General features: G+C 61.8%; 43 protein-coding genes, 1 tRNA gene and 1 riboswitch (2 of these 45 cut by a window edge). Of the genes, 15 read left to right on the top strand and 29 right to left on the bottom strand.

The genetic code is table 11. The features are described from left to right. The 13 genes from Q0248_RS06505 to Q0248_RS06445 form a co-directional block, all read right to left on the bottom strand. Positions 1 to 2,059: the 5' portion of an FAD-dependent oxidoreductase gene (locus Q0248_RS06505; RefSeq protein ID WP_299320892.1), read on the bottom strand. It extends 416 nt beyond the left edge of the window; only the first 2,059 of its 2,475 coding nucleotides appear in the window; the start codon lies at positions 2,057 to 2,059; its stop codon lies off the left edge, out of view. Positions 2,060 to 2,202: 143 nt separating this feature from the next. Then, positions 2,203 to 3,453: a hemolysin family protein gene (locus tag Q0248_RS06500; protein ID WP_299320873.1), complete on the bottom strand. Its 1,251-nt coding sequence runs from the start codon at positions 3,451 to 3,453 to the stop codon at positions 2,203 to 2,205. Between the two features lie 18 nt (positions 3,454 to 3,471). Then, positions 3,472 to 4,287, bottom strand: a complete 816-nt coding sequence (gene lptC / locus Q0248_RS06495) for an LPS export ABC transporter periplasmic protein LptC (RefSeq protein WP_299320872.1) — start codon at positions 4,285 to 4,287, stop codon at positions 3,472 to 3,474. Positions 4,288 to 4,306: 19 nt separating this feature from the next. After that, entirely contained in the window at positions 4,307 to 5,656 is a 1,350-nt protein-coding gene (locus Q0248_RS06490; RefSeq protein ID WP_299320870.1) for a hypothetical protein, read from the bottom strand. Positions 5,657 to 5,710: 54 nt separating this feature from the next. Further along, positions 5,711 to 7,009 (bottom strand): hypothetical protein, encoded by a 1,299-nt coding sequence (locus tag Q0248_RS06485; RefSeq protein ID WP_299320869.1) that lies wholly within the window; start codon positions 7,007 to 7,009, stop codon positions 5,711 to 5,713. A gap of 6 nt (positions 7,010 to 7,015) precedes the next feature. Continuing rightward, complete coding sequence (locus tag Q0248_RS06480; RefSeq protein ID WP_299320867.1) at positions 7,016 to 7,744, bottom strand: type III pantothenate kinase; 729 nt, start codon at positions 7,742 to 7,744, stop codon at positions 7,016 to 7,018. A gap of 128 nt (positions 7,745 to 7,872) precedes the next feature. Next, complete coding sequence (gene ybeY / locus Q0248_RS06475; RefSeq protein WP_299320865.1) at positions 7,873 to 8,322, bottom strand: rRNA maturation RNase YbeY; 450 nt, start codon at positions 8,320 to 8,322, stop codon at positions 7,873 to 7,875. 29 nt (positions 8,323 to 8,351) lie between these two features. Further along, the gene (locus tag Q0248_RS06470) at positions 8,352 to 8,984 is read right to left on the bottom strand and encodes an L-threonylcarbamoyladenylate synthase (protein ID WP_211788059.1); all 633 of its coding nucleotides are present in this window, start codon (positions 8,982 to 8,984) and stop codon (positions 8,352 to 8,354) included. A gap of 28 nt (positions 8,985 to 9,012) precedes the next feature. Continuing rightward, positions 9,013 to 9,756, bottom strand: coding sequence for a 23S rRNA (guanosine(2251)-2'-O)-methyltransferase RlmB (rlmB, locus tag Q0248_RS06465; protein WP_299320863.1), 744 nt, complete (start codon positions 9,754 to 9,756; stop codon positions 9,013 to 9,015). A 91-nt stretch (positions 9,757 to 9,847) separates the two neighbouring features. Next, positions 9,848 to 10,549, bottom strand: a complete 702-nt coding sequence (locus Q0248_RS06460) for a precorrin-2 C(20)-methyltransferase (protein WP_299320862.1) — start codon at positions 10,547 to 10,549, stop codon at positions 9,848 to 9,850. Between the two features lie 487 nt (positions 10,550 to 11,036). Beyond that, positions 11,037 to 12,224 (bottom strand): PepSY-associated TM helix domain-containing protein, encoded by a 1,188-nt coding sequence (locus tag Q0248_RS06455; protein WP_299320860.1) that lies wholly within the window; start codon positions 12,222 to 12,224, stop codon positions 11,037 to 11,039. A 133-nt stretch (positions 12,225 to 12,357) separates the two neighbouring features. Continuing rightward, on the bottom strand, positions 12,358 to 13,797 hold the full coding sequence (locus Q0248_RS06450) for a DUF4374 domain-containing protein (protein ID WP_299320858.1): 1,440 nt from the start codon (positions 13,795 to 13,797) through the stop codon (positions 12,358 to 12,360). 33 nt (positions 13,798 to 13,830) lie between these two features. Then, complete coding sequence (locus Q0248_RS06445; protein WP_299320857.1) at positions 13,831 to 16,224, bottom strand: TonB-dependent receptor; 2,394 nt, start codon at positions 16,222 to 16,224, stop codon at positions 13,831 to 13,833. A gap of 531 nt (positions 16,225 to 16,755) precedes the next feature. Between Q0248_RS06445 and Q0248_RS06440 the strand changes: the two genes are divergently transcribed. The 3 genes from Q0248_RS06440 (at position 16,756) to bioB (ending at position 20,635) form a co-directional block, all read left to right on the top strand. Next, positions 16,756 to 17,835 (top strand): DUF4831 family protein, encoded by a 1,080-nt coding sequence (locus Q0248_RS06440; protein ID WP_299320855.1) that lies wholly within the window; start codon positions 16,756 to 16,758, stop codon positions 17,833 to 17,835. 55 nt (positions 17,836 to 17,890) lie between these two features. Next, positions 17,891 to 19,450: a peptide MFS transporter gene (locus Q0248_RS06435; RefSeq protein WP_299320853.1), complete on the top strand. Its 1,560-nt coding sequence runs from the start codon at positions 17,891 to 17,893 to the stop codon at positions 19,448 to 19,450. A 183-nt stretch (positions 19,451 to 19,633) separates the two neighbouring features. After that, positions 19,634 to 20,635, top strand: a complete 1,002-nt coding sequence (bioB, locus tag Q0248_RS06430; protein WP_299320852.1) for a biotin synthase BioB — start codon at positions 19,634 to 19,636, stop codon at positions 20,633 to 20,635. 510 nt (positions 20,636 to 21,145) lie between these two features. Here bioB and Q0248_RS06425 read toward each other — a convergent pair. From Q0248_RS06425 to nrfH, 12 genes are all read right to left on the bottom strand, one after another. Continuing rightward, the gene (locus Q0248_RS06425; RefSeq protein WP_299320850.1) at positions 21,146 to 21,817 is read right to left on the bottom strand and encodes a thiamine diphosphokinase; all 672 of its coding nucleotides are present in this window, start codon (positions 21,815 to 21,817) and stop codon (positions 21,146 to 21,148) included. Further along, a complete protein-coding gene (pnuC, locus tag Q0248_RS06420) occupies positions 21,814 to 22,431 on the bottom strand; it encodes a nicotinamide riboside transporter PnuC (RefSeq protein ID WP_299320849.1) in 618 nt (205 codons plus the stop codon). The genes Q0248_RS06425 and pnuC overlap by 4 nt, the downstream gene beginning before the upstream one ends. Positions 22,432 to 22,473: 42 nt before the next feature. Further along, the gene (locus tag Q0248_RS06415) at positions 22,474 to 24,717 is read right to left on the bottom strand and encodes a TonB-dependent receptor (RefSeq protein WP_299320847.1); all 2,244 of its coding nucleotides are present in this window, start codon (positions 24,715 to 24,717) and stop codon (positions 22,474 to 22,476) included. Positions 24,718 to 24,766: 49 nt separating this feature from the next. Further along, positions 24,767 to 24,877: riboswitch (TPP riboswitch) on the bottom strand. A 498-nt stretch (positions 24,878 to 25,375) separates the two neighbouring features. Next, a tRNA-Leu gene (locus Q0248_RS06410) sits at positions 25,376 to 25,457 on the bottom strand. 129 nt (positions 25,458 to 25,586) lie between these two features. Next, positions 25,587 to 26,912, bottom strand: coding sequence for an MATE family efflux transporter (locus Q0248_RS06405; RefSeq protein ID WP_299320846.1), 1,326 nt, complete (start codon positions 26,910 to 26,912; stop codon positions 25,587 to 25,589). A 100-nt stretch (positions 26,913 to 27,012) separates the two neighbouring features. After that, positions 27,013 to 28,452, bottom strand: a complete 1,440-nt coding sequence (locus tag Q0248_RS06400) for a hypothetical protein (protein ID WP_299320844.1) — start codon at positions 28,450 to 28,452, stop codon at positions 27,013 to 27,015. A 48-nt stretch (positions 28,453 to 28,500) separates the two neighbouring features. Beyond that, on the bottom strand, positions 28,501 to 29,145 hold the full coding sequence (locus tag Q0248_RS06395) for a carbohydrate-binding family 9-like protein (protein WP_299320843.1): 645 nt from the start codon (positions 29,143 to 29,145) through the stop codon (positions 28,501 to 28,503). 86 nt (positions 29,146 to 29,231) lie between these two features. Beyond that, entirely contained in the window at positions 29,232 to 29,819 is a 588-nt protein-coding gene (locus tag Q0248_RS06390; protein ID WP_299320841.1) for a LysE family transporter, read from the bottom strand. 857 nt (positions 29,820 to 30,676) lie between these two features. Further along, the gene (gene ccsA, locus Q0248_RS06385; RefSeq protein WP_299320890.1) at positions 30,677 to 31,465 is read right to left on the bottom strand and encodes a cytochrome c biogenesis protein CcsA; all 789 of its coding nucleotides are present in this window, start codon (positions 31,463 to 31,465) and stop codon (positions 30,677 to 30,679) included. A 121-nt stretch (positions 31,466 to 31,586) separates the two neighbouring features. Continuing rightward, entirely contained in the window at positions 31,587 to 32,816 is a 1,230-nt protein-coding gene (locus Q0248_RS06380) for a cytochrome c biogenesis protein ResB (protein WP_299320839.1), read from the bottom strand. A 112-nt stretch (positions 32,817 to 32,928) separates the two neighbouring features. Then, positions 32,929 to 34,416 carry an ammonia-forming cytochrome c nitrite reductase gene (gene nrfA, locus Q0248_RS06375; RefSeq protein WP_299320838.1) on the bottom strand — a complete coding sequence of 496 codons (1,488 nt, stop codon included), beginning with the start codon at positions 34,414 to 34,416 and terminating at the stop codon, positions 32,929 to 32,931. A 56-nt stretch (positions 34,417 to 34,472) separates the two neighbouring features. Beyond that, positions 34,473 to 35,057, bottom strand: coding sequence for a cytochrome c nitrite reductase small subunit (gene nrfH / locus Q0248_RS06370; protein WP_299320837.1), 585 nt, complete (start codon positions 35,055 to 35,057; stop codon positions 34,473 to 34,475). A gap of 407 nt (positions 35,058 to 35,464) precedes the next feature. Between nrfH and Q0248_RS06365 the strand changes: the two genes are divergently transcribed. The 10 genes from Q0248_RS06365 to Q0248_RS06320 all read left to right on the top strand — a co-directional run bounded on the left by Q0248_RS06365 (position 35,465) and on the right by Q0248_RS06320 (position 46,430). Beyond that, entirely contained in the window at positions 35,465 to 36,037 is a 573-nt protein-coding gene (locus tag Q0248_RS06365; RefSeq protein ID WP_299320836.1) for an Imm15 family immunity protein, read from the top strand. Positions 36,038 to 36,057: 20 nt separating this feature from the next. Further along, on the top strand, positions 36,058 to 36,753 hold the full coding sequence (locus Q0248_RS06360; protein ID WP_299320835.1) for a hypothetical protein: 696 nt from the start codon (positions 36,058 to 36,060) through the stop codon (positions 36,751 to 36,753). Beyond that, positions 36,750 to 37,478 (top strand): hypothetical protein, encoded by a 729-nt coding sequence (locus Q0248_RS06355; RefSeq protein ID WP_299320834.1) that lies wholly within the window; start codon positions 36,750 to 36,752, stop codon positions 37,476 to 37,478. The genes Q0248_RS06360 and Q0248_RS06355 overlap by 4 nt, the downstream gene beginning before the upstream one ends. A gap of 211 nt (positions 37,479 to 37,689) precedes the next feature. Then, complete coding sequence (locus tag Q0248_RS06350) at positions 37,690 to 38,067, top strand: hypothetical protein (protein WP_299320833.1); 378 nt, start codon at positions 37,690 to 37,692, stop codon at positions 38,065 to 38,067. A 7-nt stretch (positions 38,068 to 38,074) separates the two neighbouring features. Further along, the gene (locus tag Q0248_RS06345; protein WP_299320831.1) at positions 38,075 to 38,437 is read left to right on the top strand and encodes an Imm51 family immunity protein; all 363 of its coding nucleotides are present in this window, start codon (positions 38,075 to 38,077) and stop codon (positions 38,435 to 38,437) included. A gap of 35 nt (positions 38,438 to 38,472) precedes the next feature. Then, on the top strand, positions 38,473 to 38,967 hold the full coding sequence (locus Q0248_RS06340) for an SMI1/KNR4 family protein (RefSeq protein WP_299320830.1): 495 nt from the start codon (positions 38,473 to 38,475) through the stop codon (positions 38,965 to 38,967). Between the two features lie 287 nt (positions 38,968 to 39,254). Beyond that, positions 39,255 to 40,058: a GLPGLI family protein gene (locus Q0248_RS06335; protein ID WP_299320828.1), complete on the top strand. Its 804-nt coding sequence runs from the start codon at positions 39,255 to 39,257 to the stop codon at positions 40,056 to 40,058. A gap of 6 nt (positions 40,059 to 40,064) precedes the next feature. Continuing rightward, complete coding sequence (locus Q0248_RS06330) at positions 40,065 to 42,725, top strand: hypothetical protein (RefSeq protein ID WP_299320826.1); 2,661 nt, start codon at positions 40,065 to 40,067, stop codon at positions 42,723 to 42,725. Between the two features lie 597 nt (positions 42,726 to 43,322). Further along, the gene (locus Q0248_RS06325) at positions 43,323 to 44,684 is read left to right on the top strand and encodes a trigger factor (protein WP_299320825.1); all 1,362 of its coding nucleotides are present in this window, start codon (positions 43,323 to 43,325) and stop codon (positions 44,682 to 44,684) included. Between the two features lie 126 nt (positions 44,685 to 44,810). Then, positions 44,811 to 46,430 (top strand): ATP-binding cassette domain-containing protein, encoded by a 1,620-nt coding sequence (locus Q0248_RS06320; protein WP_299320823.1) that lies wholly within the window; start codon positions 44,811 to 44,813, stop codon positions 46,428 to 46,430. A 168-nt stretch (positions 46,431 to 46,598) separates the two neighbouring features. Here the strand turns inward: Q0248_RS06320 and Q0248_RS06315 are convergent, their stop codons facing one another. The 4 genes from Q0248_RS06315 to Q0248_RS06300 form a co-directional block, all read right to left on the bottom strand. After that, entirely contained in the window at positions 46,599 to 47,129 is a 531-nt protein-coding gene (locus Q0248_RS06315) for a GNAT family N-acetyltransferase (protein ID WP_299320822.1), read from the bottom strand. Positions 47,130 to 47,235: 106 nt separating this feature from the next. Then, a complete protein-coding gene (locus tag Q0248_RS06310; RefSeq protein ID WP_211788086.1) occupies positions 47,236 to 47,736 on the bottom strand; it encodes a flavodoxin in 501 nt (166 codons plus the stop codon). An 83-nt stretch (positions 47,737 to 47,819) separates the two neighbouring features. Continuing rightward, a complete protein-coding gene (locus Q0248_RS06305) occupies positions 47,820 to 49,793 on the bottom strand; it encodes a fructose-1,6-bisphosphatase (RefSeq protein ID WP_299320820.1) in 1,974 nt (657 codons plus the stop codon). Between the two features lie 40 nt (positions 49,794 to 49,833). Continuing rightward, entirely contained in the window at positions 49,834 to 52,074 is a 2,241-nt protein-coding gene (locus Q0248_RS06300; RefSeq protein WP_299320818.1) for an HD domain-containing protein, read from the bottom strand. A gap of 808 nt (positions 52,075 to 52,882) precedes the next feature. Between Q0248_RS06300 and Q0248_RS06295 the strand changes: the two genes are divergently transcribed. After that, entirely contained in the window at positions 52,883 to 55,591 is a 2,709-nt protein-coding gene (locus tag Q0248_RS06295) for a peptidase M49 (RefSeq protein ID WP_299320816.1), read from the top strand. 35 nt (positions 55,592 to 55,626) lie between these two features. Beyond that, a protein-coding gene (locus Q0248_RS06290; protein WP_299320815.1) for an exo-alpha-sialidase crosses the window boundary here: on the top strand, positions 55,627 to 57,671 show its 5' portion. It continues 250 nt past the right edge of the window; the window shows 2,045 of its 2,295 coding nt (coding positions 1-2,045); the start codon lies at positions 55,627 to 55,629; its stop codon lies off the right edge, out of view.

Genomic DNA, 57,671 nt, shown 5'->3' with positions numbered 1-57,671 from the left:
TCGCCAGCGCCTTATCCAGGTCGTCATCGAAGAGGATGAAGGTCTTGTTGCGCGGCCCAGCGCTAGCGGGTCGGCTCGCCTCCTGAGCGCAGACGCTGGCCTTCTCCAGCTGGACGATATAGACACCGCTCTCGCTGCGGGAGCCGAGGAAGCGATGTCCCGTACTGCGGCACCAGGCCTCGGCATCGCGGGGGAAGCCCACATCCGTAGCACGTACCTCAAGGCGCGCCCCCCCTGGGAGCTCGTCCATAGCGCGGCGCAGCTGGAGGATGGGGCCTGGGCACTGGAGGCCGCAGGCGTCGAGCACGCGGAGCTCAGGCGCCGCGGCAGGCTGCTCAGCAGTTGCCTTTGCGCTAGCCGCTCCCGCATGAGGGTCGCTGGGTCGCTGGATCACGGCCGTAGCCGCGCGGTAGGTCTTGATCCCCCCGACGAGGTTGCGCACCTCGCTGTAGCCTTGTCCGCGGAGGATGTTGGAGGCAAGGTAGCCGCGCAGCCCCACGCCGCAGAAGAGCCATAGGGCGCGGTCACGAGGCAGCTCCTCGAGGCGCTCGCGCAGCTCATCCAGCGGCACATTGACCGCACCAGGGATGGTGCCGAGGGCGTACTCCTCAGGGGTACGCACGTCGATGAGCGCTACCTTGGAGAGGTCGGCCTCGCGCAGCTCGCGCCAGTAGAGCGGCTGCATGCGCCCGCTGCGTATATTCTCCGCCACATAGGCCGAGATCGCTACGGGATCCTTGGCCGAGGAGAAGGGCGGGGCGTAGGCCTGCTCGAGCTCAGTGAGCTCAGCGACCGTCATCCCGCGCTTGAGGGCCAGTGCGTACTGGTCGATGCGGGTGTCTACCCCGTCGTAGCCGACGATCTGTGCGCCGTAGATACGCCCGTCGCTGGGGGCGAAGGTGACCTTGATGGCCATCTGCCGAGCTCCTGGGTAGTAGCCAGCATGTGAGGCGGCGTGGATCGTCGCCGAGAGGTAAGGGATGCCGAGCTGCTTGAGGCGCTTGGCGGGGAGGCCCGTGGTGGCGACCGTGAGGTCAAAGACCTTAGCGATGGCTGTACCTACCGAGCCCTCGTAGCGCTGCTTCGGCCCGAGCACCATGTTATCAGCTACGATACGTGCCTGACGGTTGGCAGGACCAGCGAGGTAGTTCAGCCAAGGCTGTCCCGTCACGGGGTGCGGATACTCGATGGCATCCCCCACGGCCCAGATATGCGCCTTGGAGGTCTGTAGATGTTCGTTGACCCAGATGCCCTTGGTCTCCCCGAGCTTGAGGCCAGCCTCCTGGGCGAGCTTCGTTTCGGGGCGTACCCCGATGGAGAGGAGGACAAGGTCAGCCGCGAGCGTCGCCCCCGACTGGAAGCGTAGCTGGAGGCCTTCGCCTACCCGCTCGAAGGCAGCTACTGCCTCCTCGAGGTAGAGCGTGACGCCCTTACTCTGCAGCTCCTCGTGTACGAAGGCCGCCATCGAGTAGTCCATGGGGGCCATCACCTGCGGCGCCATCTCTACGAGGGAGACCTCGAGGCCCAGCTGGTGAAGATTCTCCGCCATCTCCAGCCCGATGAAGCCACCGCCGACGATGACGGCACGCTTAGCCTTGTGCCCCTCTAGATAGGCCTTGATCCTATCCGTGTCGGCGACATTGCGCAGGGTGAAGATCCCCTCGAGATCGATCCCTGGGAGGGGCGGGCGTAGGGGAGCTGCTCCAGGGGAGAGTAGCAGCTCGTCATAGCGCTCGGTATAGCTGCGGCCATCGGCCGTACGTATGCTGACCTCCTGCCGCTCGGGGTCTATGGACGTGGCCTCACTCTGGGTGCGCACGTCGATATTGAACCTACGGGCAAAGGCAGCGGGTGTCTGAACAAAGAGGCGATCGCGCTGCTGGATCACGCCCCCGATATAATAAGGAAGGCCACAGTTGGCATAGGAAATATGCTCTCCCCGCTCGAGGAGGATGATCTCGGCCTGCTCACTGAGGCGTCGGATACGAGCGGCAGCCGTGGCTCCGCCTGCGACCCCACCGATGATGAGGTACTTCTTCTTTGACTCTGCTTCGTGCATCATTAGCTCTATACTATAGTGTGATGCCTAGCGGAAGGAGCTCCCCCCTTGCTCTAGGCTTCGTCAAAGATAGCTAAAGATTAACTCACAACAAAGTTTCCTAAGGAAACAACCTATTCTCAAGGAGTAGCTTCGTGCGGCTGCTAGCGCAGGCGCATCTTCACCAGGACGATTTTAGTCGAGGTCGAGCGCAGGATCTCGAAGCTGAAGCCCTCGATCTCGAGGACCTCTCCAGGCGTGGGAATACTGGGATGGTGATGGAGGATGAAGCCCGCTACCGTCTGGTAGTCTTCATCCTCGGGGAGCGTGAGATCGAACTGCTCGTTGATGTCATCGATCTCCATACGGCCGCTGAAGAGGTAGGTCGACTCGTCCAGCTGCTTGGCGATACGCTTCTGACGGTCGTGCTCGTCCTCGATGTCACCGAAGATCTCCTCTACGACATCCTCCAGCGTGATGAGCCCTGCGGTACCGCCCAGCTCGTCGATGACGATGGCGATGCTCTTCTTGCGCTGCATCAGGAGCTTCATCAGCGTGCTGGTCTGCATACTCTCAGGGACAAAGACCGCTGGGACGATGCGCTCCTGCCAAGGCCCTGGGCGGAACATCTCACTGGAGTGGATGTAGCCCACGACATCGTCGATATTATCGCGATAGATGATGAGCTTGGAGAGGCCCGTGGAGATGAAGAGCCGCTCGAGATGCTCGCGGGTGGTATTGAGCTCGGCACCGACGATCTCGTTGCGCGGCAGGAGACAGTCGCGCACCTGCAGCTCCGCGAAGCCGATGGCATTCTGAATGATCTTGACCTCGGTCTCTATGCCCGAGGCCTGTCCGTCATCCGAGCTGTGCGTCAGGTAGTACTCGAGATCCAGTGAGGAGAGGGCGGGACGAATGGCCACACTCGTGCTGCGCTGCCCCGCCAGGAAGAGGACAAGGCGTGTGATCCAGCCGATGACGTAGACGAAGGGATAGAGCAGGATATAGACCAGGAGCAGGAGCGAGGAGAAGAAGCGCATCGTGCGGTTGGGATTCGCCCTGAAGGTCACCTTCGGGAGGAACTCCCCGACGAAGAGGATGAGCAGCGTGCTGAGCACCGACTGCAGCAGCAGGATCAGCCCGTCGCTATCGCCTACGAGACGCTGCAGCCAGGGCTCCATCAGCTCTGCCATCAGCAGCCCGTAGATGACCAGGGCCACATTATTGCCCAGCAGCATCGTCGTGATGAAGCGGTCTGGGCGTGCGAAGAAGAGGCCTAGTACCTTAGCCGAGAGCCCGCCCTTGGTACGGTCGAGCTCCAGACGCAGCTTGTCCGAGGAGAGGAAGGCTATCTCCATCCCCGAAAAGAAGGCCGAGGCCAGGAGACTTAGGAAGATATACAGGTAGATCGTCATCGGTCTAGGGAATAGCAGCTAGGAGACACGAGCTGGGGTAGCGGGGCGAGCTGGGACAGCAGGTGCTGATGGAGTAGCTGGAGCGGAAGGACGAGCAGGTACGGCAGGCGTAGCAGGGCTAGCGGGCTGTGCGGGGGAGGAAGTAGGTGCGGGAGACGAAGCAGGGGCAGCAGGTGAGGGCTTATCCTCATACTCTAGGCTGCCCTTGTTATCCTGAATCTCGTACCAGCTGAGGTCATCGGTGGCCTCGAAGCGTGAGCCTCGGAGCTCACGCCCCTGAGTAAAGAAGTAGGTCGTGTCCCGCGAATAGAGCTTGCGGGCATCGCGTTGCCAAAAGAGGCGGTGCGTGCTGAGGCGCTCGCCCTTGGGGCCCTGCACCTGGACGTGCCCGACCAGCTCCCACTCCTCGTGCTCGGTGCGTCGGACGGCCGAGTCCGCCTTGATGAAGACCTGGCTGCCCTGACTCGCATCGTAGGGACGTAGCAGCAGGCCCTTAGGGAAGACCCACTCGTTGCGCTCGGGACGCTCGTAGATGAGCAGCACAGGCGCCGTCATACGGTAGCGCACAAGCCCCGAGTCCGAGATCAGCGTATTGAGCTGGAGCATGCGTGCCGTGTAGAGCGAGTCGGGGTTGACATCTAGGTTCTTGACCTCGACACGCTCCTTCGTGCAGGCCGTAGTGAGGCCGAGGAAGAGGAGCGCTAAGGCCGCCCCCAGACGCACGAGCAGCAGACGTAGGGAAAAAGAGGAGCTCTCCACCGAGGACCTACGATCCTCGGTGGAGAGCTCTAGTTGTAATGGCTTCGCCCCTCGGGGCGAGCGCAAGTCTATCATACGCTAGGTATGCTCTAGACTAAGGGATGACGATGGTCTCGCCACCGATGTTGAGCGTGCTGCCCTTCTTCAGCTCGGGGTGCATGAAGATATCCTGAGCGGAGGGGAGGTAGCGCTGGTAGGTGGCGATGAGGCGGTTGGCCTGACCAGCTACCTTGGGATCCACGCTAGCAGCACGGCGCAGCTTGTTGATGACGAGGTAGTAGACGCAGCGCTGCTTGACGGGGTCACCGGGGAAGAAGCTGCTGGCGGAATTAGCCGTACTCTGAGCTAGGACGATGAGCGCCTGGCCAGAGTTGGGGTTCTCAGCAAGCACCTTGTTGGCATAGGTACGTGCCTGACCGTGGTTGCCCTGCTTGAGCGAGAGCTGGATGAGGACCTCGTAGCACTTGACGCGCTCAGCAGAAGTCTTCGCCAAAGCGATGGCCTTGTTGAGGTACTCCGAAGCCTCGGCATACTTACCTGAGGAGATGGCCTCACCAGCAAGCCCCATAGCAGCGTTGGCCGTGGGCTCGATGTCGAAGAGGTAGCGGCTAGCGCGGAAGACGGCAGGAGCGTCACAGCCAGCAGCCTGGAAGAGGGCTACCGTCGTCGTCAGATAAGCCTTGTCTGCCTTGTGCTCATCGATCTTATCGGAGGTGTAGAGCTTGGTCAGCAGGTCACAGCCAGCCAGCCCGCTCTGAGCGAACTCCGTATCCATAGGATTCTTGAAGTCCTCGACGAGCTTGCGTGCAGCGACGTCTTCGCCAGCGGCAGCCAGCGCCTCATCGGCGAAGCCCGTAGCCTCGAGGTAATCCTTGATGTAGTTCTCGATCTTCGTAGTGTCACGCATAGCGACCGAGCGAGAGGCGAAGGTATAGTAGTAGAGTGCCTCGGGAGCCGTAGCACCCTTGGTCTGAGCGATGGCGGGCTTCAGCCAAGCGTAGATCTTGGTGTAGTCAGCGTCCTTACCTGCGATAGCGAGATAGTCCTTCGTCTTGGCGAGCATGATCTTGTCCACAGGCATCTTGTCGTCGTCACCGAAGTAGGTAGCGCGATCATCGTAGAGCTTGAGGAGCTGCTCCAGTACAGCCTTCTTCGCTGCGGGATCCTTGGCCTGCTCTAGGCGCCAGTGCAGGATCTTCGAGCCGATGATATAGATATTCTTCGAGGAGGCGGGGCATTCTTCGTAGGCCTTCTTCCAGTGCTCGAGGGCGTCCTGGTAGTTGCCCGTCTTCCCTAGGCTCGTGAAGAGGCTGATGCTTTGGCGGCAGCGGATACTATCCTGACCGTGGCCAAAAGGCGTACCAGAGGCCTTCCCCGTCTGGGCATAAGCAGCCGTGGAGAGAAGTCCCAGGGCTGCGACCAAGAGCATTCTGTTCAGTTTCATGTGTCTTGTCTTCTATTTAGTGTGATATCAATCCTTGTATAGCGATGCGTGAGGCTAGTTGATACGTGCCTTGCGGAACCAGCCCTCGTTGAAGGTAACGCCGACCGTCAGACCGAGGCTGTGCTCGCTGACCATATCGGCCTTGCCAGGGCGGAGGTAGTTGTAGTCGATGCTGATATTCAGCAGCGAGCGGCGGTCGATGAGCGGGATCCCGACCCCGAGGGAGGCACCTAGCTCGGTGTAGCCCGTGAGCTCCCCGCTAGGGGTAGGCACCTTGAGGTAGGAGTTAGCCCCATTCAGTCCGAGGCGATAGCGCGCCTGAGAGAAGGGGTTGCGTGCTCGGTGGTTGGGGATCCACTCCAGCCCGAGGGCGGCACGATAGCGATCGGTGAAGGTAGCGTCGCCGTCGGTATACTTCGACTCGCTCCACTTCTGATAGCTGGCATCCAGGCCAATGAGGAGCGAGTTCGTGCGTCGGTAGCTGATACCGAAGCCCGCACTGAGGGGTACGATATGCTGGCTCGTCGAGCTCGTCGTATCGCTCAGCAGGAGGGTGCTCTGATTGGTCTGCCCGTTGTAGCGCAGCTGCTGCTGGATACGCTCCGAGCGCAGCGACATCTTGGGGGCGAAGGTTACCCCTATCGTCAGGCTACGCTCATGCTTCTTGTCCAGCATCAGCTCGTACTGCAGACCCGCATCGACCTTGAAGCCCGTCAGGTGGAGCTGCGTCAGGTAGATGGGGTTGACCGCCTCCTCGCGTAGGAAGTCGATCTGACGCTGATGCGAGGTGTAGCCGAAGAGGTAAGCGGCATTGACCCCGAGCGAGAAGTGGCCGATGCGGCCTGCTAGCCCGAGGTAGAGGTCATTGATGCTCCCCTGCCCCGAGTAGGTACGGCGGTAGGGATTGGCCCCCTGGGTGCCCTCGAGCTGCTGGGTATTGCCGAACTGGTAGCCGACCGTCGAGAAGGGCATGATCCCTGCGCTCACCGCTAGATGACGGCTCACGGGGAAGAGGATCGTAGCGTAGTCAAGATTGCCGAGCACGCGGCTATCCGTCTTGCCATTCTCCTTGAGGTAAGCCCCGCGCAGCGATACGGCCAGATCCATGATGAAGGTCATCGAGTCCACAGCCGTGTAGGAGGCGGGGTTCGCGGGATTGGCCACGAGCCCGTCACGCAGGCTGATGCCTAGTCCCCCCATAGCTCGAGCTGCGGCCGTCTGGCGGGCGCCGAGTCGGCCATAGCCGTAGCGGCTGTAGGGCGAGCGCTCGTTGTTGCTCTGCGCGAGCAGAGTCGTACTCACGGCTAGGGTAAGGAGGCCGCCATGGACCAGCTGTATGAGTAGCTTCTTCATTGACTACTATTTATTGTACTCCAGTATTTCATTTAGTCCGTAGAGGACAAGATCAGGGTCGACACAGACCTCCTGGCGCAGCGTCTCCTGTATTAACGTAGCATCGCCGCCCGTCAGGTATACCACCGCGTCGGGGTGCGCTGCTCTCAGGGCCTGTATGTAGCCGTCTATCTCATAGACGATCCCCTGCAGCACGCCGCGGCTGATGGCCTCACGCGTCGTCTGCCCGAAGCCGAGCGTCAGATCCTCTAGATCCGAGAGCAGCGGCAGACGCGAGGTGAAGTGATTGAGCGCCTTGGTCCTCGTGTAGAGTCCCGGGGAGATGTTGCCCCCGAGATGGACGCCCTCACTGGTGATCCGCTCGATGGTGATGGCCGTGCCAGCATCCACGACGAGTAGCTCACGCCCTCGGCCTACCCGAGAGTAGGCCCCGACGACCCCCGCGAGGCGATCGCTCCCGAGGCGTGCTCGGTCGTAGCGTATCTCTAGGGGTACTGGGGTGCTCGCCCCGATCTCTATGACCAGGGGCATACGCTCCGACAGCATCCCGAGCAGCGGCTGATCCACCTGGGCTACCGAGCTGTAGACGGCTGCGTCTATGTCGGGGTAGGCCGCGAGGATCTGATGCACATCGCGCAGGGAGAGCTGGGGGTAGGTACAGTGCTTGTGCAGCTCCTTGCCCACAGCCACCGCTACCTTACATACCGTATTCCCTTGGTCGATGATTAAGTTCACGTCTCGATCGAATTGTCCAATTAGACTACAAAGTAACGGCTTTTCTGCGTAAGAGCGACCACTGGGGCTGGGAGCGGACGCATCTGCGACGCTTCAAGTCCCTGTAGAAGAGGCATTAGACGGGTCATCTAGAGGAGGAAGGGCTCGCCTGGCTTGAGGTGCGAGCGCAGGAGCTCCAGCGCCTTGTCCTCGGCGGCACGCATCTGCTCGGGCTCACCAGGGGCCTTGTCATTGAGCCCGCAGAGGTGCAGCACCCCATGAATGATCACCCTATGGAGCTCCTCGTCGAAGGGGGCGCCTGCCTCCTCGGCATTGCTCCTGACTGTGTCGAGGCTGATCAAGAGATCGCCCGCGATGCGCTGCCCCTCACTGTTGTCGAAGGTGATAATATCGGTGTAATAGTCGTGCTGAAGAAACTCCTGGTTGACCCGCAGGATATGCTCGTCGCTACAGAACTGGTAGTACAGCTGGTCGACCTTGCGCTTGTAGCTCGCGGCGACCTCCTTGATCCAGGTCTTCACCAGGCGCTCGCGCAGGGCGGGGCGTACTACATCCTCGTCCGCAAAGAATTCGATCATCGTATCAATAGGTATATAATAGGTCTAGGCTAGTCCTCGCGCAGCAGTGGCTCGTCGTCGGTCAGACGACCGTGCCCATGGCGCAGCACCTCGAAGGGCTCCGTCGTGCAGTCCACGATCGTCGAGGGGGCGAGCGGCACAATACCCGCGTCGAAGACCCCCGCCACCAGGCGCCCGAAGCGCTCATCGATCAGCTCGGGGTCGGTCGCATACTCGGGCTCCGTCTCGTCCTCGATGGGGAGCGAAGCCGTCACCAGCGGATTGCCGAGGTGCTCCGAGAGCAGGCGCCCTACAGCGTGCTGTGCTAGGCGTACCCCGACCTCGTTGCGGCGCTTGAAGATCTTGGGTAGTGCCCCCGCTGCTGGTAGGATGAAGGTATAGTTGTGCTCGTGGTCTTTGATGAACTTGAAGGCACGGTCGTTCATCTTGCAGTACTCCGAGACCTGGCTGAGCGAGGCGCAGGCGATGGAGAGGGACTTCTTCTTGGGGTCGACCCCCTTGAGCCGGCACAGGGCCTCGATGGCCTTAGGCTGCAGGGCATCGCAGCAGTAGGCATAGCCCGAGGCCGTAGGATAGATGAAGACGGCGCCCTCACGCAGCTGGTCGATGAGCTCGCTCAGCAGGCGATAGTCGGGGGCGTCAGGGTAAAGTCGTATCAGCATAGCCTTATCCTCCTAGTATGGGTAGAGCTTAGGCGCCGAGCTGCTCCTGACGTACGGCCTCGTAGATCAGGATGCCGGCGGCGACGGAGACATTGAGCGAACCGATGGCACCGACCTGTGGGATGCGGGTGATGCTATCGGCCATGCGGAGCACATCAGTCGATACCCCGTGGTCCTCAGCGCCCATGACGAGCCCCAACGGCAGCTGGAGCGCAGTCTCGGTATAGCGCTCCTCGGCCTTCTCCGAGGCAGCCACCACGCGCACGCCACTGCTCTGCAGCAGGCCGACAGCTGCGGCGATGCTGCTCACGCGGCACACGGGGATACGGTGCAGCGCCCCTGCGGAGGTCTTGACGGCGTCAGCCGTCACGCTCACGCTGCCTCGCTCGGGGATGACGAGGGCATCTACCCCAGCGCACTCCGCCGTGCGGGCGATCGCGCCGAAGTTACGCACGTCCGTCAGCCCATCCAGCAGCACGATGAAGGGGGCACGCCCCTCCTCGTAGACACGCGCCACCAGCTCCTCCAGCGGCGTGTACTCGATCTCGCTGATGAAGGCGATGACACCCTGGTGCTGGCGCTGGGTCAAGCGCCCCAGACGCTCCTCGGGGACGAACTGTACGGGCACCGAGCGCTCACGCGAGAGTGCTAGGATACGTGCGCTCTCCTCGGTACGCAGTCCGCGCCTCATCATTACCTTGTCGATCTCTCGGCCAGCCTCCAGCGCCTCTAGCAGCGGGTGGATGCCGAAGATCATATTGTTCTTTGCCATCTATCTTCTTGTCTTTAGCTCAATAGCCTCACGCTGAGGCAGCAGGGCAAAGATACGACAATCCCTGCGTCTAGCCCGAGGCCGCAGCCGCCTAGCGGCGCTTGCTGATGATGATGGAGAAGTAGGGGAAGCTGCGCTCTAGGATCTCCTCAGGGCGCTCCGTGACGTACTCCTTGGGCATGCCGACGAACTCGAAGTACTGCCAGCGACGCTCGGGATGAGCTGCCACCGCCCGCTTGATCTCGGCCTCGCACAGCGAGCCCTTCATCACCACGATCGTATGGATAGAGCCCCAGGCCTCCTGCCACTCGGCCTCGGTGGCCTCGCCTGGGATCACACGGCACTGCTCCTCGAGCTGCACCAGCTGCCCGCCCGCCAGCGCATTGCAGGCGATGAAGGCAGGCACCCCGCAGAGCTGGCGTACCGCGAGCCCCGCAGCCTCTACCTGCTCGCTGATGTAGGCGGAGGAGGAGTAGAAGCCACTGTCGCCCTCAGCCACCACTACAAGGGAGCACTCGGGCTCGGAGCGCTCGCGGCGGATGAGCTCCTCGGCGAGCTGGCTGTAGGCCGCGCAGGCACCCTCGCGCTGCTTGCTCATCGGCAGATCATAGAGCTGGATCTGCTCGGGGCGAATGTCTAGGGCGAGCATCATCTCCTCGGCCTTGGAGCTGTGGCGTCCCTTGGCCGAGACGGGGACGGGGGCGTAGATGCAGTCGGCCGCCTGCAGGCAGCGCAGCGCCTGCAGCGTGATCAGCTCGGGGTCACCTGGCCCCAAGGATACGAAGGATATCATAGTCGTAGTGGAGAGCTTGGTTAAGTCATTGGTCGCCTCAGCCTAGTGCTAAGGCGCAGCAAAAATAAGGATTTCTCCCCGCCCAGCACCTCCCGCTAGCGAGCTGCGTCCTAGGGCTGAGGCCTCCTCCCCCACCCCTCGGGACTCCTCCACGAGTAGCGGCAGGACGAGGGAGCGACACTGCTCCAGCGAGACTGGGGTATAAGGGGGAGAGCCCCTGAGGGATATCAGTCAGCCCCTTGAGGGACGCGAGTACGGGGCGTGAGGGGTATCAGGCAGCACCCTTGAGGGATATCAGTCAGGGAGCTAGAACGGGGGGATCATCTAGTCCCTGCCCTGCTCGGGCCTTAGGGACACGGTCTAGGCTGGGGCCTCTCCCCCGCTGCTAGGGAGCATCGCGGGGTGGAGCTCGGCGCTCCGAGGCAAGCGCCGAGCTCGGGGCTAAGCCTCCTGAGCACCGTTACAGGCCTTGAGGCTCAGCCTCGTCCTAGGAGCGGCGATTAGGCTTCTTCGCTCCCCTCCCCCAGCGACGCCGTGCGAAGAGGTAATAGCCCGTCAGCGGCAGCGTCCCCCCTAGGAGTGCCGCGAGGCAGTAGAGGAGCTGAGTCAGCCAGCCGCCCCAGGCACCCGTATGGACGGAGTAGATCCAGCCACGTAGGCGACCTGCAGGCGCAGCCTCGTCATAGCGCTTGCACGCGCCGAGCGTCCCCGTCTCGGGATCGAAGCTATAGATATCAGCGGCGCGGACGTTCCCCACGGTGCTGCAGCGGGCACTGACCTCGTCCTTCCGCAGCGTGATCTCGGGATAGGGCTTCATCTGGTGCACCGCGGCATAGAGCTGCGGCCAGTAGACAGAGCTCGGCGGCAGTGCTGGGCGAGCTTCTCCCGCCCCTGGGCTCTCGCCTCCCTTAGCCTTCCTTGTCCGATCGCCCTTACCATGACCGCCCTTAGCTCCTGCAGGCTTCTCCCCGTGCTGCTCCTTGGGGAGCTCGACACCTAGGACGGCATAGAAGCCGCTCTTGTACCACTCGAAGGACCAAGTGAGCCCTGTGAGGGCCATCACCAGCAGCAGGACGAGCGCATAGAGCCCCCCTACCGTGTGTAGCTCATGAAAGAGGCGCGGCCGCCCTTTGTCGGTATGGATCTTCAGCCGCTTACCTAAGCCCTTGAGCTGCTTCGGCCACCAGGCCACCAGGCCCGTCAGGAGGCTAAGGACGAAGAGCAGCACGCTCGTCCCGACGATGATACGCCCCCAGGAAGGGCCGTCGCCCTCGGTGGGCTTGCTCCAGAGCAGCCAGCGGTGTAGGCGGCGGACAGTAGCGAAGAAGGGCGTCCGGTCACTCCGCCCGAGGATCGTGCCGCGGTAGGGATCGACGAGGACACCCGCACCGCGAGGCGCTGACAGGAGGACGGTATAGGAGCGCGTACTATCTGAGGGCACGGTGATGCCCGTGACAGTCACCGTATCGGGGAGCGTCCGTGCGACCGTGAGGGCTAGCTGATCCAGCGGCAGGCGGGGACTAGGGAGCGGCTCGACATAGTAGCGAGGGCGGTAGACGAGCTCCGTCAGCTCCTGCTCGAAGGCCAGGACAGCGCCCGAGAGGCAGACGATGGAGATGACGAGACCCAGCGGGAGGCTAAGCCAGAGGTGTAGCTTCTTCGATACTTTGCGCATAGTGTCGCTTGACTAAGGGGATAGGTAAGCCTGTAGGGGGATAAAGGAAGAAGTCCTAGGGCGCCCTGATCCAGTGTAGACAGGACGCCCTAGGCTAAGGCTTGGGATATAAGTGCAGACTAAGCCAGAGGGCTTAGCGCTGGAGGTAGCCGACAGAGCTGATACGCGTAGCCTCTACCTCGACACGGCGCGTGGCGGCGCCCGTCGTGAGGTCGATAGAGTAGAGCGCGGGGCGCTGAGACTTGCTCATGACGGGCACATAGGCCAGTCCCTGCTCCACTAGGGGACGACCACCGAACTCGGTGACATCCTGAGGCAGCCCAGTCACATTGACCCAGCGACCCGTCTGCGCGTGGAAGATAGCTAGCTGCGAGGCCAGCTGCTGATTGGTCAGCTTAGCGAAGGACTGATTATACAGGTAGATGAGGAAGGCATCTCCCGAGAGGGGGAAGACATGCTGGAAGCCTCGGTCGCCCGACAGCTGATCGAGGTTGTAGTAGTAGCTAGCATCAAAGGCCTCTGTCCCCTTGCGGATACGCATCACCCCTGCGGGGAGCTTGGTGCGCTGGCGGGCATCGGTCATCGTCTTGGCAAAGCTAGGCGAGAAGACATAGAGGTCCCCCGAGGCATCAGGCCAGATCATCTGGTAGTACTGGCTCTTGAAGCGACCTGCGGGGTAGCTGATCCGATCGGTCTTGATGATCTTGGCCGAGCTAAGGCGGCTGTCGGCGAAGATGGCCACATGGCAGGAGTCAGGGTACTGGGTCCACTGCAGCTCACCGCGCTTGTAGGCACTGCTCTGAGATCCTCCATTCTGGGTCTTCACGAGGTCTTCATTCCCCTTCTTGACCCACTTGCCCGAGATATAGCTATCGCCCTGCCACTGCGCATCTATATTCGCCCCGTACTGACTGAGGCCCATAGGGATGACCCCAGCATAGAGCTTACCCTCGTGTGGCTGCAGGCCGCAGAGCGTGACGAACTCGCCCGTACCGAGGAAATTCTCGGCTGTCAGCTGGTTGTACTGCGTCTGCGTCTCTGTCTGCGCATCTAGGTAGGTCAGCAGGAAGGACATAGGGCGATAGCCTGCCGCATCGGGGGTGCTCTGCGGTGACTGCCCCGTGGAGCTGGTGATGAGGGTATTCCCTACGACGCCGAAGGAGGTGAAGCGATTGCCCTCGAAGCTCTTGCTTCGCTTGGTCAGCGCCCCATCAGCACCAAGGGCATAGGAGAAGGTCGCCGTCTTGCCTGCCTGGCGGTAGGCGATGCTGTAGAGGTAGCGATGATCATTGAGGTAGACGTACTCGGTGCCGCCATCGGTCTGTAGGCCTTCGGCGACAGAGAGGGTACGCGGGCTGCTGATATCGGTGAGCTTGAGTAGCAGCGTGGTGGACTGGTTGCCCGAGGCACTGGCGTTCACCGCTAGGACATAGTGCTTAGCAGCGGGCTGAGGGCCGGGCTGGGGCTGAGGAGTAGGCTGGGGCGTATCGCTCTTGCTAGAGCAGGAAGCAAGGAGGCCGGCGCAGAGGGCCAGCCCCGATAGACCTAGAGAGGGGATCAGATGATAGCGCATGGGCTAGTTGGATTACTGGATAATAAAGGTGAATTAGTGTCCGAGGTGCACGCGTAGCTTGGCGTAGATGGCACGCCCAGCCTTCTGCAAGCTATAGTTATCGTATAGGGCTGCATCGGTTAGATTGCGGCACTCGAGGGAGAGGGCATAGCGCTCTCGAGCTAAGGAGAGCGTCATGGTGAGGTTGTGCGCGAGCTGGTCGGGCACGAGGAAGTCACGGGCGTTGACTCCAAGCCGCTCGGAGTAGAAGGTGAAGGCACGCGTATACTGGTTGTCGTAGCCTAGGCTCAGGAGGGAGCCCTCCCCGAGGATCCCCTTTCTCCTGAGGCTGAGCTCGAGGCCCCCGAAGGAGTAAGGGAGGTTAGGCATACGATGCTTGTAGCCCACGTTGGGCAGGCCGCTGGTCGGGTCGGTAGCCAGGGCGTCGCGTACGTCCATCAGCGTGTAGTTTCCCCCGAGGCTCAGCCAATCGGAGTAGTCATAGTGCAGGCCGAGGTTGAGCCCACGTGTCTGGACGCGGCCGTAGTTGATATAGCTAGCGCCCCAGTGCCCGCCCCCATTATTCTGCACTGTACGCTGGATGTAGTCCCGAGTATCACGCCAGATCAGCCCCCCCTCGAGGAGGAGCTGATGCAGCGCACCGAGGCGATGGCTCCAGCTCGCATTGAGATTGAGGTTGTGGCTATACTCGGGGCGTAGCCCTAGCTTCCCCTGATCGAGGTCATTGTCGCCGAAGAGCTCCGTGATCGAGGGCAGGCGGTAGGCGCGCTCATAGGAGGCCTTGAGCTGCCAGCCATGGCCCAGCTCGGCCGAGCTGGCGAGTCCGTAGCCGAAGGTACTGGTCGCATAGCTGTGACGGACGAACTGACCCTGCAGCCCCGTCGTCGCTATAGCCCCTGAGACACGCTGCAGGTAGTGCTTCACGAAGAGCGTCGTCCCGAGCCAAGCCTCAGGGCGCAGCTGCAGCGAGAGCCCCGTGACGCCCTTGGCCGTGCGATCGGGGATATCCGTCCCCACGGCCTGGCGCGCCAGCAAGGAGCTCGTCTCGCGGGTGAAGTGACTGAACTGATGGCTCAGCTTGAGCGTTGCACCCGACCTCAAACGCAGCTGTGAGGACAGCGAGGCCGTCCAGGTACGCTCATCATCACGATTGTGCGCGTAGCCCTGCTCCCCGAGCCCCAGGCCGAGCTCACGCTCCCCACGCCAGTTGTACTTATAGGCCGTAGTATCAATGAGGGTATTGCGTGCCTGCGTGTAGCTCGTCATGAGCGTCAGATCCAGGCGCCCATCCAGCAGCTGGCGTCGTACGTACTCCAGCGTGGGGGACCAGCTGTAGCCACGGCGATGACGCTCGCCGAAGACGATACTCTGCCGTACGCCCGTCTGGATCTCCTTGTAGTACTGAGCATAGCGCAGGCTCAGCTGGAGGCGATCGGCCCAGGGCTGGCGCTGCAGGCCGAGCTTGGCGACCACCGCCTCGTTATGATAGGCATCGTGGAAGCGCTGCACGTGCTCCACACGGTCTAGGTCGATTGTCCCCGAGGCAAAGTCCTGCACGGGGGTGTCGACCCAGTAGTTGTTGCGCGAATAGTTCTGGAAGGCCTCGACACCGAAGAAGCCAGCTTGCCCCAGGCGTCCCCCCACGCTGAGCGTAGAGCGGTGCGTAGCGAAGGAGCCCGCTGCGTAGGAGGCATCGACGTACCAGGGACGCGTGCGCTGCGAGGTGACGATATTGATCACCCCACCGATAGCGTCCGTAGCGAAGTCCACGGGGACTACCCCTCGGTAGACCTCGATGCGCTCGGCATAGCTGATGGGGATATTATTGAGGCCAAAGCTCCGCCCTAGTCCCTCCTGTGGGATACCGTCGATGAAGACCTTGACATGCTTGCCGCTGAAGCCGTCCAGCGATACGTTCGTATCCGAGCCGACCCCGCCCATCTGGCGCACCTTGACGCCTGGGGCTGCAGCGAGGACGTCGCTTAGGCTCTTGGTCGAGGAGCGATAGGCGCGGCTCTCCAGCGTCACTGCGTTGTACGGCGATCGCTGTAGACGCCCTATCCCTCGGGCTACGATCTCTACGCCCTCCAGCTGGCGGCTGCTGGCGACGAGGCGGAAGTCTAGCTGTAGCTCAGGCGTGTGCGTCGTCAGCACGAGCTCACGCTGCTGGCTCTGATAGCCTAGCGCAGAGACGCGCAGGCGGTAGCGCCCCTCGGGGAGCTGCAGCTGATAGCCCCCCAGCGAGTCTGCTACGGCGCCCCGTCGGCTCCCCCCGAGCTGTAGGCCAGCGTAGGGAATAGGCTGCCCCTCCGTAGAGAGCACTCGGCCGCGTAGGGTCACGAGGGCCTGCGCCTCGGCTAGGGTCGGGGCTAGGAGAAGCAAGAGGAGGAAGTATGGGGCTAGGCCGCGCTGAAGTAGATGATGCATTGACGTAATGGGGCTCAATTCGGTAAAGCGTCGCAAAGATAAGGGTCTGACCTACACGCCGCAATCACTGAGGATAGGTATTTTCCCTTCGCAGCACTACAATATAATAGGTAGGCCGAGCCCGCTACTTGGGCGGTAGTCCACCCGTACGCTGCGAGTGACAGCCCTTGGGGAAGGGGGCAGCGTAGGCCTCTGAGGCTCGGAGGAGCGGCCACGCTAGCCCCTTGAGCATCTACCCCTTAGCCCGCAGCTCTCCGAGGGATATCTGTCAGCCCCTTGAGGGACGCCAGTGCGGAGCGTGAGGGATATCGGTCAGGAGGGCTGAGGGATATCGGTCAGCACCCCTGAGGAATACCAGTCAGGAGGCCGAGGGATAAGGGGCAGCAGCTCCCCGAGCAGGAGGCCGAGGCGGCGCTAGCGCTACGCGGGGACATTGAGCGTTTTTTAGTAGCTTTGTATAACGAACTTACTAGACACAATGCATGCCTTAGATAAGGCCATTATGATATGAGACGTCTTTTGCTGGGCCTTGTGGCCCCCCTTACTCTCGCCAGCCTCGTAGCGTCGACCGAGCTGGCTGCGCAGACGCGCGTCAAGCGCTATGATGTGACCAAGGAAACGGATTACGGCATCGTATACCGCCTGCCCGAGACGCAGCTGAGCTTCGTGCTCGACGTTCGCGAGCAGCACTATCAGCCCGGCTCCCTCGCTGCCTATGCCGACAAGTACCTAGGGCGCAAGGTCGAGGCTGAGCCCCAGCACAGCTACCGCCTCGAGTCAGCGCGCACCGTCCTCACCGGGATCCCCGACGAGACCCAGCAGTTCCTCATCGCCTTCGACCGCAAGACGGTGGCGCCCTTCGTCCTGCTCACCGACAAGGGCATCCTCTACAGCATCAACGGCAGCGAAGAGCTCCCCGCGGACCAGGCGCAGCAGATCCCCCTGACGCAAGTCCTCTCGGAGCAGCAGGCCGACCAGACCGCCCCTGCCCTGCCCCGCGAATACAGCCAGGCCGGTACCCGCGCCAGCCGCGCCGAGATCGCGGCGAACTACCTCTACGAGCTGCGTGAGTCCTCGATGAACGTCCTCACGGGTGCTGTCGACAACATGCCCAAGGACGGCGAGTCCATGCGCCTCGTCCTCGAGCGCCTACGTCATGAGGAGGCCCGCACACTGCGCCTCTTCGCTGGCGACACGACCCAGCGCCTCGTCGCGCACCGCATCGACTACCTCCCCGCGGGTGAGGATCTGGAGGCCTACACGCTGGCTCGCTTCTCCCCTAGCCTCGGGCTGCTGGCACCCTCCGACCTACGCGGCACGCCCATCACCCTCTCCATCAAGGCCCTCGAGCGCGCCGATCAGCTCGACGAGAAGGCTGAGCGCCGACACGAGAAGCAGCTGGAGAATAGCATCGTCTATTGCCGTCCAGGGCTCGCCCTCGTACGCCTGAGCTGGGAGGGCAAGACGCTCCTGCAGGAGAAGATCCCCCTGACGCAGCTCGGCGCGCTGCAGGCTCTAGCGCCCAAGATGCTCAACCTCAACCAGGGCAAGACCACCTCCATCTACCTCGACACCCGTACGGGAGCCGTGCGCCAGATCAAGCAGGAATAGACCAGGCATAACTGCACCAACCATACCAACTCACACCTATCAACAACTAACGTCTATGTTCAAAAATCATCCTAAGGGACTGCTCGCAGCCTCGCTCTCTAATATGGGCGAGCGCTTCGGCTTCTACATCATGATGGCGATCCTTACGCTCTTCATCTCGGCCAAGTTTGGTCTATCGGAGAAGACGACGGGCTTCATCTACTCGGCATTCTATGCCTCGATCTATCTGCTGGCGCTCGTCGGGGGGATCATAGCGGATCGCACCAAGAACTACAAGGGGACGATCATGGCAGGTCTGGTCGTCATGGCAGTAGGCTACCTGCTCATCGCCATCCCCACACCCACCATCGTAGAGAGCATCACGCCCTACCTCACACTGTCCTGCCTCGGGCTGGCGGTCATCGCCTTCGGTAACGGGCTCTTCAAGGGCAACCTGCAGGCACTGGTAGGCCAGCTCTATGATGACCCTCAGTACTCCAAGGTCCGTGACGCGGGCTTCCAGATCTTCTACATGTTCATCAACGTAGGGGGGATCTTCGCGCCCTTCGTCGCAGTGGCCATCCGCAACTGGTGGCTCAAGGCCAATGGCTTCGCCTACAACGCCGACCTGCCTGGCCTCTGCCACGACTACCTGCAGCATGGTGAGAGCATGAAGCCTCAGGCGCTGGAGAACCTCAAGGAGCTCGCGACCCGCGTGCCCCTGGACGGTCAGACCTTCGCCAGCACCAAGGACTTCGTCCAGAGCTACCTGAGCGTCTTCTCCGAGGGCTTCCACTACGCCTTCGCCGCAGCCATCGTGATGATCTTCGTCTCCCTGGTCATCTTCTTCGTCAACAAGTCTCGCTTCCCCAATCCCGGGCAGAAGGCAGTGGCTAGCACTGACGGGTCGAAGCTGAGCCGCGAGGAGATCAAGATGAGCGCCCAGGAGGTACGTCAGCGCGTCACGGCACTCTTCGCCGTCTTCGCCGTCGTTATCTTCTTCTGGATGTCCTTCCATCAGAACGGCTACTCCCTCTCCTACTTCGCCCGCGACTACGTGGATCTCTCGACGATCCGCATTGACCTAGGCTTCACCGTGATCCAGGGAGCCGAGATCTTCCAGGCGGTCAATCCGATCTTCGTCGTCCTGATGACGCCCGTGGTCATGGCCATCTTCGGCGCGCTCGGACGTAAGGGCAAGGAGCCCTCTGCACCACGCAAGATCGCCATCGGGATGGGTATCGCTGCCCTAGCCTACGTCTTCCTCTCCTTCGTTTCCCTTGATCTGCCGGGTAAGGAAGCCCTCTCCGACATGGCGGAGGCCGCCAAGGAGGACATGCGCCTGACGCCTATGGTGATGATCGGGCTGTACTTCATCCTCACCGTCGCCGAGCTCTTCATCTCGCCCCTTGGGCTCTCCTTCGTGTCCAAGGTCTCACCTCCCCACATGCAGGGGCTGATGCAGGGCTGCTGGCTCGCTGCTACGGCGATCGGGAACTCCCTGCTCTTCATCGGTGGGATCCTCTACACCTCGCTCCCCCTCTGGGCCTGCTGGCTCTTCTTCGTGGTGGCCTGCGCCATCTCGATGTTCCTGATGCTCGCCATGCTCAAGTGGCTGGAGCGCATCGCTAAGTAAGCCCACGAGCACCGAGCACATGCACCTCGAGCCGCCGCAGCACGACACGTACCCTACTGGCTGGGGGCGTGCCGTGCTGCGGCGCTCTCTATATATCCGTATCCGCTAGGCTCCTATCCCAAGCACCCGAGCCTAGCCCCTCCCCGCTAGCGGCCCTAGCCCTAGCCTGTCACTTAAACACTCATGACCCTAGACATCACCGAGCTCAAGCAGCGCGTCCTCGACGGCGGTAGCCTGAGCCCCGAGGAGGGCTATGCCCTACTCACCCACCCCGACAAGGAGGCCCTCTACGAGGCAGCCCACGAGCTGACCGAGCACTTCCTCGGCAAGGCCTTCGATACCTGCTCCATCATCAATGCCAAGAGTGGCAACTGCCCCGAGGACTGCAAGTGGTGCGCCCAGAGTGGCCACTACGCCACGGGAGCCGAGCGCTACGCTCTGGTCAGCCCCAGCGCCTGCGTGGCACAGGCAGCCTACAATCACAAGCAGGGCATAGGGCGCTTCTCCCTCGTGGCGAGCGGACGACGCCAGACGGACAGCGAGATCAAGCAGATCGCCATCAGCTACCGCGCCATCAAGCGCGCCATACCCGAGATGAAGTGCTGCGCCTCGCTCGGGCTGCTGAAGGAGCACCAGCTGCAGGAGCTCTTCGAGAGCGGCGTGACCACCTACCACTGCAATATGGAGACCGCCCCCAGCTACTTCGCTCAGCTCTGCACGACACATACCCAGCAGGACAAGGCAGATACCCTCGCCGCCGCCCGCCGCGTAGGCATGCGCATCTGTTGTGGGGGCATCCTCGGGATGGGTGAGACGCTCGAGCAGCGCGTAGAGCTAGCCTTCTACCTGCGTAGCCTCGGCTCGGAGAGCATCCCAATGAACATCCTCCAGCCCATCGAGGGGACGCCCCTCGGCGAGGCCTCTCCCCTGACGCCCGACGAGATCCTCTCCGCCATCGCACTCTTCCGCTTCGTCAATCCCACGGCCTTCCTCCGCTTCTCGGGCGGACGTGCCCAGCTCAGCCCCGAGCTGCAGCGCCGCGCGATCTATGTAGGGATCAATTCGGCCATCACGGGCGATCTCTTGACGACCATAGGGCAGCAGGCGCGACAGGATATGGCGATGATCGAGGAGTGCGGCAAGGAGAACTGCGCTCAGGACTGGGAGGTCAGCTACGACTACTAGGCAGCGGGACGGCCCTTGCCCCCTACCTGCTCCCTCCAAGTAATATCCCCCGATGGCTCCGTGGAGCTATCGGGGGATCTAATTTAGGACGACTGCGAGCTCGATGCCAGGCAGACGAAATGGCCCATCTTCTCCGCCTCGAGGGCGAACTTAGAGCTAGTGCCAGGGAAGCAAGCCCACGCCCTCACACAGGGGAAGGCAGCGGCCGAGCAAGCCTCGAGCCTTATCCTAGCCTCACGAGGGATATCCCTCAGCGGTCTAACTGATATCCCTCCACCTCCTTACTGCCGTCCTTCAGCGCGCTGACGGATATCCCTCAGCGCGCCGCCCCTAGCGCGGCAGCCCGCTGAGGCCTGTACCGTCCTTCGCCTTGAGTAAGGTCAAGGGAAGGAAGCAGAATAGGGTACGCCTTCCGCACCCAAAGCAAAGCCCCCGTCAGCTCCGTAGAGCTGGCGGGGGCTGTCTTTAGGCTAAGGGCGGCTGCAGCTGGACGGCTAGGCCCTTCGTCCGCTAGAGGTTCGCCACGTAGAGGAGGAGTGGCCGCTCCGCCTCGAGGTAGACCTCGGGGGCGGTAGCACAGTTCAGCGAGCCATTCCACAGCTCAGGCAGCGTGTGCGCCTCCAGGGGCCAGCGCACACCGCGGAAGGTGAGCTGCTGGTGGTAGAAGTCGAAGACCGAGAGCTGCTGCCCAGGCTCCACCGCCACCAGCGAGGGCTCAGTGATGAGGAGGAAGTAGCCCTCATCGGTCAGCATCACGAGCTCCTCCACCAGCGGCGCGTAGGTCGGCAGCAGCGCGAGGTTCGCCAGCAGGTGATCCTCGCGCCCTCCGCTGGCGCCGAGCAGCGTGATGGCACTCGGCCCGTAGCTGGCATGGAGGTAGCGCATGGTCTTCGTCAGGTCGTTGGTCTCCTGGTCGGGGCTGTGGTGCGTACGATCCTCGAGGAGCTGTCTCAGCTCGGGGGCAGCGGAGTCAAGGTCGCCCACCACGGCATCGGGTAGGCGCTCGGTGTACTGCCGTAGCTTGTTCACCCCACCATCGCAGCAGGTGAGGCTGTAGCCTTCCGCCCCTGCCACCCAGCGATCGATGAGTGCCAGCGGGAGCGGCGCCTGGGGGAAGGCACCGTTGGCGAGGACTATGCGCTTGGACAGCGTCTCGAGGCTATAGCGTGGGTAGTGCTTCATCGGGCTGCAGCTGTAGCGTCCTGCTCCTTCATCAAGAGCGACCACTTGCGGTAGCCGAAGAAGGAGACGACGAAGTTCGTCAGGTAGACCAGCATCGAGAGGTAGTCCTCGGCCGTCCACAGCGAGATGATGCCGGCGGCGTTGGCCACGATCCAGCAGAGCCAGTGCTGACGCCACTTACGCCCCATCCAGATCATCCCGACGATGGAGGAGACCGTCAGGAGGCCATCGGCCCAGGGGATGCGCCACTCGGGGAGATAGTTCGTCCCCAGCGCGATGAGGAGCCCGTAGAGGGGACCCGAGAGGAGGAGCGTCCAGCCGAGCGTGCGGCGTGGGATATCCGTGATGGGCAGCTCCTCGGCCGCCGTGCTGGGCCTACGACGCAGCCAGACGAACCAGCCCCAGGCACTCGTCACCAGGTAGTAGACGTTGATGGCGAGCATCCCGTAGAGGCGCGCCCCCCAGGCGATCGGGAGCCACAGCAGCGGCAGGATGATGCCCACAGGCCACAGCCAGATACTCGCGCGGTACTCCAGCACGAGCCAGACGAGGGAGATGCAGATGGTGACGAGCTCCAGCGGATGACTCGCCAGATAAGGGAGCACTTGGTCCATAGGGGAAGGGGAATAAGGGGTAAGGACTAGGCGGGCGAGCGGCTACAGCGTAATCGTCGTCCCCAGCAGCAGGTGGCGCCCCGCCTGAGGGTAGAAGACCAGCCACGAGGACTCCTGCCCCCCAGAGAGGCCGAAGCCACCCCAGCCGCCACTGACATAGCGGCGATCCAGCAGGTTGCTGAGCTGGAGGTTGAGGCTCCAGCCCTTGACGAAGCTGACGGGCAGCTCGTAGCCGAGGCGCAGATGCTCTACGTGGTAGCTCGGGATGCTACGCGTCTGGCTGGTCGTATTGTCTAGGTACTGACGGCCGACGAACTGGCTGGAGAGGGCGGCCTCGAAGCGCCCGAGCGTCAGCGTCAGCGTGTTGCTGACGGTCGCTGAGGGTGAGTAGGCGATCTCCGTATCCTGATACTGCTTCGCCACGAGCTTGCCACTGTCGTAGTCCTCGACATAGAGCGTGTAGTCGGCGATCCGGTTGCGGCTCATCCCGAGGGCAAGGTCCCAGCGGAGCGAGGGGAGCAACAGGAGGGAGGAGGATAGCTCGACGCCCGCGCGGTAGCTCTTGGCGACGTTCTCACTGAGGTCTCCGCCGACGTCGCTTTTCTTACCGTTCTTCACCAGCTGATCCTTGTAGCGCATGTAGTAGACGTTGACGCCCGCGGTGAAGCGCTCGCTGCGGTAGCCGTAGCCCAGCTCCCAGTCGGTGAGGCGCTCGGCATTGGGGTAGTCCTTGGGCGTGACCTTGGTGTAGTTGTCCCTATTGGGCTCGCGGTGTGCTACGGCTACTGAGGCGTAGAGGTGATGCTGGGGGGCGAACTGGTAAAAGAGCCCCGCCTTGGGGTTGAAGAAGTTGAAGCGCTTTTTGAGGCTTAGCTCTTGAGGCTTGCCCTGCTCTACTCGATCGTTGGTCCCCGATATACGGTAGTCGATGAAGCGGTACTGCAGGTCGGCAAAGAGGCTCAGCCCCGAGAGGAGCTCATAGCTCGCCTTAACGAAGCCCGAGAGGTCAGTCTTGTGGGCGCGGTTATCATAGTAGCGCTGCGAGGGGTCGAGGCTGTAGGGCGTGGCGGTGATAGGCGAGCGATAGCCGTAGTGGTCGTTGACGAAGTGGTTCCCCGAGAGGCCCGCCGTCAGCTCCAGGCGTGGAGTCTTGTACTCCAGCCCTGCGATGAGGCCGCCGAAGTCATTGTCCAGATACTTAGCCTGTAGGAGGTCGATCTTCTTGATGGTCTTTGTCGAGCCGTCGGGCTGCGTCTGCTGGAAGTTCGCCAGCCCCATCTTGGAGAGCTTCTCCTGGGATCTGTACTCGTCGTAGTAGCCGTAGCCCTGCGTATAGTGTGCCGTCAGGCTCAGCGTCAGCCGATCGCTGAGCTGCTGGGTGAGCTGTGCCTGGTAGTGGCGCTGCTCGTAGTTGTCGGTGTTCTCGCGGTAGCGTGCCTCGGAGGCTGGGGCGCTGGGATTGACGTGCCCAGCACTGTTGTAGCGGCGGCCATACTTAGCCTCATCCTCGGGGCTCAGTCCGTTCCAGGCGATACCCGTACGCTGCTTGCCGCCGAAGGCGAGGAGCTTGAAGACGCTGCGCTCCCCGAAGTAGCCTGCCTGGAGGAAGTAGGAGTCGCCCTTCGTACCGCTGCGATCCACGTAGCCATCGGTAGCGGTGCGCCCTACGCGCGCCTCGAGGGCCCAGTGCCCCGCGATACGTCCCGTAGAGGCGCTGACCTCACGGCGTAGGGTGTGGAAGGAGCCTCCGAGGACGGAGATCGACGCCCGAGGCGTGAGGGAGAAGTTGTCCGTACGTAGGTTGAGGCTGGCGCCGAAGGCTGCCGAGCCATTGGACGAGGTACCCACCCCACGCTGCAGCTGGGCATCCTGGACGCTGGAGGAGAAGTTGGGCATATTGGCCCAGAAGACGCCTTGGCTCTCCGAGTCATTGAGCGGCACGCCATTGGTCATCACATTGATCCCCGCGGCGTCGACTCCACGCACGCGGATGTAGGTGTAGCCGATACCGAAGCCCGGCTCGCTGGTCGCTACGACCGAGGGCGTCTGCAGCAGGAGGTAGGGGATGTCCATCCCGAGGTTGGACTTCTGTAGCTGGGTCTTGCCCACGTTGGTATAGGACATGGGCGTCTTGGCCGAGGCACGGGTCGCGGTGACCTGCACCTCCTCGAGGCGATGTGTCTTGATGCTATCCTGTAGGCTAAGGCCTATAGCGTGGAGCGGCTGGGAAGGGAGGCCGGGCAGTGAGAGGGCCACCACGGGGAGGATAAGTTTTCTCTTCATCATACAATACTTGTACTATCGGTAGTGCAGAGCGAAGGGAAAGGGTATACTGGTATGTGATGATGACAATTCCTACGCCAGCATTGCCTGGGTCAGGTGTTGAGGGTCTCATCTCAGCCTCAGATCGCCCTACGGCGGATCGTCAGCACCCCTTTGTCCTTGGTTCTTCGGGGAACAAAAATACGGCAGTCCATGCAGATAAGCAAGTTTGCCTCAGCGAGCGCCCAGCGAGCGCCCCGTCTGTCGTGAGGCTTATGCGGGGAGCAGGGCAGCTCGAGCACAGCGAGCTAAGGACAAGCCCGCGCCGAGTCTTCGGCGCTTCATCTAGGGGCTCGAAGTAAAGCGCTCAAGGAGTCGGAGCGCGGCGGGAGCCTTGTCCCAGCATCCTGAGGGCTATCCCTTAGCGCGCTGACTGCTATCCCTCACCAGCCTGACGGACGTCCCTCAGCGTGCTGACAGATATCCCTCACGAGCCCCTGCCCTAGCGGGACATAGCAGGCGGGCTGGGCAGTCCCCTTCGCCCGCTGTAGCGGGCAAGGGCGTTCAGACCGTCCTAAGGCTGCTGGCTGAGCTACGACTGAGGACTGGGGAAGCAAGGGGAAGAGATCGGTCTAAAAAGACGGAGCGCTTAGCCCTCCTAAGGAGAACTAAGCGCTCTAAGTGCGGCTGAAGGGACTCGAACCCCCACGCCTCGCGGCATCAGATCCTAAGTCTGACGTGGCTACCAATTACACCACAGCCGCCGCTCATCTGCATCTCGCTTTCGCGATTTGCTCTGCAAAGGTAGCTCTTTCTCTGCATATACGCAAGTTAGGACAGCGCCGCAGCCCTCTCGAGAGCTTAGCCCCAAGACGAGGGTAAAAGGCCTCCCGCTAGGCGCTCTGCCGCACCATACGCTGCGTCGCCCAGCGGAAGCGGATAGCCAGCAGAATGCCGAGCAGTAGCAGGCTCACGGGGAAGGAGGACCAGATAGCCGTCAGCTGTGCTCCTGGCTCGGTGAGCCCGAGGTGGAAGCCAAAAGCATAGGACAGCAGCGGAGCCAGCACGAGGTGAATCCCGCAGGCATAGTAGGTCATGCGCTTGACATCCTCGATCCCGCGCAGCGCATTGCCGTAGATGACCTGCAGCGCATCCCCTGGCTGATAGAGCGCCATAGGGATGACGGCCAGCGCCGTCATCGTGACCACGGCGGGATCGTCGCTGAAGATATAGCCCAGCCAGTGCCGCCCGAGCAGGAGCCCACTCATCACAAGCAGCGCCACCAGCTCTGCCAGCAGCAGGGCCACGTGGACCACGCCACGCGCACGCGCCACATCGCCCTCCCCATGAGCACGGCTGACGAGGATCGTCGTCGCTGCCCCGAGGCCGTAGTAGATGAAGTAGCCCAGCAGCGTGAGGGTGATGAGATTCTGATGCACCGCCAGTGCGTTCACCCCGAGGGGCGTGACCAGCAGGATGGCCACCGTCCAGGCGGCGGCCTCCACGCCCATCTGCACGCCTATGGGGAAGCCTAGGCGGAAGAGGCGACGCAGGAAGGCCGCGTGCAGCCTCAGCTCACGCACGTAGCGATAGGTCACGCCTAGCGTACGACTATAGCGAAGCGCCACGAGCAGCACCCCAAGGGCGAAGATACGGGCGAAGAGCGTCGAGAGCCCCGCGCCGAAGAGGCCCAGCTCGGGGCAGCCCAGCGCGCCGAAGATCAGCAGATAGTTGCCGAGGACGTTCAGGACATTCGACAGTAGGATCGCCCACATAGGCACGATGGTGCGCCCTATCCCGTCGAAGAACTGCTTCAGCGCCCCCGTAGCCATGAAGACCATGAAGCTCGCCAGCTGCAGCAGGTAATAGGAGCGCACCTCGGGCAGCAGGCGCTCGGGCAGGTCGAAGATCGGGAGGAAGGCGTAGACCCCGACCAGCAGCAGCGAGAGCAGCAGTCCGACAGCGAGGTTGAGCAGCAGGCTATGGCGCAGCAGACGCCCCAGGCGGCTCGACTGCTGCCGAGCATGCGCCTGCGAGACGAGCGGCGTCAGCCCGTAGCTGAAGCCCAGGCCGAGGACAAAGAAGACGGAGAAGATATTGTTGACAAAGGAGGCCGAGGCCAGCGCATCGGTATGGTACTTCCCCACCATGATGTTGTCGGCGAGGCTGACCAGGATAAGGCCGATCTGCCCTAGGATGATGGGGGTACCGATGCGCAATAGGTCGGCTAAGGCCAGCCTTCGGCTAGCCCGAGCAAGAGTAGCTGATGCCAAGGAGATGAGCTATGAAGTAATGAGTAGCGCCGTGAGGTCCACGAGGCTAGCGGCGCTCGCTCCAGCTGGAGCTGAGGCAGAAGATGGGGAGGCTGAGGCGCAGGGCTAGGCGCGTCTTGCTCCGCTGCAGCTCGTGCCCGACGAAGAGCCCGAGGCGCGCCATATCCCCCCAGCCGAGGGAATAGCCTCCCTCGAGGTAGCTACGGCCGTCACGCGTCTCTACGGCCTTGAAGTGGAAGGCCTCGTCCAGACGTAGCACCTCCCCCAGACCGCGGCTACGCGTCAGGAAGAAGTCACGCCCGAGGTAGTTGACGCTCTGGCTCGCCCAGGCCTCGCCGCCCGTGAAGTCTATAGGCAGCGTCGCCCAAGCGTAGCGGAAGGGTACACGCCCCAGGTCACTGAGCTGCTCGAAGTAGCGTGCCTCACCACTGTCCAGGAGCTCCTCATCCCAGCGCTTCCCCACCAGCGCGGTGAAGTCCAGCTGGCCCCGGCCGAGGGCGAAGCTCCCGCGAGCGAAGAGCTCGAGCTGCTGATAGCGGAGGTAAGGCACAGCGCTGCGATCCAGCGCGCCGAGGCCCGTAGCCTGCTCGTAGCTTAGCCCAAGCTCACGTCGGTAGCCTATGGGGAGGAGTTCGCCCGCTACGGTGCGATTGAGCGCCTGTGGGGCTAGGAGCAGCTGCGTGCTGAGCCCAAAGCGGCGATGGTGCTGTAGCGGCAGCTCCACCTGCGGGCGTCGATCCTCCCAGCTCAGCGCCGTGGTGAGGTGCAGCTGCCCTCGGAGGAAGCCGAGGCCATTGCGTAGCGAGACGAAGTCCTTGCTGTAGGCGCGCATCGGGCCATTGCCCAGCTGCAGTGAGGGGTAATAGCCGCGGTAGATCTCCTCGGGTGTGAGGTGATAGGTGCCCCGCGAGGTACGCCCCCCAGAGAGGACGAGGAGCCCCGAGCGCTGCGGCGCGTAGTAGAGCAAGAGATGGTTCTCGCTGAACCAATGGCGGCTCCGCAGCGTGTAGTTATTCGAGCTGCGCAGCGCTACGCTACGCCCTGGAGCGAGGTGGCGCACCAGCTGGACCTCATAGCCCAGCCACTGCCCGTCGATGCTATTGCGGTCGGGGACAAGGTTCGCCAGCCCATCGATACCCAGCGTCCAGCGCCCGAAGTCGAAGTTGCGCCCCACCGCGAGCTCTATGATCCTGCGGAAGGTATGCCCGCTGCCCCCTGTCTCGGACTGGCGGCTACGCATCTGCCCCGCTGCATAGGCGGCGAGGAAGTGATAGCCCTGCGTATCGTTGAAGGGATAGGGCGGCTCGTAGCGGAAGAGACGGTCGAGGTCGGGGTCGAGCCCCTGAGGCTTGACACGGGGCGCCAGCAGCTGTAGCCGCAGCTGCTCGAGGCGCTGCCGCTCGGTGCTGTCGGGCTGCTGAGCCTCAGCCCGCTGCCCCCCGAGGAGGGACAGCAGGCCGAGGAGGAGTAGGATGGGTCGCTTCATCTGGGTCAATGCGCTTGGCGAGAGGGCTGGCTCCAGGCTATCCCTAGCCTAGTCCAGCACGAAGGTACCGAAGAACTGGGGGCGATGGAAGGCAGGCTCCACCTCCTGGATCGGAGCCCAGCTGAGGAAGTGTGGGTGGGCCGTCTTGTCCCCACACTTGTAGAGATTGGCATAGAACTCGCGGGGCAGCTGTCCTGCAGCATAGCCCATCGTCGTCCAGGGGATAGCCACCGTCAGCTGCCAGGCTGCGGGACCCGTACGCTCGAGGCCATGCTGCCCCTGATGGTCACCCCAGCGCTCGATGCTGGCGAACTCCTCGGCGCTCAGCAGTACCGCCTCGGAGGGGCTGGCATGGTGTGCCGCGTAGCAGACGCCTGCCGCGTTGAACTCAAAGTTGATGTAGGCCGTGCCGCGCTCGCGCTGCATGAAGAACTCGACGCAGCTATCCTCGTGCACGTAGTTGCCATCCCCTGGGGAAAGCGTGCGTAGATCCTCGCCCGAGACGCGGTAATTGATGTAGAGCGCCTCGGCGTCGTAGGCCAGGTAGGCAGCCACGAGAGGGCGATGGGGGAAGTCCTGACGCCAGTTCAGCGTATCGATGTAGAGGAGCTGACCCTGCTCCTGCAGGAGAGGCGTGAATTCCTGTAGACTGAGGGAGCCTCGCTCGAGGCGGGGAAGTCTAGCTGAAGCCATAAGTAGTATAATGTATTGGTGAGCACTCGCTGGGGCTGTCCTGACCGAGGCGGCACGCGTGGCGCCCCAGTAGAGATAGCCCCCAGCTATTCGTGGAAGACGGAGTATATACCCAGCAGGGCGATGACGATGAGCACGAGGGCGACGATGCGATTGATCCACTCCAGGCGATGCGAGCCGAAGCGATTGGACACCTTGCGCACGATGTAGGTCAGCGTGATCCACCACAGGAGGCACCCAAGCCCTATGCCCGACATCGCGACGAAGAACTCCACGAACTGGAGCTTGACGACGCGCACGAACTCTAGACGCGCATACAGCGGCAGGAAGAGTAGGATGATGAAGGGATTGGAGAGGGTCAGGAAGAAGGCTCCGGAGACCTTCTTCACGCTGTAGGTGGACTTGAGTGGGTGGCTCTCGACGGGCTCATCCTCCTCCCCCGCCGGCATACGACGCCTCAGCAGGAAGAAGCAGAAGGCTAGGATGAAGACACTCCCCCCGAGACGCAGCTCGCTGCTGTAGCGATCCAGCAGATTGAGGATGAAGCCGACCCCGAGGTAAGCGATGAGGCCATACAGCAGATCACTCAGGGTAGCTCCTAGGCCGACGAGCATACCCTCGCGCCGCCCGCCTCGTGAAGTCTCACGTAGGCAGAGGAGGCCTGTCGGTCCCATGGGTGCGGAGACCAAGACCCCGATAAGTATCCCTTTGAGGAACGTAAAGAGTAGGTCTAGGAGTAACATTGCAGGGACAAAGATACTCATTCTCGAGATACAGCCCCTATATATAGGTATGCGCTAGGCGGCCTCTCCCCCAGCTCAAGCGGCTGTAGCGAGGACTTATCGGGGCCGTCTTTGCCGAGGAGAAGGACATCCTTTCAGCTCCTAGAGCCACGGACTTGAGCTGGGTCGTAGCCGTCCCTCTCGAGGTCGCACCTATACAAGTAGCGTGCGGACCGAGGCATGGAGACGAGCAAACGGAGAGCAGGGGCGAAGCTGAGGGATATCAGTCAGGGGTGCTGACTGCTATCAGTCGCGGCCGCGACGGACGTCCCTCAGCGCCGTGACTGATATCCCTCAGAAGGCCTTCGCCTATACCTGCGCTGCGCTTGGGCTCGCTAGCGTTTTCGCTGAGGTCAAAGGCGGAGGAAGGGAAGGAGCGGCTTCGTCAACCTGAGCGCTTGCCCCAAGCTGGTCGCGTAAGGAAGGTCAGGGAGCTGAGGCCAATAGCTAGAGCAAGCAAGAGCTATACCTTGCGGTCGTGAAACGTATACGTTTCGACCGCGAGACGTATAGCCTTCGGTCGTGGAAGGTATAGCTTGGGTCGAGGCTACCCTTCTACATCGGCTCGCGAAGCCTAGGCGGTGGCGACTTGGCTGGGCACTGCAGGACGGAGGCGGGAGCCTCGCGAAGGAGCAGGATACCTATACGAAGCGTCCCCATCTTCTGCCGTAGCAGAGGATGGGGACGCTGTCTTGGTACGCGAAGCGGGCTCCGGAGGGAGAGCCGCGCGAAGCGAGACTTAGCCGAACTTAGCCCAGGCTATAGGTGTGGACGCTCACGCCTTGGGCAGAGGGCAGATAATTGATACCCCACCAGCACATCTGCAGGAGGACGAAGGAGATAACGAGCCCCCAAAGCGCGGCACGATGGTAGCGGTCGGCTCTCAAGCGTAGATGGATGTAGGCCAGGTAGGCAAACCACGTGGCGGCCGCCCAAGTCTCCTTGGGGTCCCAAGCCCAGTAGTGCCCCCAGGCTTCCTTGGCCCACAGCGCACCGAAGAGGATCCCGACGGTCATGAAGGCCCAGCCCACCTGCACGAGGTTGTCGCAGATATCGAGTTCATGCTCGGTGATGGACTTCTTCTTGAACCACAGCAGATACGCCGCCATCAGCGCCGCAGCACCGAGCACGGCGTAGGCGAACATATAGACGATGACGTGCGGGGCGAACCACGGGCTCTGCAGCGCAGGCATCAGCGTCTTGTTGTGGATATCGGGATTCACGAGGTTGATCGTCGTGAAGACCCCAGCGAGGATCGTGCTGAAGGCTAGGATCCAGGGGTAGCGCCAACGGGAATACACGATGAGCCCCGCCGTGGGGAGGAAGAAGGCGTACCACAGACGCGTCTCCCCCATCGTGCGCAGCGGCGGACGCTCCAGCGAGAGCCACAGCCCGAGGATAAAGGCGAAGTAGACAGCTAGCCCAGCGAAGGTAAGAAGGTAGGTAGGAAGGGGACGCTTGTTCCAAGCCGTCCAAGCACCGCCCGCCCACAGCAGGAGGGCAGGGATGGCGAAGTATATGAAGGAATCCCAAGTCATGGAGATCGTATTGAATGAGGTGAAGAGGAGAAGCGATCGAGGCATAGGGCGCAGCGGCACACGCTTGAGGCCGTCCTAGGCCTGCAGCGTGCGGGGCAGCCCTTCGCTCAGCGAGGGAGCACTAGCGCCGTTTCTGCGAGAAGATGAAGGTGAGCACAGCACCCGCTAGCAGCAGGTAGATCCCTACGTAGACGGCAGGCAGCCAGGGGTCCTTGACGAGCTCGAAGGTACTGGTCTCACTCCATCGGCCCATCGACTCATCGTAGCTGAGCTGATAGATACGCCAGCCGTCGATGGAGACGGGCTTATTGACCTCGACGGTAGCGACGATATTCTTCTGCGACCTCGTATAGACATGGATGCGGGAGGCGTAGCGCTCGGGCTCGCGGCGTGCCATGACGAGGCTCAGGTCCTTGGTCAGCTTGAGCTCCTGGAAGGGGAAGAGGTAGCTGCCGCAGGTGACCCAGCCTACTAGAGGCTTGCCCACAGCGCGATCGCCCTCCATGGGCTGCGCCTCTACCAGAAGCGCCGTGACGGCTCCAGACGAGCCCCAGCCGACGTACCTGACGGTGTCGGAGGTGACGACGGGCGCCGCGAGCGGAAGGTTCTGACGCACGCGGATGCGCCACTTCAGTAGCTTGCCCTCGCGGAAATGCTTATCGACAAGGACGATCTCGGGGTTCTTTGCGGGGATGGACTTCCCCGTCTTACTATTGATGATGAGGAGCTTGGGCGGGTACTCGTCGATGGTGAACTTCTCCAGCTGGATCGCCAGCGGCAGCTCGAGGAAGCCCTGCTCGTGTGTGGCACGCCACTCGGGCATATCCATGCTAGCCGTCAGCTTGACGCGCTCCATGTCGGCACTCCCGAGGGTCGCAGCGACGATAGCGATGAAGACGCCGAGGTGCGACAGTAGGGAGGGAAGCTCCCTGAGACGGAAGTGAAGGATCTGCCGTATCGCGATGAGGCCTACGATGCCCGTGAGGCGGCCGTAGATGAGCACAAAGGGCCAGAAGGACAGCATACGCGTCAGCCCGATGGGATCGATGGCTCGCTCGTGAGGCGCTACCTGTCGGGTGAGCCCCATCGCCACGGTGAGCAGCGCCGCATAGATGAGCGTCGGGACGGCAGCCTCCGTCGTGAAGAAGAAGGAGAAGAGCCGTACGCGATGCCGCAGCGCATAGATGAGGGCTAGGAAGGCGAGGTAGAGGACGAGGCAGATGGCATTGATCGGGAAGGCAAAGGCTGACCAGTCGATCGGGCCGACGCTGTACTGTAGCGCCAGCCCCACGAGGATCAGCCCTGCACCGGTGACAAAGCCTTCCTTCATTTTCCAGAGTCTATTGAACATAGGAGCGTGGGGAGAGAGGTTGGAGAGAGAGGAAGCGCGGCGGCAGACGATGAGGTCTGTCGCCGCGTCGAAGAGGGATATGGGATGCGACTCTAGCCGAGGGCGGCTAGGTCTAGAGCTCGATGAGCTTGCCTTGCTGCTTAGCCGACTGGACCCACTTGGGGACTACCGTCTTGAGGAACTCAGCCTTGTCAGCCTGCAGCTTCTTGCCGTCGAGGCCAATGTAGGCCCAGGCCTTTTCCTTACTCGAGATATCGGGCATAGGGACGTCGCCAGCGAAGCCGTGCTTGGCCAGTACCTTAGCGATGGCCAGTCGTGCCTCCTGTGCATAGCCGAGGCTCTGCCCTAGGATGCGCGTCACCTCCTGCGGTGCGTGGAAGGAAGCTCCGTGGCTAGCGACAGCGAAGTCCCAGCGCCACTGGCTCTTGCGGATAGCCTGCAGGGCATCCTTCATCTCAGGCTCGGTAGCGCCCTTGTCCCAAGCGTACTTAGCCTCGATGTGCGCCTTCGCCAGCTCCTTCTCTACGCGGTTGCGTACGTCGTTGGCCATGCGCTGACGATCATACACGTTCCGTCGGAGGGTCTCTTCATCCTCACGGTGGCAGGTCTGACAGGTCTTGTCGATACGGGCCAGAGGACTGACGATCTGGTGGTCGGTGTACTTGACGCCGCCCTCGCTCACGTAGGGCATATGGCAGTCAGCACAGGAGACGCCACGCTGTCCATGAATACCCATGCGCCAGAGCTCGTAGTCGGGGTGCTGGGCTTTGAGGATAGGGGCACGGGAGAGCTTGTGCGTGTAGTCGGAGTAGTTCATCTCGTCGTAGTACTTCTCTATATCCTCTACCGTGAAGCCCTTGTCCTGGGGGAAGGTGAGGTACTTGCCATCGCCCTTGAAGTAGTACTCGGTGTGGCACTGCGCGCAGACCAGTGAGCGCATATCCTGGTGGGACTGCTTGGAGAGATCCTCCCCGCGGCGCTGGAAGGCCTCGTAGATAGCGGGGCGAGCGGGCTTGAGATTCATCGTGCGGGCATCATGACAGTCCGAGCAGCCGATGGTATTGACGATCTCATTACCCCACTGACTCCAGGGGGCCTTGTAGAACTCAGCGATACCCTTCTCGCGCATCATACGGGGGACGTCGGGACTCTTACAGGTCCAGCAGGTACCAGGCTGGATATCCTTATTACCATCCACCCCTGGGGAGCCCGTACGTAGGATCTCGGTCATATCCTCGATAGCGTGCTTGTGACCGCGGGGCGTGTTGTACTCCATAGCGAAGGAATAGCCAGCCCAGAGGACGACCATCTCGGGGCGAGCGGCGAGCACATCGGCGCGCTGAGAGCCATTGAACTCACCCTGGTAGGTCGTGTCAGCGGTCCTCGCCCAGGACTGATATTCGCGTGGGAAGTCTTCGGCGAACTTTTCGTTCTGCGAGACGATCGAGTCCGTGAAGAGGTGCTTGCGATTGTTGTAGATGCTCACCACCTCAGCGCGACGCTCCAGAAGCGAGGAGACGACGAGGCCAAGGATGAAGACTAGGACCATTGAGCCTCCGAATAGGAGCCATCCCTGCCAACGCTTTAGTTGTTGTGCCATGATCTTGCGTGTCTTTATTGTTTATACTGAGTGTTGTTCTTATGCAGTAAGGGCGCTTAGTTCACCATCTTCTGCAGCCAGTCAGGTACCGGCGTCTTGGGCAGCGGCACCTGAGCTCCTGGAGTGGACGAAAGGGAATTCATCTTGCCGTGAGCGACGTCTCGGTGACAGTCCCAGCAAGCTTGACCGGCGCCGCACTTGGCATCCATGTAGGTGATGCGACCGGTGTTGACCAATTCAGTGTTGAGGGTAGCGTGGCAGCGTACGCAGTTCTCCATGATGACCTCTGCGCTCTCATCGATGGCGCGGATCGCCTGTCGCTCCTGTCGAGTGACAAACTTGTACACATGGTTCATCCCGTCCTTACCCTTGAAGTAGTACTTACGGAATACATTGTCGTGCGGTACGTGACAGTCGTTACACGTGGTATTGCGGGCATGAGCTCCATGCATCCACGTAGCGTAGTAGGGGGTCATGATGTGGCAGTTGACACAGGCGGAAGGGTCGTCTCCTAGGTAGGTGTGGAACCTAAGCAAGTAGAGGAAGAGACCGACCAAGCCTACCACCACCCCGCCCACAAGCAGCAGGGCGACCTTCATACGGCGGCCCAAGCGCGGTAAACGTTGTAGGAATCTGTTCATTACCCAGTATGGTCTAAGTGATAGTTCTACTGCAAATATAAACAACTTTTCATTCATTACGATCACGTACTACTTCGAGTGCACCAAAGTCTATTTACGGACAAATTTTAAGAAGCCTTTGGACAGCTAGCTTACCCGTCTCTGGAGGAGGTGCAAGGCCCTTCCCATCACCTTTCCCGAAGTAGCCCGAGCGGCCTTCTAGACTAAGGCTCAAAGGCAGAGCTACGAGGCCAAGCTAAGTCCCTGCTGGGCGCGTGGTGAATTCTCCCTAAATTCGTACTCGGAGCGGGGTGCCTCTCGACGAAGTGCCACCACCTCCGTAGCAAGGTGTACGAGTAAAGGAAAGGAATGCAAGGACCCAAGGCTCAGGACCCAGCCAAGCCTCGGCCCAGCCACTCAAGGAGCACATGACGCAGCAAGCACAGCAGACATTCATCACCGCCGAGGTATATCGGCGGCTATTGATGCCCCAGCTCTTCGACACGATAGCAGGCCTCAGCTTCGCCGACGGGCGCTTCGAGGAGCTGCCACTTATCACTAGGTACAGCAGCGTGGACTTCCTTAGGGACTACTTCGACGGCGAGGAGCTATCACGCTACCTGCTCTCCCTCGCCGAGGGCTTACTGCGCGACAGCCGAGTTTACTTCCGACGACTGCTCCCACCGCCCGTCTACGGTAGCCTCTTCAGCTGCCTGACCTTCGTAGACCTCGAGGAGGAATGGGAGGAGGTGGGCTTCTGCGTACCGCGGCTCTTCTTCAGCACGCTCCCTACGGTCAGCTACCTAGCCACTGCCGAGCGCCTCGGGCTGGAGGCGCAGCATACCTTTGGGCGCATCTATGCCCCCTACCTCGCGAGGCGGGAGCAGCAGATCTACAGGACGAGGACAAGACAAGGCGGAGTGGAGACCGAGCGCATCTACCTGCTCGCCGCCGAGGAGCTGCTCGCAGACAGGCCTCACCACACAGAGCAAAGCCTATGATAAGCCAAGGACAGCACCTAATGAAGGGCGATAAACGACGTCCAAAGACGCTCCTCATCGAGCAGCTCACGGAACTCATAGAGGCAGAGCTTAAGGTCAAGATCACCACGCAGCCTGGGCGTAATGAGGTGAGCTTTAGGCTGCAGAAGGACGCGCTAGAAGTCTTACGGATGCGCTTCCTGACTGGGACGCACGCCCCTGTGGGGGCGACCTTAGCCTTCACCTTCCACATCAGCGTCACACAGGGACGGCTCAGCAGGCTCTTGCGGTCCGTACTCGGCGAAGGAAATAGACTGCAGAGTGTCTATACCGAACACTCCTCCAACCTCACCCGAAGGGCAGCATTCAGGAACTACGGCATAGTCTGTCTGTATCCAGGCGAGGATGCTCGCAGCCTTGCCAAGTTACTTCTCCCGCTACTTGTCAGGGACTTCATCTACCCCGCGCTCGCCCTCTTCCGAGAAGAGGAGGTAGTCCTAAGCCAGGTAGTCGCCAAGCCAAGCGCCTATACCTATCCCCTAGCGACGATCCTGATCCTCCTTTGGCTACAAGGGCGGCTGGATGATTACGAGCAGCTGCTCTCTGCCTACCCTGACTTCAAGCCCAGTGATCGCGGACTCGTCCAGCGCCACCAAGTGCTCGAGCAGCTCCGCAGCTTAGCACACCTGGAGGAGCTGCTCGCAGACAAGCCACCCCACACAGAGAAGAACCTATGACAAGCCAAGGACAGCATCACAGCATACGGAGGAGCCACGACGAACTAGTGCAGACCTTGATCGGACTCCTCGCTCAGACCTCAAAGGATAAGGTCGCTCGACTCTTCTTAGCCAGCCTGAGCAGCCATCGCCTCGATTGGCGGGCAGGGCTCGCGGCCTATGCCTCCTCCTGCCTATTCGAGGACCATAGCTTCGTCGAGCAGCCTCCCGAGCGGCGAAGCGAGGAGTATGCTGAGTACAGCCCTTGCGTCCTCTGTGGCAATCGCAGGAGTGAAGAAGCCTTCGAGCCCGAGGTAATGCAGAAGCTCTACCTAGAGAGTGGAGGCTTCTGTCGACATGATCTATCGGCACTGTGCTATATACTGGAGTACACTCTGAGTCTAGAGTCCCCGCAGCCGACCCTTCAGGATAGCGAGCTCCTCCGTGCGATCCTCGAGGTGCTGAGCTCTGCGGATGGGAAGAAGCGCCAGGTACTGACAAAGCTCAGAAAGATTCCTGCCTTCGAGGCGGACGCAGAGCAGTGCCAGTACCTACTGGAGACCTTCGGCTACTGTGGCATCCTACGGACGCCGCAGCATCCCGCACCCTCCGTAGCCTTCCGCGATATGATCTTCCCTCCTCGGCGCTCGCACAACACCGACTGGGCCTACCCAGCGGACTTCTGGGAGCCTGCCTATGGGATCGATCCGCAAAGGGTCGCCTATTGGTTTGGCGCCTATCTATAGGGCGAAGCGAGCTCCAGGCATCGTACCCTGCTCGGCCTTATAGCGAGCCCCCCGAGGTCCTTGGCAGTGCATGCCGCGCCTGCGCTTATAAATTAATTACCTTTGCCTTAGCAGCAGGACAAGAGCCCTAGAGGGGCATCCTCCTTATCGAGGAGCCTCGGGCCTACGTACTCGAAGCAAGATACAAATACTAGCTACATCCACCTAAGACATGAGTGATCATAAAGTATATGGGGACCGCCCCGAGAATAACAGCAAGGCCGATTTAGTTCCGCTTAGGTACTTCCTCGGGCTTATAAAGGAGATCCAAGAGTGCTCCACCTATCTAGAGGACCCAAAGTATGACGATGGCTGCCAAAGCCTATTGGTATGCATAGAGCTCCTGCTGATGATCTGTGAGCGCTACCCCAACACCGTCGCAGGATCCATATATAGGCTCAAGCGAAAGAAGGTACAGGAGCTGTGGAATGCCTGGTGGGAGCGGAACGAGAAAAAGATCCCTGCAAAGTATAGAACTGGCACCAAGGAGGCTGCGGATGCGCTATTCGCTCGACTTATGGCAGTCAAGAGTGACGTAAAAGAAGGATAACAGGCCTATGAAAGAAGAAACATTAAGTCCTTTCAGACTCATTCAGCATAGCGATAGCTGGAGTCTCACCCTAGTGACGGACGATGATGCCCTTAGCCTCCTCGCCCTATCCCCAGACGAGCTAGAGCTGGACGAAGACCTTGAGTACGGCGGCTATTTCTGGGATGCCTTAGCCCAGTACCACCTGCACTCGGGACGCGTCGAGCTGGAGGATGAGGTGGGGTTTGATTCGGAGAGCAGCATGTTCTGCATGTACTCCTCGAGCGAATCCGCCCTTAGGCGCTTCGCCGAGTCCTTCAAGGAGGCCTGCGCTGACCCTGAGACCTTAAAGGAGATGCTGCAGGGCTTCGGCGAGTACCTAGACTACTAGTCAGCCGCTCCTCGAGCCAAGCGCTAAGAGCTCTAATGGAAAGGAGAGAAGCTGATCAGCCCGCCCTATTCCAGGGGGCGGAGGACGTCGCGGAGGCGCCACGAGCGAGCCGTGAGGCCATCGAAGCCGTATTCCCAGGCGACTTCCCCGGCAAGGAGGCGCTCATCCACTTCTATACCGAGGTGGGGGCAGGCTCCTTCCCAGGCGGGGCGAGCGTCACCTCCTCCGAGGCCGAAGGAGCGGGCGCGCCCGAGTACGGGATGGAGGTCGAGCGCTTCCTCTCCCTAGAGGAGCTCCCGGGCTACCTAGCCGAATACCAGAAGTTCGGGGGCTTCGAGACCTACTGCGAGGGATATATCCCGATCGCGGGCGATGGCTGCGGGAATGGCTTCTTCGTGAGTAGCCTCACGGGGGAGGTCTTCTACCTAGACCACGAGTACGGCTTCGAGGAAGGGATCTTCAAGGTCGCGGGGAGCTTCGCCGAGGTCCTCTCCTCGGTCCGCCCCCTTGAGGTAGGCGCAGCTGACTAAGACCTAGGGGGCAAGTGCCGCCTCCCCGCCCTGAGCAGCGCACCCAGCGACCAAGACAGCAGCCCAGCCCTATGCCCGAGGATCGTCAGGCATAGGGCTGGGCTTCCTTATGGATATCAGTCAGCGCCCTGAGGGTCGTCAGTCAAGGCGCTGAAGGTCGTCCCTCAGCTCATCGACTGATATCCCTCAGCGCGCCCAGCTACGCCCGTCACGAGCGCCGCACCGAGATCGGGAATGAATTACTACCTTTGAGCTAAGGAAATACCCCTTCTATCAAGACCACCGCAATGAAGATGAAGACACTAGGCCTTGCCCTCCTTACACTCCTCGGAGGCAGCACGCTCACCGCCCAGGCACAGAGCACGGACAGCATCGCCCACACGCTCCTAGTAGCGAACTACGACTACAGCTGCCGCAGTACCGACGCCGAGGGGAAGGAGCTCACCATCAGCTACGGCCTCACGCTGCAGATCGGCCAGGACCAGGCATGTACCCTCGGGCGCAAGCGCCACGACGGGGAGAAGGATCAGAGCGAGCAGCTGCTCTACGTCCCCACTACCTGGCAGAACTACCCCACAGGCCACATGACCTCCCTCGAGACCGTACCACCCTACCGCTACCTCACCGATGAGGCGATGCGCCCGCTCCGCTGGACGATGCTCGCCGAGCGCGACTCGATCTGCGGGCACCTCTGTCAGAAGGCTACGGCTGAGTACGCGGGGCGCAAGTGGACGGCTTGGTTCGCCGAGAGCCTCCCCACGCGCTTCGGTCCCTGGCGCCTCCATGGACTCCCCGGACTGATCCTGCGCGCCGTCTCGGAGGACGGTATCCACCGCTTCGAATGCCTCGGGGTAGAGGATGTGAAGGAAGCCATCAGCTACACTGTCCCCGAGGGGGCGGTGAAGTGCCCACGGAGCAAGTTCGTCGCGCTACGCAACCGCCTCTTCGGCAACCCCAACTACCTCACCAAGCCCTACTACTATATCAAGCCCGAGGAGATCAGTAGCATGACGATCGTGAAGGGCGCAATCATCCTCGGCGATGTGCTGATCAACACGAAGCCCGCCAAGTTCCAGCCCCTAGACTACTAAGTGCGCATGCTACGGCGCCTCTTACTCCTCGTCGTGCTCCTAGTGGGGCTCTCCCCCGCTCGAGCTCAGGCGCAGAGTCAGCCCCAGCCACGACGGCTGAGCCTCAGCGGTCAGCTGCGCTCGGGCACGGAGCCCGTGGCGGGGGCCGTGCTCGCCCTCCTGCAGCCCTCCGACTCCAGCATGCTGGCCTATGCCATCACGGACAGCCAGGGGCGCTACACGCTCCAGCTCGAGACGGCACTCCCCGAGCTGCTGCTGCGCGTGCGGAGCCTCGGCTACCGCCCCCAGCTGCGGCGGATCAAGGCCGAGACCCAGAGGCTCGACCTCAGTCTAGAGCTCGAGGAGCGGCTGCTACGGGAGGTGCTGGTCAAGGCACAGCGGCTCTGGGCACAGCGCGACACGCTGAACTACCTCGTCTCGGCCTACACCCTGCAGCAGGACCGCACCATAGGGGACGTGCTGCGTAGGCTACCTGGCATCACCATCGAGGACAACAAGGTGATCAAGTACCAGGGCGTCCCGATCAACCGCTTCTATATCGAGAACCTCGACCTCCTGCGGGGGCGCTACAATCTCGCCACCGAGGGGATCAAGGTCGAGGATGTGGCCACCGTGCAGGTGCTGGAGCATCACGAGCCCGTACGTGCCCTGCAGGATCAGCGCCCTTCGCAGCAGGCAGCCATCAACCTACGGCTCAAGGACAAGGCCAAGGGCATATGGTCGAAGGCCCTCCGCCTAGGGGCGGGTGCCTATGCCCCTGGCCCGCTATGGGACGCCACCCTGCAGGCGAGCTACTTCGGCAAGGGGCGGCAGCAGCTCCTCCGCTATAGTAGTGACAATCTAGGACGCGATCACGATCCAGCAGCCGTACTCTATGGCGCCTTCGTCAGTGAGCCCACACAGCTGGTGGAGCTCGTGGCGCATGGCCGCCCACCCGTAGGCAATGGCCTCTTCGGCTACCGCCACGGCGCCCACCTCAGCTCACTCACCAGACTCGCCGACAGCGCCAGTCTCAGCTACCAGCTCCACTACCGACATCTGTCTGCCCACGGCAGTTCCTTCGCCGAGACCTCCTACCTCCTGCCCGAGGGAACGAGGCTGCAGCTCACCGAGGACATCAGTGACCGCACGCAGCTTCACGCCACGGAGCTCCAGCTGAGCTACGAGAAGAACCGCGCGCAGAGCTTCGTCAGCAGCACGCTCATGCTCTCAGGGGAGTGGAATGAAGGGCGCGGGGAGCTAAGCTCCGTGAGCCGCAGGCTCCCCCAGGCTGCGGGAGGCACGGCCGAGATCGGGGAGCGCCTGCAGGCCCTTCACCACCGCACGCTCCGACTGAATAGCCGCACGCGCTGGGTGCACCGCGGGGCGAGCGGGGCAGGCTTCGAGTGGAGCTCCACCAACAGCCTCAGCTCCGCCCCTCAGGCCCTAGTGCTGGAGGGGAGCAAGGCAGCACGCCAAGACCTCAGCCTGAGCACCTACGCCTCCTCCAATACGCTCGAGCTGCTGCGCAAGGTCGAGACGCAGCGCTGGACGCTCTCGGCGACAGCGCATCTCGACGCCCGCTACACGACGCTCAGCTCCAGCCTCACCCACCCCGACGTCCCGAGGGGAGGCCGTGGCGAACTAAGCCATCTGCACACCCGCCTTGCGCTGGGGCCCATCCTACGCTACAGCCACGGGACGCTCCAGGGCTCGCTCCGCCTCCCGCTAGCCCTCGGCTACACCCTGCTGGACAATGCCCCTGTAGCAGGCGAGCGCAGTGATGCCCATCGGCTGAAGCTCCACCTACAGCCCTCCCTCAGCCTATCATGGAAGGCCAGTGACAGCTATAGCCTGCAGGCCAGTGCCAGCTACAGCGCCAGCGAGACCCCCTGGCGCCAGCTACTCACGGCGACCATCATGCAGAGCTACCGCAGCCTCACACGCTACCGCGCTACGCTCCACGACAGCCACGCCGCTAGTGCCGAGGCTCGGCTCTCCTATCGGGAGCTCTTCAGCCGCATCTTTGCCCACATCGAGGCGGGCTGGCGGCGCTCGTGGAGCGACATCAGCTACGGCACACGGCTCGACGAGGAGGGGCAGCGCCTCCTCGAGGCTGCCTACCTCCCCCACCACAGCGAGCGCTACACGCTCACAGCCTACGGGCGCAAGGATCTCGACTGGCAGACGACACAGCTCGCCCTCTCGGCTACGCTCTCCCGCAGCGAGCAGGAGCTCCTCCGTCAGGGCGTCCGCATCCACTACCGCGCCCTGGGCTACGGGCTCCAGGGCTCCGTCGGGCTCGACCTCACGAGCGGCTACCGCCTCGAGTACGACGCCCGTTGGCAGAGGCTCAGCTCCGAGCTCGTAGAGCAGCGCCTCTGGAGTAGCGCCCTGACGCAGCGCCTCCAGCTGAGCCTCGACCTCCTACCCACGAGGCTGCAGGCCAAGCTCCACGCGAGGCACAGCCACGATAGCAGCCTCGCCCTCGGGCAGCGGGACTTCCTCTTCCTCGGGGCGAGCCTGAGCTACAAGCCCAATCGGCGCCTAGAGCTCATCCTCGACGGCGACAACCTCAGCGACATCCGCAGCTACTCCACCCGCCGTCTCGAGGAGCTCGAGGAATACCGCAGCGTCTATCACCTGCGCCCCCGCTCGCTCGTCCTCTCCCTACGCCTGACCCTCTGAGCCGTCGCCTGCGCCCTTCGTCCCAGCGCTGCGAGCAGCCCCTTCCTCCCTTACGTTCCCCCCACTGCCCTCAGCGTGCTCCAGTTTGCTGGGGCAGCACCCACCTGTGCTGATAGCGGAGTGACGCAAGGCAGTGGAACGGCTTAGGCTGGAGGCAGCGCTAAGGGGGAGGGGCGTGAGGGATATCCGTCAGCGCTCTGAGGGACGTCAGTCAGGAGCGTGAGGGATAGCAGTCAGCCTCCCCATGGATATACCTCTCGAAAGCGGGACAAGGCTGTCGCTGTGTTGGGACACCTTTGCCCCTCGGCTCGGAGACCTCGGGCAAGTCTTCGCTAGGCGGCGCAGAGCCCCAGCCATAGGCTCTTAGGCTAAGGCTAGCACCGCAGGAAGCACAGCGGTAGTGGCAGTAGTGCGGCGAGGGCTCGAGGCAGGCCCAGCAGCTCAGGATAGGGATTAGACCTCAGCCCCTCCCTAAATCGGCCTAGTCTTGCCTAAGTGTATGATTTTCCCTATTTTTGTGGCTAATTGTTGCGGGCAGCTCTAGGGCTGCCTGTAGTATCCAAGACAAGAGTAATACATTATATAGAACAAGAAGAAATGGCTGTATCGATTAAGCAGACTTCGGATGTAGCTGCCGTCATCACCGTCTCGGTGAAGGGAGCAGACTACCAGGCACAGGTAGAGAAGGAAATCAAGAACTATCAGAAGAAGGCTACGCTGCCTGGCTTCCGTAAGGGGCACGCACCTCTGGGCCTGATCAAGAAGCAGGTCGGGGAATCCATCAAGGTAGATGAGATCAACCGCTACGTGGTCAAGGAGCTCTTCGGCTACATCGACGAGCAGAAGCTCCAGATCCTCGGGCAGCCCCTGCCCGTAGTCGCAGACTATGACTTCGCTACGCAGGAGGACTTCGACTTCGACTACGACGTAGCTCTGGCACCCAGCATCGACGTCCAGCTGAGCAAGGAGGACAAGCTGACCTACTACAACATCGCCGCTACCAAGGAGATGGAGGACGAGCAGATCAAGCACATGCTCGACAACGCTGGCACGCAGATCGACGCCGACGAGGTCGCTGATAACGATGTCGTCTACGGCCGTATGGTCGAGCTCGCTGGCGGTGCGCCCAAGGAAGGCGGTATCGTCGCAGAGAAGGCCCTCATCCTCCCCCGCTTCACACGCAACGAGGAGCAGAAGGCTAAGCTCATCGGCGCTAAGCTCGGTGACACCCTGACGCTCGTCCCCTACAGCCTCTATGATGGCCAGCCCGCAGAGATCACCTCGCTGCTCGACATCAAGCGTGAGGACGTGCCTGCACTCGAGGGCGTCGAATTCAGCTACGAGATCAACAAGATCTCCCGCCGTCAGCCCGCTGAGATGAACGAAGCCTTCTTCGTCGAGGCCTTCGGTCAGGAGAGCGAGATCCGCACCGAGGAGGCGCTGCGCCAGAACATCCGTGAGAGCTTCGGCGAGCAGTTCGCTACCGAGAGCGACTTCAAGTTCGCCCGCGACCTGCGTGAGCTGCTGCTGGCCAAGGCTGGTGACGTCAAGTACGACGAGGCCCTGCTGAAGCGCATCTTCCTGGCCAACAATAAGGAGGCTAAGGAAGAGGACATCGACCGCGACATGCCCCAGGTGCTGAAGGACATCACCTTCGACCGCATCAAGGGTGACCTACTGAAGGCGCACAACGTCAAGATCGAGGATGCCGACCTCGAGAAGCTGGCTCTGATCGTAGCCAAGAACCAGTTCGCCATGTACGGTATGACCTCTGTGCCCGATGACCTGCTGGCTAGCTACGCCAAGAACATGCTGCAGGACGAGCGCACGAAGGAGAACCTCATCGACCGCGTCGCCGACTCCAAGCTCGCTGAGATCGCCAAGTCCGTGATCAGCGTCGAGGAGAAGACGGTGACTCCCGAGGAGTTCAATGCTCTGGTGAACGGAGCCAAGGCCTAAGGCCACGCCCCTCCCATCGAAGGTCTCTCCACAGGGTCTACGCTCTGTAGAGAGACCTTCGTCTCGTCTACTCGCTAGCCTTCGCAGCGGCGAGCATTCACTCGACACCCCTATTACCTATAGCTTATGATCACAGTCAGCGATCTCTCTGTGCAGTTCGGGAAGCGCATCCTCTTCCAGGACGTCAACCTCAAGTTCACCCCCGGCAACTGCTACGGCATCATCGGGGCCAACGGTGCCGGTAAGTCTACCCTACTACGCACCATCAGCGGCGCCCTCGAGCCTACGCGCGGGAGCGTCACCCTCGGCCCCGGCGAGCGCCTCTCGGTACTGAGCCAGGACCACTACGCCTTCGACGAGTACACCGTCATGGATACGGTGCTGATGGGGCACAGCGTCCTCTGGGCCATCATGGAGGAGAAGAACGCCCTCTATGCGAAGCCTGACTTCAACGACGAGGACGGCAACCGCGTGGCCGAGCTCGAGGACAAGTTCGCCGAGATGGAGGGCTGGAATGCCGAGAGCGATGCCGCCATGCTCCTGAGCGGCCTCGGCATCAAGGAGGACCTCCACTACAAGCTGATGAAGGAGCTCAGCGGTAAGGAGAAGGTACGCGTGCTGCTGGCACGTGCCCTCTACGGCAAGCCCGACAACCTCCTGCTCGACGAACCGACCAATGACCTCGACCTCGAGACCGTAGCTTGGCTGGAGCACTACCTCTCGGAGTACGAGCAGACGGTGCTGGTGGTTAGCCACGACCGTCACTTCCTCGACTCGGTCTGCACGCACACGGTGGATATCGACTTCGGCCGCGTACAGCAGTTCGCTGGTAACTATAGCTTCTGGTACGAATCCAGCCAGCTCGCCCTGCGCCAGCAGCAGCAGCAGAACAAGAAGGCAGAGGAGAAGCGCAAGGAGCTGGAGGAATTCATCCGTCGCTTCAGCGCCAATGTGGCCAAGAGCAAGCAGACCACCAGCCGCAAGAAGATGCTGGAGAAGCTCAACGTCGAGGAGATCAAGGCCAGCAGCCGCCGCTACCCAGGGATCATCTTCACCCCCGAGCGTGAGCCAGGCAACAAGATCCTTGAGGTCAAGGGTCTGACGGCCTACGCCGACGACGGCACGCTCCTCTTCCGCGACCTCAACTTCAACGTAGAGAAGGACGACAAGATCGTCTTCATCAGCCGTGACCCACGTGCTATGACGGCGCTCTTCCAGATCATCAACGACGAGGAGAAGGCCAGCGAAGGCAGCTACGAGTGGGGGCAGACGATCACGATGGCCTACCTGCCGCTGGACAACTCCGCCTTCTTCGACACGGACATGAACCTTGTGGAGTGGCTCTCACAGTTCGCCGCCGACACCAATGAGGTTTATCTCAAGGGCTTCCTGGGGCGTATGCTCTTCTCTGGCGAAGAGATCCTCAAGAGCGCCTCTGTCCTCTCTGGGGGCGAGAAGATGCGCTGCATGATCTCGCGCATGATGCTCAAGAATGCCAATACGCTCGTCCTCGACAGCCCTACCAACCACCTCGACCTCGAGTCCATCCAGGCCTTCAACAACACGCTCAAGGCCTTCAAGGGCAATGTCCTCTTCACCAGCCATGACCATGAGTTCATCCAGACGGTCGCCAATCGTATCATCGAGCTGACGCCTGGCGGGATCATCGACAAGATCATGGACTACGACGACTACATCACCGATCCCACGGTCGCTGAGCTCAAGGCCAAGTACTACGGCAACTAAGCCGAGCCACCGAAGCCTCTCAAACGACCCAGCCCCCGAGCCGCAGATCTGCGACTCGGGGGCTGGGTGCTTAGTAGAGGGCTAGGGCTACAGTCTAATGAGGTGGGCGGCGCCGTGCTTCTTGGGAGGAGGCACCGTCTGGGCTGGGCTGGCCTCGGCGGGCTAGTGCTAGCTGTGCTCCCTTTCCCTTGAGGGCTCGGGCGCTAGCTGAGCGTAGTGCCATTCATCTAGGATACGGCCGTTCTTAATCACGGCGCGCTCCATTACGCAGCAGAGGCGATAGCCGGCCTTCTCGAGGACGCGCTGCGAGGCTTTGTTGTAGTCGAAGACACCCGCGAAGATGCGTACCAGCCCAAGCTGCTCGAAGCCGTAGGTCGTCATCAGCCGTGCCGCCTCGGTTGCATAGCCTCGTCCCCAGTAGGGCTCACCGATCCAGTAGCCCAGCTCGGCCGAGCAGCGGTGGATGTCCACCCCTGGGACGAGGCCGACGACACCGACCAGCTGCCCCTCAGCCTCGATGGCAAAGTTGAGCTGCGGGCACTCGCCTTGGCACAGCGCGATGAAGGCCTCGGCATCCTCGAGGCTATAGGGCGAGGGGATAAAGTCCCTAAGGTTATCCCAGATGCGGCGATTATCGCACAGCGCTGCGAGGGTAGGCGCATCCTCGGGCACAAGAGGACGTAGTCGTACGGAGCTCATAGTAGTGGCTAGCTAGGATCAAGGGCAAAGGTCTAGAAAGAACGAGCCCCAGCGGCTCCTCGATTGAGGGGGCGCTGGGGCTCGTCGTGCTTGGGATCTCTAGCGACTAGAGCTCGGGCTGGATCAGAGCCACCCACTTCTCGATGCGCTCATCCGTGAGGTCGGACTGATTCGCCTCGTCGATGCAGAGCCCGATGAGCTTGCCATCCTCTTCGGAGGCCGTAGCGTCGTAGCTGTAGCCTTCGGGAGCGATCGCGCCGATGAAGGTAACGCCAGCGCCCGCGAGGCCTTCCTTGATCTTAGCCAGAGCCTCACAGAAGCTGTCGGGATAGCTGTCGGCATCTCCACAGCCGAAGAGGGCTACCTTCTTCCCAGAGAGGGGCTGCTCAGCGAGCTTGGGGAGGAAATCCTCCCAGTCGTCCTGCAGGTCACCGATCCCCCAGGTCGAGGAGCCGAGGAGGAGCACGTCGAAGGCAGCGGCCTCTGCAGCGCTTGCGCTCGCTACGTCAAAGATGTTTGCTTCAGCACCGAGTGCCTTACCGAGGCGCTGTGCTACCTCACTCGTCGAGCCCGTAGAAGAGCCGTAGAAAATACCAATCTTGCTCATATTATTCTAGCGATGATATGTTAGTAATGTGATTTGCTTCAGCAAAGATAGTAAACTATCTCAGCACTGCACACCTCAGAGGACTACTCGACCTCCTTGATGAGCCCGTGGCGGTAGGCGTAGAGCAGCTTCTTGAGCTCGGATACCTGATCCTTGAGCACGCCGCCCTGGTCCGTAGCCTGCACCAGCACACGGTCGGTAGCGTACTCCCTGACTACGGAGGTACTGCTGATATCGGCCATATGCTCGATGGCCTCCTTGGTCGAGCTGAAGGGCTCGTGCTTGACTAGGTGCAGTCCCTGCGAGTTGAAAATCAGCGTGTAGCCCGCAATCCCCGTGCTCGACTGATAGGCACGGCTGAAGCCTCCGTCGATGAGCATCAGCTTGCCCCCAGCCTGCAGCGGGTGCTCGCCCTTGACGGCCTTGACGGGCACGTGCCCATTGATGATGTGCGTGTCGGGCCCCGTCAGACCGAACTCCTCAAGGATGCGCTCGCACACCTCCTGCTCCGTACGGTAGACATAGTAGTAGCCCTTCTCCTCGTGGTGCGTAGCCTTGTCGGCGATGAAGTAGCGCTCGAAGGTCGTCATCGCGCTCTTGTCGAAGAGCGGCGAGTCGGGGCCACACCATAGGTACCACATGAAGTCCACGGCCTCCTCGTGCTCCTCCTGATCGCGCGCGGTCCAGTGCGCCAGGCGGACGAACTCGTCCACGCGGTCCATCAGCGCACGCCCTGCATAGAGCTTCTTACCGATGCGTACCTTGCGGAAGCTCTTGTCCTTGTTGAGCGGCACGGAGGCGTGGAAGAGGAGATTATGGTTGTAGGTCAGGTACATGCTGCCCTTCTTGTAGAGGAAGTTGATGTGCGCACGCAGCTTGTCACTGTGGCGGAAGGAGTGCAGCAGACGCTCTACGACCTCGGCCTCCTGCTCCGTCAGGCGGTAGGGGTCGCTGGGGTCCACGGTCGGGAAGTGGGTATCCTTGAGCGGGTGTGTCTGTCCGTCGGGCAGCGTGATCGTCCCCTCGCCGAAGTTGATGCGATGCAGTAGGTCGCGATCCTCCATGTGGTACTCGGGACGACGGGTGATGATCTGGTGCTCGAGCTTGAACTGGATGATGGCGATGGCCTTGTGCATCTGCCCCATCAGCACGAGGCTCTTGTCGTCGTACTTCTCATCCGTATCGCCGAGCTTGGGCTTGAAGGCCTCGCAGGGATCGCTGCCGTAGACCTCCATCGCTAGACGTGCCAGTGGGAGCATGTTGATCCCATAGCCCCCCTCGAGGGTGGCGGAGTTGGCATAGCGCAGGGCGATACGTATAGCATTAGCCATGCTGGCGGCATTGCCCACTGCAGCCCCCATCCAGAGCATATCGTGATTGCCCCACTGGAAGTCGAGGTTGTGGTAGGTCAAGAGGCGCTCCATGATGACATCAGCCCCTGGGCCTCGGTCGAAGACGTCGCCCACGATATGCAGCCGGTCGATCGCCAGGCGCTGGATGGTCTCGCACAGAGCGGTGATGAAGTCATCGGCCTGCCCCGTCTCGATGATGGAGTCGAGGATGGCACCGACGTAGGCAGACTTCTTGGGGTTCATGCTGTCCTCGTGCGTCAGCTCCTGTGTGATGTAGCTGTACTGCGGGGGCAGCGCCTTGCGCACCTTACTGCGGGTGTACTTCTCGCTGACGCGCTGCAGCACCTTGATGAGCTGATTGAGCGTGACCTTGTACCAGTCATTAGAGATCTGGCCCGTCTGCGCTAGTCGCTCGAGGCTCTCTTTGGGGTAGTAGATGAGGGTGCAGAGCTGGCGGAGCTCCTGCTCGCGGATCTGGCCAGAGAAGAGGCTCTCTACCTTGGTGCGGATGGTCCCCGAGGCATTCTTCAGCACGTGGATGAAGGCCTCGTACTCGCCGTGGATGTCGGCCAGGAAGTGCTCCGTCCCCTTAGGGAGGTTGAGGATGGCCTGGAGGTTCATGATCTCCGAGGCTGCCGCTGCGGCATTGGGGAACTGCTTGGAGAGCAGGCCGAGGTACTTGAGTTCGCGTTCTGTGATGTCCATAGTTGTAGGGTCGTATCGTTTGGGGATGTATTCCTATTACCTATTGCTGGCCGACCTCGCGCACCTGCTTGACGCCCGAGGCCGATCGTATCTTCTTGATGAGGAGCGTGAGCGCCTCGCGGCGCTCGTAGTAGAGGACGAAGGTGCCGTGGAAGAGGCCGTCCTCTGAGTGGATGGAGTAGCTGCGGAGCTTGATCCCCGCCTCCTTGCGGATGAGCGAGGTGATGTTGGTCGCTATCGCGAGCTCGTCGCGCCCGATGACCTCGAGGCTCGCCAGCTGGCTGTGGCCCTCGTCGCCATTCCAGCGCGCGGCGATGATCTTGTGCGGCGAGTGGGCGAACATATCGGGTGCGTTGGGGCAGCTGGTGCGGTGTACCTTGATCCCACGGCTGGTCACCAGGCCGAAGACCTCGTCCCCGAAGAGCGGGTGGCAGCACTGGGCCAGGCTGTAGGCCACACCCGAGAGGCCGCGGTCGAGGATCAGCATCTCCTTGCTCGAGAGAGGCTGGTCGGCCTCCTGTGGCTCCGTGTAGACGAAGGCCTCGGCCGAGCGCGCAGCGCCGACCGTGGGGCTCGCCTCGAACTGGGCGACCTGCGTCAGCTCCTGCTCGTAGAGGCCAAGGATCTCCGCCGTGTCGATGCGCTCGTGCGTCAGGTCGCGGTAGAAGTCGGAGAGCGTCTTGTAGCCCTTGCGCTGGGTGATGCGTATGAAGGCCGCTTCGTCGAAGGGGAGCTTGCGGTTCTTGATCCTGCGGCGTATCATCTCCTTCGCCAGCGCGATACCCGACTCCTCCTCAGCGCGCAGCAGCTGGCGGATCTTCGCCTTGGCCTTAGGGCTGACGACGATGGACAGCCAGCCGGGCTTGGGGCTCTGCTGCGGGGAGGTCAGCACCTCGACGCTGTCGCCATTGTTCAGCACATGGCGTAGCGAGGCGTTCTTACCGTTGACCTTACCCGAGATGGCCTTGGCGCCCACACGGCTGTGGATGGCGAAGGCAAAGTCCAGCAGGGTCGCCCCTAAGGGGAGCTTGAGGATCTCGCCCATGGGGGTGAAGACATAGATCTCCTGCGCCTTGAGCGTCAGCAGTGAGGCCTCCAGCGTCTGGCGCTTCTCCTCCTCGTGCTCGGAGGTCTTGACGGCCTCGAGGGCCTCACGGACGGAGGCGAGGAATTCGTCCAGACCGCTCTCACTCTTGATCCCCTTGTAGCGCCAGTGTGCCGCCACGCCCTGCTCGGCGATGGCATCCATGCGGCGCGTACGTATCTGCACCTCTACCCACTTGTTCTCGGGGCCCATGACCGTCGTGTGCAGGCTCTCGTAGCCGTTGCTCTTGGGGATGGAGATCCAGTCCTTGAGACGCTCGGGATTGGGGCGGTACATGTCGGTGATGATAGAGTAGACCTGCCAGCAGGCACTGCGCTCGCGCTCGGGCGGCACGTCGAGGATGACGCGTATGGCGAAGAGGTCATAGATGTCCTCGAAGTTCTGCTTGCGCAGCTTGTTGCTGATGGAGCTGACGCTCTTGACGCGTCCCTTCATCTCGAAGGGCACGCTGAGCTCGCGCTCCAGCTGCGCCCGCACGGGGGCGATGAAGGAGGCGATATAGGCGTCGCGGACATGCTTGGTCTCGCCAAGCTTGCGGGTGATGAAGCCGTAGGTCTTGGGCTGAAGGTACTTGAGGCAAAGGTCCTCCATCTCGCCCTTGATGGTGTAGAGCCCTAGGCGGTGGGCGATCGGCGCGTAGAGGAAGGAGGTCTCACGCGCCAGCTCCTGCTGGTCGGCCTCGCGGAACATCGAGCGGGCATGCCGGAGCAGATACAGCCGATCGGCTATGATCAGCAGCACGACGCGTATGTCCTCGGCCATGGAGATCAAGAGGCGATGGAAGTTCTCCGAGCTGATGGACTCGCGCCGCGTGTAGAGCTCGGCGGTGCGCGCCAGCAGCTGCAGGAGGCGTACCTCCTCGCCTCCCAGCTCGCGCCCCAGCTCCTCGAGACTCAGGGTACCGCCCTGCACGGGGCGATAGAGCAGCACCGCCAGGGCGCAGTGATGATCCAGTCCCAGCTCTCCGAGGACGAGCAGGGCCACCTCCATGTGCTGGACGAGGCCTGGGATGCTGTGCGTCCCCTCTTCACTGGACTCGAAGCAGCCCGACTCCTGCGCCGCGCGCAGCCAGAGGTAGACACGACGTATTTGCTCGGGGCTCAGCTGAGCATGCAGCTGCCCGAGGAGCTGGCGGCTACAGCGCCAGAGTGCTTGCACTTCGTGGGGTCTAAACATCGGACAAGTAGTGGTCTAAGGGTGACTAGTAGCAGCAATAAAGGTACGAAAAGACCTCCGTCAATCCAATAGACGGCGTCTACCGACCCTTTACCCTCGTCTACTCCTCGCCCGCAGCTGCGGCCATCCTAGGCTAAGCGGGGCGCGCCATCCGCCTCGACCGAAGGCCCTACGCTGGGGGACTTAGCTCATCTCCCTCAGCCGCTTAGCCCGCCGCACAGAGGCTCGTGACGAAGCCTGATAAGGCAGTCAGCGAGCCTACATCATAGGCTCGGCGAGCGAAGATCATAGACTTCCCGAGCAAAGTAATAATATTGCTTGGGATTTATTATATAACTTCTCGGGAAATATTATATTACTTTCTGTGAAATATTATATTACTTTCTGTGAAATATTATATTACTTTCTGCCAAATATTATATAACTTTTCCCAAAATATTATATAACTTTCCTCGGATTATTATATTACTTTTCTCGAGAACTTATATAAGAATTCTGGAGAAGTATTATAAGAAAGCGCGCAAAGTATTATTACTTCGCTCGCTCAGCTTAGGAGAAAAGCTCGCCCTACCTTATATAGAGCCTCGCCCACCCCGATAGCTAAGCTCGGCCTACCTTATATATAGGGCTACCCTACCTTATATATAAGGCGCGCGCGAGGGAGCTGTCGGGACGGGGAGCGAGGTGCGACAGCGGCCTAAGGGCGTGGCTCGGCTTATTGGCTTATCTTTGCGTAACGCGGCCCTCAGCCAGGCCTCATCCCTGCGCAGACGAGTGCGCTGGGAGACTACAAACATCAGCACAGACAATGCATCATCCAGCACATGGGGCGAGCGTCACACGCTTCGCCGATATAGAGATCCTACGCTACACGATCCCAGGCTTCGAGGCGCTGCCTCTGGAGCGTAAGCTCTTCGTCTATCACCTCAGCCAGGCAGCTCTGGCGGGGCGAGACATCGCCTTCGATCAGAATGGACGGCACAGCCTTCGCCTGCGCGCGCTCCTCGAGGGTATCTACCGCCACTACAGCGGCGAGCGCACGACGGCCGACTTCCGCGGCCTAGAGGAATACCTCTTCCGTCTGTGGTTCTCCTCGGGCATACATCATCACTACGGCTCGGAGAAGTTCGAGCCGCACTTCAGCCGTAGCTTCCTCACCGAGGCGCTCAACGAGGTGCAGGAGGAGACGGGCCAGCTGCTGCGCTTCCGCGGCAAGGAGCTCACGGAGCTGCTGGAGCTGATCTTCGACCCCACCATCGCCCCCAAGCGCACCGTACAGACCGGTGCCGAGGATCTGCTGGCGGCCTCGTCGGCGAACTTCTACGCCCCGGGCATCAAGCAGTCCGAGGCCGAGCGCTTCTATCGGGAGGCCTATGCCGAGCTCAGCGAACGCGAGGCCGCCGCACCGCCTTCGCTCGGGCTCAATAGCCGCCTCTCCCGTACCGAGGACGGCCGGCTCTACGAGGAAGTCTACCGCGTCGGCGGGCTCTACGGCAGCGCCCTAGAGTGCATCTCGGGGCACCTGAAGAGTGCGCTGGCCTACTGCGAGAGTGAGGAGCAGCGACAGAGCATCCTGCATCTACTGCAGTACTACAAGACGGGCGAGCTCTCCGCCTACAATGACTACTGCATTAGCTGGGTGGCCGACACGGCACCCCAGGTAGACTTCATCAACGGCTTCACCGAGGTCTACACCGATCCGCTCGGCATGAAGGGGATGTGGGAGAGCCTCGTGCATATACGCCACGAAGAGGCGAGCAAGCGCACGGCGAAGATCTGCCAGGAGGCGGGATGGTTCGAGGCCCATGCGCCCATCGACCCACGCTTCCGCAAGGAGTCGCCCCGCGGTGTCTCCGCTACCGTCGTCTCTGTGGCTATGCTCGCAGGGGACTCCTACCCCGCCACACCCATAGGGATCAACCTCCCCAATGCAGACTGGATACGCGCCGAATACGGCTCCAAGTCCGTGACCATAGAGAACATCCACAGCGCCTACGAGATCGCCTCGGAGCACAGCGGACTGACGGAGGCCTTCGTCCACGACGCCGAGACGCTGGCGCTGCTGAAGCGCTACGAGGGCACGACAGAGCAGCTGCACACCGACCTACACGAATGCCTCGGCCACGGCTCAGGGCGTCTACTGGAGGGCGTCAGCCCCGAGGCCCTCGGCGCCTACCACTCGACGCTGGAGGAGGCACGCGCCGATCTCTTCGCCCTCTACTACATGGCGGACGAACACCTCATCGAGCTCGGCCTGCTGCCCGACGGGGAGGCCTACAAGGCTTGCTACTACCGCTACCTACTGAATGGACTCATCACGCAGCTGGTGCGCATACGCCCAGGGCATCAGCTCGAGGAGGCTCACATGCGCAATCGTGCCCTCATCGCCCGCTACGTCCTAGAGCGTGGGGAGGCTATCGGTGCCCTGAGCCTCGAGGGGCTCGAGCTCCGCATACATGACTATGCCGCCCTAAGGCCCATCATCGCCGAGCTGCTGGCTGAGGTGCAGCGCATCAAGAGCGAGGGCGACCAGCCCGCAGGCCGTGCCCTCGTGGAGCGCTATGCCGTAGAGGTCGAGCCCACGATGCATGCCGAGATCCTCGAGCGCTACGCCCAGCTCGACATCGCCCCCTACAAGGGCTTCGTCAATCCCCGCCTCGAGCTCGTCTACGATGCCGAGGGCGGTATCAGCGACGTCCTGGCGCACTACGACGAGGGCTATGCCGAGCAGATGCTCCGCTACTCGGAGGAGTACAGCACCCTCACCGAGGACCCCGTCGGCACCTACGAGCTGCAGCAGCCCGAGCCCTCTGACGCCACGCTCGCCCTAGCCAAGGAGCTACGCGGACAGCTGCGCCACGCCATGGACGGACAGGTCGCCAGCTCGATGCGCAGCAAGGGGCTCTACTACGGGATCAACTTCGGCATCACGCTCGATCATATCCTTCGCCTCAGTGCCCGCCTACCTCAGGACGCCGCTCTAGCACGCTATATCCTCAGCCGCGACGTACGCGAGCTGAAGATCATCGGCCAGCTCATCTACCCCGTCGAGGCCCTTAGCTACGAGGAGGCCTCCACACTGGGACGGACGACCTTCGCCAATCCCGAGCTACGCGACTACCTGGCTAAGCACCTCTTCGACCGCCATCCCGAGGCACCCTACTGGGCGCTGGACTGGATCCTCACGCCACGCGCCCAGCGCTGGGAGGACCTGCTGCCGCTGGGCTTCACCATCCTTGCACGGCAGTTCACCCGTGGCTTCGCGATCAGCTCCGAGGCGCAGCGCCGCCTCCTGCTGCGGGAGACGCTGGAGCTACTCTCCGACGAAGAGCTCCCCTACCCCACACCGCTACAGCGTGCCGCCCTGCTGATGCTCAAGCGCTGGGGACGCAGCGATGAGGCGCTCCGCACGGAGCTCCTTGCCTCGGAGGCCCTCGCCCAATGGGCTGAGAGCAGCTCGGCCGTACAGCGCGAGTTCGCCGACGACCTACGCTTCGAGCTGGAGTCCTTCTCCTGAGAAAAGAACACTAACACCACTATACCCATAGACAGATGAAGTACACCAAGCAGCTTATCACCCTCGCCCTAGGGAGTGCCCTCGCCTTCCCCGTGGCCGCACAGATTCCACACCGCAGCTATATCGAGCTGGATGGCTTCGGCGACCACCTCTCGGTGCCCGCTCATGCCGACTTCGACATCAGTCCTACGGACAGCTATACGATCTGCCTCTACCTATCGGGGGACCGCACCATCACCTACGCCTCAGGCCAGCGCCTCGTCTCCCGACGGGACACGCAGCTCAAGGAGGGCGACAAGAGCGGCTACGAACTCCTAGGTCTGAAGAACGTCGCCAAGGACTTCTTCGGCGTCTCCACCCCCGACCAGACGGGCGGCTACGCCCACTCGCTCAACGCCTGGGCAGGCGATGCGCTCCTGCGGCGCGAGCTCCGCAGCTGGCACCACGTAGCCTGGGTCGTCGACCGCAGCCAGAGGCGCATGCAGCTCTACATAGACGGGCAGCTGCAGCGCGTGGGCAGTGACAAGGACATAGAGGGCTGGTCGAGCGCCAATGGCCTACCCGTGCTCCTGGGCGCGGGACGTGCTGCGGGCAAGGCGACGGCCTTCTTCGGCGGCAAGCTCGACAACATCCGCTTCTACAAGCGCGCCCTTAGCGCCGAGGAGATCAAGCGCGACGGACGCACCGAGCGCATCGCCGCACGCACTCCAGGGCTGGTAGCGGCCTTCGACTTCGATGGCTATCAGGCAGGGGCCAGCCAGATCACCGACGCGACAGGACGCCACACGGCCGAGCTCATCGGCTTCGGCACGAAGACCCAGCACCCTGAGGTCGCCAGCTACCGCGAGTACGTGAATAACGCCTCCCTCGTAGGCCGCGGCAAGGATCAGCCTATCTTCAGCTTCAACCTCGGCCTAAGGAAGCCCCAGCCGCTCCACCAGCTGCAGCTCGACCTCACGGGGACGACAGCGCTCAGCGACATCAAGCAGCTCAAGCTCTACGCCACAGATAATCTTGATCGCTTCGACCCACGCAGCCCGGGGCAGCTCCTTGCCGTCGGGACGGTCAAGGATAATCAGTTCGTCTCCCTCACGCCCGTAGGCCGCGGCGCACAGCTCACCAGCGGCACCAAGCTCTGGGTCGTAGCCGACATCGCAGACGAGGCGAAGGAGGGCAACGAGCTGCAGGTCAAGCTCCACGCCATCAGCCTCGGCACGGGTCGGCAGCCCTTCGCCCCCGAGGCACTGGCCGCAGTGCACAGCTACGGCATCGTCCTGCAGCGCAGCCTCATCTGGACGCCAGGGGAGAACCACTCCGCTCACTACCGTATCCCAGGCATCATCCGCCTCAACGACGGCACCCTCGTGGCGAGCATCGACAAGCGTAAGAACAGTGAGTACGACCTGCCCGAGGACATCGACATCGAGGTCAAGCACAGCCAGGACGGCGGCAAGACCTGGAGTGCCCCCACGACGGTAGCTAAGGGACGCCCCGAACAGGGCTTCGGCGACGCCGCTATGGCCACCGATGGCAAGAATATCTACATGGTCATGGTCAGCGGCTCGGGACTGTGGAACTACCCCAGTCAGGCCTCCAAGCCCCTACAGATGTACGCCACCAAGAGCACGGACGGCGGCCGCAGCTGGGAGCCCGTGCGTGAGATCTCCAGCGAGGTCTACACCGACCGCTTCCCCTATGGTGGCTTCTTCGGCTCGGGCAATGGGATCATCACCAGCAAGGGCCGCATCATGTTCGTCGCCGCTATGCGCATGGGCGCTAACTGGGGTGGGCAGATGGACAACGTGCTCGTCTACTCCGACGACCAGGGCAAGAGCTGGCATAGCTCACCCATCGTACGTAGCAACGGCGACGAGGCTAAGGTCATCGAGCTCTCCGACGGATCGCTCCTCGTCTCGAGCCGCAACCGCGCGGGCGGAGCCAACGAGCGCACCTTCGTCCGCTCTCGCGACGGCGGCCTCACCTGGACGGCACCTGCCACCTGGCCCGAGCTGAAGGGCAATTCCTGTAACGCCGCCCTCACGCGCTACGCTCCTGTAGGCTCCAGCAAGGGCAGCCACCT

The sequence above is a fragment of the uncultured Porphyromonas sp. genome, assembly GCF_938046015.1.
Lineage (GTDB): Bacteria > Bacteroidota > Bacteroidia > Bacteroidales > Porphyromonadaceae > Porphyromonas.
Note: the sequence above shows the minus strand (reverse complement) of the source record. Positions and strands in the feature narration are given on the sequence as shown.

Coding starts and splice junctions, on each gene's coding strand:
- Q0248_RS06490 (WP_299320870.1), bottom strand. CDS start 5,656: ATGAAACTGAACAGAATGCTCTTGGTCGCAGCCCTGGGACTTCTCTCC.
- Q0248_RS06350 (WP_299320833.1), top strand. CDS start 37,690: ATGAGTGATCATAAAGTATATGGGGACCGCCCCGAGAATAACAGCAAG.
- Q0248_RS06310 (WP_211788086.1), bottom strand. CDS start 47,736: ATGAGCAAGATTGGTATTTTCTACGGCTCTTCTACGGGCTCGACGAGT.
- Q0248_RS06390 (WP_299320841.1), bottom strand. CDS start 29,819: ATGGGACCGACAGGCCTCCTCTGCCTACGTGAGACTTCACGAGGCGGG.
- Q0248_RS06500 (WP_299320873.1), bottom strand. CDS start 3,453: ATGACGATCTACCTGTATATCTTCCTAAGTCTCCTGGCCTCGGCCTTC.
- Q0248_RS06335 (WP_299320828.1), top strand. CDS start 39,255: ATGAAGATGAAGACACTAGGCCTTGCCCTCCTTACACTCCTCGGAGGC.
- Q0248_RS06320 (WP_299320823.1), top strand. CDS start 44,811: ATGATCACAGTCAGCGATCTCTCTGTGCAGTTCGGGAAGCGCATCCTC.
- Q0248_RS06345 (WP_299320831.1), top strand. CDS start 38,075: ATGAAAGAAGAAACATTAAGTCCTTTCAGACTCATTCAGCATAGCGAT.
- Q0248_RS06365 (WP_299320836.1), top strand. CDS start 35,465: ATGACGCAGCAAGCACAGCAGACATTCATCACCGCCGAGGTATATCGG.
- Q0248_RS06305 (WP_299320820.1), bottom strand. CDS start 49,793: ATGGACATCACAGAACGCGAACTCAAGTACCTCGGCCTGCTCTCCAAG.
- Q0248_RS06425 (WP_299320850.1), bottom strand. CDS start 21,817: ATGAAGCACTACCCACGCTATAGCCTCGAGACGCTGTCCAAGCGCATA.
- Q0248_RS06450 (WP_299320858.1), bottom strand. CDS start 13,797: ATGCGCTATCATCTGATCCCCTCTCTAGGTCTATCGGGGCTGGCCCTC.
- Q0248_RS06340 (WP_299320830.1), top strand. CDS start 38,473: ATGGAAAGGAGAGAAGCTGATCAGCCCGCCCTATTCCAGGGGGCGGAG.
- Q0248_RS06295 (WP_299320816.1), top strand. CDS start 52,883: ATGCATCATCCAGCACATGGGGCGAGCGTCACACGCTTCGCCGATATA.
- Q0248_RS06355 (WP_299320834.1), top strand. CDS start 36,750: ATGACAAGCCAAGGACAGCATCACAGCATACGGAGGAGCCACGACGAA.
- Q0248_RS06395 (WP_299320843.1), bottom strand. CDS start 29,145: ATGGCTTCAGCTAGACTTCCCCGCCTCGAGCGAGGCTCCCTCAGTCTA.
- nrfH (WP_299320837.1), bottom strand. CDS start 35,057: ATGAACAGATTCCTACAACGTTTACCGCGCTTGGGCCGCCGTATGAAG.
- nrfA (WP_299320838.1), bottom strand. CDS start 34,416: ATGGCACAACAACTAAAGCGTTGGCAGGGATGGCTCCTATTCGGAGGC.
- Q0248_RS06415 (WP_299320847.1), bottom strand. CDS start 24,717: ATGATGAAGAGAAAACTTATCCTCCCCGTGGTGGCCCTCTCACTGCCC.
- ccsA (WP_299320890.1), bottom strand. CDS start 31,465: ATGACTTGGGATTCCTTCATATACTTCGCCATCCCTGCCCTCCTGCTG.
- Q0248_RS06470 (WP_211788059.1), bottom strand. CDS start 8,984: ATGCTGATACGACTTTACCCTGACGCCCCCGACTATCGCCTGCTGAGC.
- Q0248_RS06300 (WP_299320818.1), bottom strand. CDS start 52,074: ATGTTTAGACCCCACGAAGTGCAAGCACTCTGGCGCTGTAGCCGCCAG.
- Q0248_RS06485 (WP_299320869.1), bottom strand. CDS start 7,009: ATGAAGAAGCTACTCATACAGCTGGTCCATGGCGGCCTCCTTACCCTA.
- Q0248_RS06445 (WP_299320857.1), bottom strand. CDS start 16,224: ATGCATCATCTACTTCAGCGCGGCCTAGCCCCATACTTCCTCCTCTTG.
- Q0248_RS06325 (WP_299320825.1), top strand. CDS start 43,323: ATGGCTGTATCGATTAAGCAGACTTCGGATGTAGCTGCCGTCATCACC.
- ybeY (WP_299320865.1), bottom strand. CDS start 8,322: ATGATCGAATTCTTTGCGGACGAGGATGTAGTACGCCCCGCCCTGCGC.
- Q0248_RS06460 (WP_299320862.1), bottom strand. CDS start 10,549: ATGATATCCTTCGTATCCTTGGGGCCAGGTGACCCCGAGCTGATCACG.
- pnuC (WP_299320849.1), bottom strand. CDS start 22,431: ATGGACCAAGTGCTCCCTTATCTGGCGAGTCATCCGCTGGAGCTCGTC.
- Q0248_RS06315 (WP_299320822.1), bottom strand. CDS start 47,129: ATGAGCTCCGTACGACTACGTCCTCTTGTGCCCGAGGATGCGCCTACC.
- Q0248_RS06380 (WP_299320839.1), bottom strand. CDS start 32,816: ATGTTCAATAGACTCTGGAAAATGAAGGAAGGCTTTGTCACCGGTGCA.
- Q0248_RS06360 (WP_299320835.1), top strand. CDS start 36,058: ATGAAGGGCGATAAACGACGTCCAAAGACGCTCCTCATCGAGCAGCTC.
- Q0248_RS06455 (WP_299320860.1), bottom strand. CDS start 12,224: ATGCGCAAAGTATCGAAGAAGCTACACCTCTGGCTTAGCCTCCCGCTG.
- Q0248_RS06435 (WP_299320853.1), top strand. CDS start 17,891: ATGTTCAAAAATCATCCTAAGGGACTGCTCGCAGCCTCGCTCTCTAAT.
- rlmB (WP_299320863.1), bottom strand. CDS start 9,756: ATGGCAAAGAACAATATGATCTTCGGCATCCACCCGCTGCTAGAGGCG.
- lptC (WP_299320872.1), bottom strand. CDS start 4,287: ATGATAGACTTGCGCTCGCCCCGAGGGGCGAAGCCATTACAACTAGAG.
- Q0248_RS06400 (WP_299320844.1), bottom strand. CDS start 28,452: ATGAAGCGACCCATCCTACTCCTCCTCGGCCTGCTGTCCCTCCTCGGG.
- bioB (WP_299320852.1), top strand. CDS start 19,634: ATGACCCTAGACATCACCGAGCTCAAGCAGCGCGTCCTCGACGGCGGT.
- Q0248_RS06330 (WP_299320826.1), top strand. CDS start 40,065: ATGCTACGGCGCCTCTTACTCCTCGTCGTGCTCCTAGTGGGGCTCTCC.